This window comes from Sphingobacterium sp. xlx-96, assembly GCF_011007365.1.
GTDB lineage: Bacteria > Bacteroidota > Bacteroidia > Sphingobacteriales > Sphingobacteriaceae > Sphingobacterium > Sphingobacterium luzhongxinii.
The window spans coordinates 1-57,671 of sequence record NZ_WFKM01000010.1 but is presented as its reverse complement, the minus strand read 5'-3'; the positions used below and the strand labels follow the sequence as shown (position 1 = coordinate 57,671).

The 57,671-nt window shown below is 41.3% G+C and carries 52 protein-coding genes and 2 pseudogenes (1 of these 54 running past the window's edge); 20 read left to right on the top strand and 34 right to left on the bottom strand.

Going from position 1 to position 57,671, the window contains the following annotated elements; all coding sequences use genetic code 11:
* The 6 genes from G7B20_RS13035 to G7B20_RS13010 all read left to right on the top strand — a co-directional run.
* On the top strand, positions 1–538 hold the 3' portion of the coding sequence (locus G7B20_RS13035; protein ID WP_164111851.1) for a cytochrome c oxidase subunit 3. The gene continues 41 nt to the left of window position 1, outside the view; the window shows 538 of its 579 coding nt (coding positions 42–579); the start codon falls outside the window, past its left edge; its stop codon occupies positions 536–538.
* A 2-nt stretch (positions 539–540) separates the two neighbouring features.
* Positions 541–786, top strand: a complete 246-nt coding sequence (locus tag G7B20_RS13030; RefSeq protein WP_164111850.1) for a cytochrome C oxidase subunit IV family protein — start codon at positions 541–543, stop codon at positions 784–786.
* Between the two features lie 145 nt (positions 787–931).
* Positions 932–1,966, top strand: a complete 1,035-nt coding sequence (nirK, locus tag G7B20_RS13025) for a copper-containing nitrite reductase (protein WP_164111849.1) — start codon at positions 932–934, stop codon at positions 1,964–1,966.
* A gap of 27 nt (positions 1,967–1,993) precedes the next feature.
* Complete coding sequence (locus tag G7B20_RS13020) at positions 1,994–2,854, top strand: formylglycine-generating enzyme family protein (protein WP_164111848.1); 861 nt, start codon at positions 1,994–1,996, stop codon at positions 2,852–2,854.
* A gap of 19 nt (positions 2,855–2,873) precedes the next feature.
* Positions 2,874–3,455, top strand: coding sequence for an SCO family protein (locus G7B20_RS13015; protein ID WP_205600219.1), 582 nt, complete (start codon positions 2,874–2,876; stop codon positions 3,453–3,455).
* A gap of 62 nt (positions 3,456–3,517) precedes the next feature.
* Positions 3,518–3,883: a group III truncated hemoglobin gene (locus tag G7B20_RS13010; protein ID WP_164111847.1), complete on the top strand. Its 366-nt coding sequence runs from the start codon at positions 3,518–3,520 to the stop codon at positions 3,881–3,883.
* Positions 3,884–3,885: 2 nt separating this feature from the next.
* Here the strand turns inward: G7B20_RS13010 and G7B20_RS13005 are convergent, their stop codons facing one another.
* From G7B20_RS13005 to G7B20_RS12915, 20 genes and pseudogenes are all read right to left on the bottom strand, one after another.
* Complete coding sequence (locus G7B20_RS13005) at positions 3,886–4,479, bottom strand: Crp/Fnr family transcriptional regulator (protein ID WP_164111846.1); 594 nt, start codon at positions 4,477–4,479, stop codon at positions 3,886–3,888.
* Between the two features lie 63 nt (positions 4,480–4,542).
* On the bottom strand, positions 4,543–5,070 hold the full coding sequence (locus G7B20_RS13000) for a plastocyanin/azurin family copper-binding protein (RefSeq protein WP_164111845.1): 528 nt from the start codon (positions 5,068–5,070) through the stop codon (positions 4,543–4,545).
* Between the two features lie 625 nt (positions 5,071–5,695).
* A complete protein-coding gene (locus tag G7B20_RS12995) occupies positions 5,696–7,930 on the bottom strand; it encodes a redoxin domain-containing protein (RefSeq protein ID WP_164111844.1) in 2,235 nt (744 codons plus the stop codon).
* A gap of 11 nt (positions 7,931–7,941) precedes the next feature.
* Positions 7,942–9,117, bottom strand: coding sequence for a hypothetical protein (locus G7B20_RS12990; RefSeq protein ID WP_164111843.1), 1,176 nt, complete (start codon positions 9,115–9,117; stop codon positions 7,942–7,944).
* A gap of 38 nt (positions 9,118–9,155) precedes the next feature.
* Positions 9,156–10,637 (bottom strand): RagB/SusD family nutrient uptake outer membrane protein, encoded by a 1,482-nt coding sequence (locus G7B20_RS12985; protein ID WP_164111842.1) that lies wholly within the window; start codon positions 10,635–10,637, stop codon positions 9,156–9,158.
* A gap of 31 nt (positions 10,638–10,668) precedes the next feature.
* A complete protein-coding gene (locus G7B20_RS12980) occupies positions 10,669–14,067 on the bottom strand; it encodes a SusC/RagA family TonB-linked outer membrane protein (protein ID WP_164111841.1) in 3,399 nt (1,132 codons plus the stop codon).
* A gap of 218 nt (positions 14,068–14,285) precedes the next feature.
* The gene (locus G7B20_RS12975) at positions 14,286–15,413 is read right to left on the bottom strand and encodes a FecR family protein (RefSeq protein ID WP_164111840.1); all 1,128 of its coding nucleotides are present in this window, start codon (positions 15,411–15,413) and stop codon (positions 14,286–14,288) included.
* Between the two features lie 77 nt (positions 15,414–15,490).
* Complete coding sequence (locus G7B20_RS12970) at positions 15,491–16,093, bottom strand: RNA polymerase sigma factor (protein WP_164111839.1); 603 nt, start codon at positions 16,091–16,093, stop codon at positions 15,491–15,493.
* A 289-nt stretch (positions 16,094–16,382) separates the two neighbouring features.
* Positions 16,383–16,595, bottom strand: coding sequence for a PLDc N-terminal domain-containing protein (locus tag G7B20_RS19785; protein WP_164111838.1), 213 nt, complete (start codon positions 16,593–16,595; stop codon positions 16,383–16,385).
* Between the two features lie 283 nt (positions 16,596–16,878).
* Positions 16,879–17,868 (bottom strand): annotated as a pseudogene (locus G7B20_RS12960) (SusD/RagB family nutrient-binding outer membrane lipoprotein).
* Positions 17,840–18,067 carry a SusD/RagB family nutrient-binding outer membrane lipoprotein gene (locus G7B20_RS19620; protein WP_262886565.1) on the bottom strand — a complete coding sequence of 76 codons (228 nt, stop codon included), beginning with the start codon at positions 18,065–18,067 and terminating at the stop codon, positions 17,840–17,842. The pseudogene G7B20_RS12960 and the gene G7B20_RS19620 overlap by 29 nt, the downstream one beginning before the upstream one ends.
* A gap of 194 nt (positions 18,068–18,261) precedes the next feature.
* A complete protein-coding gene (locus G7B20_RS12955) occupies positions 18,262–18,564 on the bottom strand; it encodes a hypothetical protein (protein ID WP_164111837.1) in 303 nt (100 codons plus the stop codon).
* Between the two features lie 32 nt (positions 18,565–18,596).
* Positions 18,597–19,007, bottom strand: a complete 411-nt coding sequence (locus tag G7B20_RS12950; protein ID WP_240452749.1) for a sigma-70 family RNA polymerase sigma factor — start codon at positions 19,005–19,007, stop codon at positions 18,597–18,599.
* 446 nt (positions 19,008–19,453) lie between these two features.
* Positions 19,454–19,852, bottom strand: coding sequence for a RidA family protein (locus G7B20_RS12945; RefSeq protein ID WP_164111836.1), 399 nt, complete (start codon positions 19,850–19,852; stop codon positions 19,454–19,456).
* A 99-nt stretch (positions 19,853–19,951) separates the two neighbouring features.
* The gene (locus tag G7B20_RS12940; protein ID WP_164111835.1) at positions 19,952–20,746 is read right to left on the bottom strand and encodes a helix-turn-helix domain-containing protein; all 795 of its coding nucleotides are present in this window, start codon (positions 20,744–20,746) and stop codon (positions 19,952–19,954) included.
* Between the two features lie 110 nt (positions 20,747–20,856).
* Positions 20,857–21,420 (bottom strand): biliverdin-producing heme oxygenase, encoded by a 564-nt coding sequence (locus tag G7B20_RS12935; RefSeq protein ID WP_164111834.1) that lies wholly within the window; start codon positions 21,418–21,420, stop codon positions 20,857–20,859.
* Positions 21,421–21,593: 173 nt separating this feature from the next.
* Positions 21,594–21,914: a hypothetical protein gene (locus tag G7B20_RS12930; protein WP_164111833.1), complete on the bottom strand. Its 321-nt coding sequence runs from the start codon at positions 21,912–21,914 to the stop codon at positions 21,594–21,596.
* Between the two features lie 39 nt (positions 21,915–21,953).
* Positions 21,954–22,178, bottom strand: coding sequence for a hypothetical protein (locus G7B20_RS12925; RefSeq protein ID WP_164111832.1), 225 nt, complete (start codon positions 22,176–22,178; stop codon positions 21,954–21,956).
* Positions 22,179–22,203: 25 nt separating this feature from the next.
* Positions 22,204–22,959 (bottom strand): HmuY family protein, encoded by a 756-nt coding sequence (locus G7B20_RS12920; RefSeq protein WP_164111831.1) that lies wholly within the window; start codon positions 22,957–22,959, stop codon positions 22,204–22,206.
* A gap of 46 nt (positions 22,960–23,005) precedes the next feature.
* Positions 23,006–25,378, bottom strand: a complete 2,373-nt coding sequence (locus G7B20_RS12915) for a TonB-dependent receptor (protein ID WP_240458414.1) — start codon at positions 25,376–25,378, stop codon at positions 23,006–23,008.
* Positions 25,379–25,709: 331 nt separating this feature from the next.
* Between G7B20_RS12915 and G7B20_RS12910 the strand changes: the two genes are divergently transcribed.
* The 7 genes from G7B20_RS12910 to bioB all read left to right on the top strand — a co-directional run bounded on the left by G7B20_RS12910 (position 25,710) and on the right by bioB (position 33,534).
* A complete protein-coding gene (locus tag G7B20_RS12910; protein ID WP_164111830.1) occupies positions 25,710–26,564 on the top strand; it encodes a hemin ABC transporter substrate-binding protein in 855 nt (284 codons plus the stop codon).
* Between the two features lie 9 nt (positions 26,565–26,573).
* A complete protein-coding gene (locus tag G7B20_RS12905; RefSeq protein ID WP_240466012.1) occupies positions 26,574–27,605 on the top strand; it encodes a FecCD family ABC transporter permease in 1,032 nt (343 codons plus the stop codon).
* Between the two features lie 15 nt (positions 27,606–27,620).
* The gene (locus tag G7B20_RS12900) at positions 27,621–29,336 is read left to right on the top strand and encodes a heme ABC transporter ATP-binding protein (RefSeq protein ID WP_164111829.1); all 1,716 of its coding nucleotides are present in this window, start codon (positions 27,621–27,623) and stop codon (positions 29,334–29,336) included.
* Between the two features lie 70 nt (positions 29,337–29,406).
* Positions 29,407–30,369, top strand: a complete 963-nt coding sequence (locus tag G7B20_RS12895) for a helix-turn-helix transcriptional regulator (protein ID WP_164111828.1) — start codon at positions 29,407–29,409, stop codon at positions 30,367–30,369.
* Between the two features lie 248 nt (positions 30,370–30,617).
* Positions 30,618–30,830, top strand: a complete 213-nt coding sequence (locus G7B20_RS12890; protein ID WP_164111827.1) for a hypothetical protein — start codon at positions 30,618–30,620, stop codon at positions 30,828–30,830.
* Between the two features lie 254 nt (positions 30,831–31,084).
* On the top strand, positions 31,085–32,467 hold the full coding sequence (locus tag G7B20_RS12885) for an arylsulfatase (protein WP_240458412.1): 1,383 nt from the start codon (positions 31,085–31,087) through the stop codon (positions 32,465–32,467).
* An 80-nt stretch (positions 32,468–32,547) separates the two neighbouring features.
* Positions 32,548–33,534, top strand: a complete 987-nt coding sequence (gene bioB, locus G7B20_RS12880; RefSeq protein ID WP_205600218.1) for a biotin synthase BioB — start codon at positions 32,548–32,550, stop codon at positions 33,532–33,534.
* On the opposite strand, the gene G7B20_RS12875 is transcribed toward bioB, so the two are convergent.
* Together G7B20_RS12875 and G7B20_RS12870 are read right to left on the bottom strand one after the other, a co-directional pair.
* The gene (locus tag G7B20_RS12875; RefSeq protein WP_164111825.1) at positions 33,527–34,087 is read right to left on the bottom strand and encodes a DUF4230 domain-containing protein; all 561 of its coding nucleotides are present in this window, start codon (positions 34,085–34,087) and stop codon (positions 33,527–33,529) included. The two genes, bioB and G7B20_RS12875, sit on opposite strands and share 8 nt — an antisense overlap.
* A 126-nt stretch (positions 34,088–34,213) precedes the next feature.
* Positions 34,214–34,588 (bottom strand): annotated as a pseudogene (locus G7B20_RS12870) (thioredoxin fold domain-containing protein); the annotation flags it as partial.
* A 255-nt stretch (positions 34,589–34,843) separates the two neighbouring features.
* Between G7B20_RS12870 and G7B20_RS19780 the strand changes: the two are divergent.
* From G7B20_RS19780 to G7B20_RS12855, 4 genes are all read left to right on the top strand, one after another.
* Positions 34,844–35,197, top strand: a complete 354-nt coding sequence (locus G7B20_RS19780) for a DUF6660 family protein (protein ID WP_164121806.1) — start codon at positions 34,844–34,846, stop codon at positions 35,195–35,197.
* A gap of 190 nt (positions 35,198–35,387) precedes the next feature.
* Positions 35,388–39,698 (top strand): CusA/CzcA family heavy metal efflux RND transporter, encoded by a 4,311-nt coding sequence (locus G7B20_RS12865; RefSeq protein WP_164111824.1) that lies wholly within the window; start codon positions 35,388–35,390, stop codon positions 39,696–39,698.
* Between the two features lie 8 nt (positions 39,699–39,706).
* Positions 39,707–40,990, top strand: coding sequence for an efflux RND transporter periplasmic adaptor subunit (locus G7B20_RS12860; protein WP_164111823.1), 1,284 nt, complete (start codon positions 39,707–39,709; stop codon positions 40,988–40,990).
* Positions 40,991–41,018: 28 nt separating this feature from the next.
* The gene (locus G7B20_RS12855; RefSeq protein ID WP_164111822.1) at positions 41,019–43,082 is read left to right on the top strand and encodes a heavy metal translocating P-type ATPase; all 2,064 of its coding nucleotides are present in this window, start codon (positions 41,019–41,021) and stop codon (positions 43,080–43,082) included.
* Positions 43,083–43,436: 354 nt separating this feature from the next.
* Here G7B20_RS12855 and G7B20_RS19505 read toward each other — a convergent pair whose 3' ends face one another.
* The 8 genes from G7B20_RS19505 to G7B20_RS12820 form a co-directional block, all read right to left on the bottom strand.
* Positions 43,437–43,913: an EamA family transporter gene (locus G7B20_RS19505; RefSeq protein ID WP_240466011.1), complete on the bottom strand. Its 477-nt coding sequence runs from the start codon at positions 43,911–43,913 to the stop codon at positions 43,437–43,439.
* On the bottom strand, positions 43,867–44,142 hold the full coding sequence (locus G7B20_RS19500) for a hypothetical protein (RefSeq protein WP_240466010.1): 276 nt from the start codon (positions 44,140–44,142) through the stop codon (positions 43,867–43,869). The genes G7B20_RS19505 and G7B20_RS19500 overlap by 47 nt, the downstream gene beginning before the upstream one ends.
* 496 nt (positions 44,143–44,638) lie before the next feature.
* The gene (locus G7B20_RS12845; protein ID WP_164111821.1) at positions 44,639–44,809 is read right to left on the bottom strand and encodes a hypothetical protein; all 171 of its coding nucleotides are present in this window, start codon (positions 44,807–44,809) and stop codon (positions 44,639–44,641) included.
* A gap of 99 nt (positions 44,810–44,908) precedes the next feature.
* Positions 44,909–45,607: a DinB family protein gene (locus G7B20_RS12840; protein ID WP_164111820.1), complete on the bottom strand. Its 699-nt coding sequence runs from the start codon at positions 45,605–45,607 to the stop codon at positions 44,909–44,911.
* 84 nt (positions 45,608–45,691) lie between these two features.
* On the bottom strand, positions 45,692–47,866 hold the full coding sequence (locus G7B20_RS12835) for a S9 family peptidase (RefSeq protein ID WP_164111819.1): 2,175 nt from the start codon (positions 47,864–47,866) through the stop codon (positions 45,692–45,694).
* Positions 47,856–49,250, bottom strand: coding sequence for an aminopeptidase P family protein (locus tag G7B20_RS12830; RefSeq protein ID WP_164111818.1), 1,395 nt, complete (start codon positions 49,248–49,250; stop codon positions 47,856–47,858). Before G7B20_RS12830 ends, G7B20_RS12835 begins: the two co-directional genes overlap by 11 nt.
* 352 nt (positions 49,251–49,602) lie before the next feature.
* On the bottom strand, positions 49,603–49,890 hold the full coding sequence (locus G7B20_RS19775; protein ID WP_164111817.1) for a type II toxin-antitoxin system RelE/ParE family toxin: 288 nt from the start codon (positions 49,888–49,890) through the stop codon (positions 49,603–49,605).
* Positions 49,877–50,107, bottom strand: a complete 231-nt coding sequence (locus G7B20_RS12820; protein WP_164111816.1) for a hypothetical protein — start codon at positions 50,105–50,107, stop codon at positions 49,877–49,879. The genes G7B20_RS19775 and G7B20_RS12820 overlap by 14 nt, the downstream gene beginning before the upstream one ends.
* A 323-nt stretch (positions 50,108–50,430) precedes the next feature.
* On the opposite strand from G7B20_RS12820, the gene G7B20_RS12815 reads away from it, so the two are divergent.
* Positions 50,431–53,391 (top strand): fibronectin type III domain-containing protein, encoded by a 2,961-nt coding sequence (locus G7B20_RS12815; RefSeq protein WP_164111815.1) that lies wholly within the window; start codon positions 50,431–50,433, stop codon positions 53,389–53,391.
* A gap of 1 nt (position 53,392) precedes the next feature.
* Positions 53,393–54,352: a hypothetical protein gene (locus G7B20_RS12810; protein WP_164111814.1), complete on the top strand. Its 960-nt coding sequence runs from the start codon at positions 53,393–53,395 to the stop codon at positions 54,350–54,352.
* Positions 54,353–54,551: 199 nt separating this feature from the next.
* Here G7B20_RS12810 and G7B20_RS12805 read toward each other — a convergent pair whose 3' ends face one another.
* From G7B20_RS12805 to G7B20_RS12790, 4 genes are read right to left on the bottom strand one after another with little or no spacing between them, the layout of a single operon-like run.
* Positions 54,552–55,211 carry a hypothetical protein gene (locus G7B20_RS12805; RefSeq protein ID WP_164111813.1) on the bottom strand — a complete coding sequence of 220 codons (660 nt, stop codon included), beginning with the start codon at positions 55,209–55,211 and terminating at the stop codon, positions 54,552–54,554.
* Positions 55,212–55,243: 32 nt separating this feature from the next.
* Positions 55,244–55,420 (bottom strand): hypothetical protein, encoded by a 177-nt coding sequence (locus tag G7B20_RS12800; RefSeq protein ID WP_164111812.1) that lies wholly within the window; start codon positions 55,418–55,420, stop codon positions 55,244–55,246.
* The gene (locus G7B20_RS12795; protein WP_164111811.1) at positions 55,392–55,889 is read right to left on the bottom strand and encodes a hypothetical protein; all 498 of its coding nucleotides are present in this window, start codon (positions 55,887–55,889) and stop codon (positions 55,392–55,394) included. The genes G7B20_RS12800 and G7B20_RS12795 overlap by 29 nt, the downstream gene beginning before the upstream one ends.
* A 58-nt stretch (positions 55,890–55,947) precedes the next feature.
* Positions 55,948–56,301, bottom strand: coding sequence for a hypothetical protein (locus G7B20_RS12790; protein ID WP_164111810.1), 354 nt, complete (start codon positions 56,299–56,301; stop codon positions 55,948–55,950).
* 786 nt (positions 56,302–57,087) lie between these two features.
* Here G7B20_RS12790 and G7B20_RS12785 point away from each other — a divergent pair.
* The coding region (locus tag G7B20_RS12785; RefSeq protein WP_164111809.1) for a hypothetical protein at positions 57,088–57,671 on the top strand (584 nt) is incomplete at its 3' end.

The following is a 57,671-nucleotide window of genomic DNA, read 5'->3' as shown; positions in this document are numbered from 1 at the left end:
TGGGATTTTGATATGGATTGTGATCTATCTTGAATTGATCACTTTTGGCTTAGCTATCATTGCTTTAGCAATGAGTGGAGCAGCGGACAGGGAGGCTTTTCATCAGGATAGTGAACAGTTAAACCGAACGATCGCATTGATCAATACGATATTACTACTTACTGCGGGGTATTTAGCGGCAAAGGGAGTACAACAGTTCAAGTTGCAGCAGATTCAGAAAAGTGAGTGTAACTTGTTATGGGCTATTTTGTGTGGGTGTGGTTTTTTACTGTTGAAATGCTTCGAGTATTTTCAGAAACTAGAATTGGGCTTGGGTATGGATGCGAGCACTTTCTATATGTTTTATTGGTTGCTTACCGGGTTTCATTGGGTACACGTGTTGGTAGGTCTCGTTATACTGGTCGCCATACGTCGTAATATAATTAAGATAAAAGCAGATGCTGTAGCAATAGAGGATGTAGAAGCGGGAGTTACTTTCTGGCATTTGTGTGATTTGATATGGTTATTTCTGTTTCCTGTGCTTTATATGCTGTTTTAACTATGATGCAAAAATCCCTAACATATACTTATATTCTCTTGGTGCTATTGACCATTGGGGGAGTTGCACTTGGATCTATGCCCGTATCGGGTGTTATCGTGATTTTTATACTAAGTTTGTCTTTTTTAAAGGCAATGCTCGTTGCTTTTCAGTTTATGGAGCTAAAAATTGCGCATTCGTTTTGGAAGTATGCGATGCTTTTATTCGGGTTGATAGTTGTAGTGACGGTAGCTATATTACTCGTTTAGAAAAGTGTTTTTACCGAATAATAAGTTAAAAAAAAACATCAAAATATGATTTTAATCATATTACGTAGTATAAGGTAATTCGTTCCTTTGTATTGGAATAAAGATATTTTTTGAAATTGAATAATCACAGTTAAATTATATTCCAATGAAACTAAAACAATTATTGCTTTGTGTATCTACTGCGGCTTTGGTGGTTGTAACCGTTAGTTGTAAACAGAAATCCGAAACGACCAAAGATTCTACGACAATGGAGGTAATTGGTGAACCGCAAATCGCAGAAGTGACCGCTGCCCCTAACGTACCTGCGCCTGTCGGTAAGCGTGGCCCTCAAAAATGGATTGTGAATCTCGAGACGACCGAGATAGAAACCGAGATTGCCGATGGTGTCAACTATACATTCTGGACGTTCAACAATGTTGTACCCGGCAGTTTTATACGTATTCGGGTGGGCGATGAGGTCGAGCTGAGGTTGAAAAATGCTTCTAACAGTGTTTTACCTCACAATATTGACCTTCATGCCGTGACTGGCCCTGGAGGGGGGGCGGAAGCATCCACTGCTGCTCCAGGTAAAGAGGCGTTGTTCCACTTTAAAGCGATAAACCCCGGTCTGTACGTATACCACTGTGCGGCGCCTCCTGTGCCGATGCATATCGGTAACGGGATGTACGGATTGATCCTCGTAGAACCCGAGGGTGGATTGGAGCCTGTAGATAGAGAATACTATATTATGCAGGGAGATTTCTACACTAAGGCTTCAGCAGCTAAGGCAGGACTGTTAGAGTTTGATAATGATAAAGCTGTACTCGAGCATCCTGACTATGTGTTGTTTAATGGAAAGAAGGGGTCCTTGCTGGGTAAGAATATGTTGGAAGCCAAAGTTGGAGAGACAGTACGGTTGTTTGTGGGAAATGGTGGACCTAATCTTACATCTTCTTTTCACGTAATTGGTGAGATATTCGATAATGTGTATCAAGAGGGTGGAACGAAGGTAACACACAACGTTCAGACAACGATGGTGCCTGCCGGTGGATCTGCTATCGTAGAATTTAAGGTTGAGGTGCCAGGCGAATATGTACTGGTAGACCACTCTTTATCAAGAGCCTTTGATAAAGGCGCTATTGGTAAACTTAAAGTAACAGGAGACGAAAATCCGAAAGTATTTGAGAAGCTGGGTAAGTAATTAGCTTATCATAGATCGCCGTATAAAATGACTAACCGCGTTTTGTTTTTCTGCTTTATCCTTGGCTTGTCTTCTTGTGGTAGGAAGGATAGTTCGCACACGGTAGATGCTGAGCTGCGATCAGATCAGACTGCGACAATATTGCCAATAACCCCCACCGTGAATATGCGCTATATTCCCGGTGGGGAATACTTGCCTTTTTACGGAGCAATTGATACCAACAGAGTTAAAGTTCCTCCATTTCTGATCGATGAACGGGCTGTTACAAATCAGGAGTTTTTAGATTTTGTAACGGTTAACCCGAAGTGGAGAAAATCACAGGTGATGAAGATTTATGCGGATACAGCTTACCTGACCAAATGGCCTTCTGATCTGGAACTACCTAAAGGAGCCAAACCTGATGCTCCGGTGTGCTATGTTTCGTGGTTCGCCGCCAAGGCGTTCGCTAAGAGTGTGGGCAAGCGATTGCCCAAGTTGGACGAGTGGGAGTTTATAGCGATGGCCGATACGGACACGCCTAATGCGAGAGGTAAAAAAGAATATTCTACGGGGATTATAGACTTATATCTAGTTAAAAATAGACAGTACCAGTCCGTGAAGAAGGGGGTGCCAAACTATTGGGGGGTCTATGATATGTTTGATTTGATCTGGGAGTGGACCGATGATTTCAATTCCATATTGAGTGTCGGTGATTCTAGGACAGGTGCGATAGAGGGAGGAAGCCTATTCTGTGCGGCAGGAGCAACAAGTGCTACTGATGTCTCTAACTATGCGGCATTTATGCGTTTTGCTATGCGTACTTCGGTAAAGGCAAACTACGCTATCGCTAACCTTGGATTCCGATGTGCCAAGGACACGATATTAGCTCCGATCGTAAATGTGGAATGACTAATAACATGATAAAATAATGATGATGAAGCAAACGATATTTATATTACTTTCTGTTTTATTGCTTACGGCCTGTACCAATAGCGAGAGCAAGGAACAATCTTCAAGTTCTATTTTCAATCTGACCTCGGAATGGAAAAATCAAAATGATGTGTGTTTACAGCTTAAGGATCTCAAGGGTAAGACGCTGGTGGTGGTTATGATTTACACCTCTTGTAAGACAGCTTGTCCTATCTTGGTTTCGAAGATGAAGCAGATCGATGAGAAGATTGATAGATCGATGATTGACGATGTTTCTTTGGTATTGGTATCGATAGACCCGAAGACGGATACACCGGAACACCTAAAGAAGTTTGCAATTGCTAACGATATGTATGCCTCGCAATGGGTATTCCTGACATCGGACGAAGATAATACACAGGAGTTTGCAAATGTACTATCAATGAAGTACAAGCAGATTTCGCCAATCGATTTTTCACATTCTAATATTATTTCAGTATTCGATTCTTCAGGAGAATTAGTGAAGCAAGAAGAGGGATTAGAAATAGATGTAGACAAGGTTGTAACAGTCGTGAGCAAAACTGTTAAAGGAGAGCTGTAACGGACTTTATAACAGATGAGATGGTTGTTCATTTATAACCTTAGAAAACAAATGATTTACATATGAAACGAGATATTCTAAACCGAGGGGATATTGAACTGGTGGTGACACAGTTTTATGAAAAGGTGAGGGCTGAACCTATTATTAATTCATTCTTTACAGAGGTGGTGCAGGTCGATTGGGATAAGCACAATGCGTTGATGTGTGATTTTTGGGAAAATATACTGTTTTATACAGGTGACTATGGGGGTAATCCGCTAGAGACACACAAGCGGATAAATGCAATACGAAAGACAGAAGATACACATTTTAGAAAATGGGAAAGCCTTTTTTTTGATACTGTCGATAGTCTTTTCGAGGGGGCGAACTGTCAAAAGATAAAGTTACATGCAAGGGGTATTGCAGGAATAATGCAACAAAAGATATAGCGTTAGTTATAAAATAACTTATGCTTTTTGATAACGATTTTGCCCTCTTCGGACATTCGTCTCAATGTACGGATTACGGTTTCGGTACGTAGGCCAGTAAAATGGGCGATTTCTTGTCTGGTATAAGGTATTGGGCAATTATTGTTCAGATTATCGCGTTCTTTTATGATCGTAAGGATACGAATTATTTTTTCTTCCGGTGTCCGAGCGAGCCATATTTGTGCAAATGAGGCCTTGGTGTAGATACGTTCGGCAAAGGTATATAGAAAATTTTCCTTTATTTCGGGGAAGTCATGCAGAATATTAAAAAAGGTTTCTCTGCGAAGCCTAATGATGATACTATCTTTGGTTGCTTGAGCGGTGCAAGGATAGGGCAAACCTAAAAGCAATGGGGGTTCACCGAAACTTTGTCCGTCAGTGAATGTTCCTTGCACGAGCTCTTTATCGGACTCATTGGTCGAGTATAATTTTACATTTCCCTCAACAAGTTGATAGTAATGATAGGCCGGATCTCCTTCCCAAAATAGGTATTCGTTCTTCTTGATTTTCTTGGCGATACCGCCATATGTTATTAAAATATCTTGGTTTATTTGCACGGTACGAATCTTCTAATGGAGGGACTTACCGTGTTTATGTTTCAAAACACGGTAAGTATCTGTCTATTCAACAATAAAATTTCCTTTCATAATCGCGGCGTGCCCCGGAAAAGAACATAAGAAAGTATATGTTCCTTTGGGAGGAGCAACAAATTCTATTTCTGTAGTCTCTCCTCCACCAATGGTTTTGGTGTGAGCGATCACATCGCTTTGCATCGATGCAGGGATATAGTCGTTGTCTTTTGCTGCTACGGCTTCAGCAGCAAATTTCGTGGCGTCTGTACCGGCTGCTAATAGGACAAAATTATGCCCCATACCAGTAACTGGGGCTTTGCCACTATGGGTTAAAGTTAGTTTTACGGTTTGTCCTTCTTTTACTAAGATTTCGGTTTTGTCAAACTTCATGTCATCCCCACCCGAGATTGCTACAGTTGCAATGCTACCCGCGTCTGCAGGTGTGGCGCTTTCGGTACTCTCAGTGCTTTCTGTTGGTGTACTTTCCTGGGTTGCAGTCTCTTCATTTTTCGTGGCATTGTTGCAAGCTGTGAAAAGCAAAGCTAAGGTTGCGACTGTTAAAATTGTTTTTTTCATTGGAATTAATTGTTGGGTTTTAATGTACTCCTTAAAATTGACAAAGCTTCTTTTTTTGAAGCTAGATATAGTACAAAGTTAGTTGTGTGCATCTAACTCTATTATGACCTCAATCATAAAGCAAAGAATTTTTTTATGAATTTCGGATAGATGGATTAGATCTCCAATCAGTGTAACTAGTAAATGCTCTCAATGTTGAAATGCAAGAGAGTTTAAAGTAATCTTCGAATAGTGTGGTTTCTTATCCGTTGCGGATAAGGGCATTGATATTCTGCACTAGATGTAGAAGTTGACTTTTTTTATAACGCCTCTTTGGAAAGTGGAGCTATAGACAGCGCTAACATGGGGAAATATTGTTATAATAGCATAAATAATATTAGTTTTATCCCATTTCCTTCTTTGAATGAATAATGTATGAGCGTCGGATTCTTTCAATATGCAGTTGTTTGGCGTAATAAAAATGCTAATTTATCTAATATCGAATCGAAAATAAAGAATGAAAAATTCGATTTGTTGGTCTTGCCAGTGGCACTTGTAGTCGTAGAGAAAGTAGAGGAGATTAGGGGATCGATTCGAACAATAAGGCCGTATCGTACATGGTTGATACGGCCTTTTTTAGAAGGTTTTACTTTTTTTGCATCACCTTTTCTAGTTCGTGTTCTACTGCTTCGCCACGCAGGTTTTTAGCAATTATCGTACCGTCTGGCGCGATAAGGTAATTGGATGGAATGGCTTTAACAGCATATTTGTCTGCGGTATTATTTGGGGATGTAGGAGCCGAATCAATAAGTTGAGGCCAGCTCATTTTATCGTTTTTTATAGCTTTGAGCCATTTGTCCCGGTCTTTTTCGTTGTCTATCGAGATACCGATGATCGTAAAGTTGTTGTTTTTGTACTTATCGTACGCTTTGACCAGTGTAGGGTTCTCGGCACGGCATGGACCACACCAAGATGCCCAAAAATCTATTAGGACATAGCTCCCGGCATAATCGGCTAAGCTCAATTGTTTATTATTGCAATCATAAAGCGTAAATTCTGGAGCGCGTTGGCCTACCGCTGTCGCTTTTGTAGCTGCAATAGCCTGTGTCAGTGCCTGTGCGGCTTTAGATTCTCGAAGAGAAGGTGATAGTATGTCTATCAATGGCTGTATCTTGGCGATATCTATCCGATAGCCGGCAATATCTTCTATAGCCTGAAGAGAGAAAAATGAATTTGGATTCATGTTGATATACCTTATCTGCGCACCTTCTTTGTCCTGTTTGATGTTTTGGATTTTAACCTCTAAAGTTGAGATTAGTACCTTATCTTTCTTTTGATCAGAAGAAAGTTTTCGGTAGGTCGCTTGAAGTTCCTGCAGTTTTTGTTCGTAAGGGGCTAGAATGTTTTTGTAACGGTTGTATTCAGCATTGATCCGGGCACCGCTAATGTGGGCGGTGCTTATAGAATCTTCGATCGTTAAGGTCACTGTTCCTCGGTCTAGGTAAAGGGATCTTGCATCTACACCTTTGGACGATCCTCCTTTTACAAGATCCGATTGGAATCGCAGATAGGCCTGTTGTACCCCCTCGGTGACACCCGAAAATATAAAAAGTCCTTTTTTTACTGCTGTGGTATCGTTCTGTAATTTACCATCTTGGTAAAAACTCATATAGACCTTACCCGAAACGGTGGTATCTCTGAACTGTCCTTTGAGCTGATATTTGTTTTCGGGCATCATAATGCCACTCATGAATGTAACGATGTCCTTATCTTGTTCTGTGGTTAGTTCCTTGGCTTTATGGAATGCTGTACGCATCTTGTCCGGATCACCTAGATAATGGTAAGCCAAAGCGAGTGTAAACAGGTTACCGAAATCCTTCGAACTTTCGATCTGCGGATAGTTCACGACCCATGATGTTACTTTACGCTGTAGCTCGGGCTGAAGCCCCTCTTGTATCAAAAGTCCCATAGCGGATGAAAGGCGTATCTTTGTATCGATATACTGACAGGTATCCAGAAAGTTAACTTTCATCTTGTAAAAATCTTGTTCGCGCGGAATGTTGAAGAGATAGGTGGACTGCTGTGCACCCGGTTTGTCAAAATACTTGGGGATCTGGTTGAGCACGTCTACAAATGCATCGACATTCTTGGCTGTAATCGCTGCTTGGAGATCGGGAAATAAGGCATATGCCATCTTGGACTCCAGTGAACTACCAAATTTGTTCTTATAAATACCGTAATTTTCTTTGAAGTGTTTTAGGTATTTAGGTGGTATCTCGTAGGTTCGTAGCACGGCCCATGAGGTCTCGGAAAATAGGTCTTTTTGTCGGTCTAGGTATTTTTGGACAGTTGTGGAATCAGCTTTTTCTTGCTCACTTTTAGGTCCGAATGACCGGAGATAAAAGTCGGGATAGTTTACGTATTTCTTGAGAGAGAATCCAGACAGGTACTGTTGCGGTTGTTGGACGGCATCGAGCAGCCATTGATTAAAAAGTGGAGCATCTTTGTATCCCGCATCCATACGGTGGACTCTGAAAGAAGGCTCTATTATAAGAAATGTAGGATACGAACGGATGATATACCGCGCAGCCAGCACTTTGCCCAACGCATCTTTCTCGGCGTCGAGCTTGACCACAACATAATGATCCTGTAATGTCTTGCTGACCGTAGGATCTGGAAAGACATGGGCATCCATCATTTTGCAGGGACCGCACCAAGAAGTATAGAAATCGATAAGGATCAATTTGCGCTCTCGCTTGGCTTGGTCTAAAATGGTGATCCACTGCTTATCGACAGACTTGCTCGGCTTTTGGGCATGTAGCACTGTGCTACATGCCATAATAAAAAAGCATATCGTTAATAGTCTATGTATTAAATTCATGAATAGTCTGTTTAATTAAATTGTCGTAATGGGCAGTTTGCAATGACTTTACGGATGCGTAATACCTGCTCGTAACTGACCGTAGAAGAGGCAGTCGTCTCGTCCATAATATTGAAGGAGTCGTAATAGATTTTAGTAGGGCTACTGGCCGAAGTAACCGTCCATTTCTCAGGTCTGATGGACGAAACCTGGTAGGTATAGGTATCGCTGCAGAAATCTACATCTTCTTTGCCAACAGGGAGTGTTGCCCCGCTTTGTTTGGTCGGTAAAAGACCAAAAAACTGTCCTATAACATTTTCAATACGTGGGCTTTCGCCACCTGCGATATTAAAGATATTATTAATATTTAACATAATACCTGCCTGAATTGGATTGGTAAAAGTGATTTTTGACGGATCTGCTGAATAGGTCAAGTTTAGCCCTTCAATAGTGGCTGTAGTATTGCTCTTGTAAGCAGGTAGTGTAGTGTATGTCGATGTATTGGTGTTGCACAACCAGACATTAAGGGTTTTCAGTGGTTCTGTGACAGAATTTGTCAGAATATACTTATTTACCTCAGGCGGAGTCAGTACACCCACATTTTTAACAATCCGTTGTTTGAGGACAAATTTTATTTTAGAATCGACACCAACAGGATTTGGGGAATGAGTATTGGAAAATACCTTGTTCAGCCGATCGACCATTCCCTGTAAAAATTCTGTGGAAATACCATTGGCCATATCCATTTGCGCAGGTGTATGCAATATGTGAAAATTGATGGGTACAGTGATGTTCGTAAAATTGTTCGTGGGTTTATTGACCAATTTTACGGCTACGGGCTTACTTGTTATACTACCAATGTTGGCCGTAAAGCTGATGGATCCATTGTCTATTTGACTGGTTTTGTAAACTGTCCCTTCGATACGCTCATTTTTTGAACTAGTGATCTCGATTTGTTCGGGTTTTAGCTTGTCGATGTTAAAGGCTACGGTATCTTTTTTACCTTCACTATCGATAATCTCCATAAAAGCTTTTACTTTGAATGTAAGTGCAGCCTGACCATCGGCGATCAGGACGGGAGAGTTGGGATGTAACTGTACTTCGATGATCTTTTCTGGTCCTGCCGATTCGAGGTATGAGGTGAAAGCCTCTTTCTTACAGGAATATAATGTTGTGGCGAGCACGATGAACGTGGCAATTTTTTTCATGTTTTCTAAATTAAAAATAGTGTACATACAAATTTGATTTACAGATTGCCCCAACCTGGATTCTGCTGGATTTTATTGTACTGTAGTTCCTCTTCTAATGGGATGGGAAAACAAAAACGGTGATCTCCATCTGCTAAGGTGTACATACTGTTGTCGTTTTTGTCTAATGCTTTTCGCTGCCATCCTTTTTGGGTACGGGTCAGGTCTAGCCAGCGCATGTCATCTTCAAAGCAAAATTCTTTTCTGCGTTCAGTCATGATTGCACTTAATACATCTTCGCCCTTATATTGATAGTCTTGTACACGAGTTTTCATGAAATTTTCGTACCAGCTTTTAGCTTCAGTAGCATCGCCTTTGCGCGCATAAGACTCCGCTATAATAAGATGGAGTTCTGCCATTCTGAAAATAAAGTTCATGTCAAGGCCATAGGAATCTGGGTGCTCAAACTTGGTGATACCTTTCTTGTCATTAAAAAAGTAGGTTTTGCGTATATCCTTCTCATCGTATAGTTCATAAAGCTGTTGTGTCGAATACATAATTGTACTTGCTCCATACATGGGGATACCTATGATACTTTGTAATCCTTTGCTAGGAGTGGAGTAAACATGTACCATCAGAGCAAATGGCTGATCTTTGTAGAATCCTGTCCCACTCGAGGACGACATAGGGTCGTAGTTGTCAAGCGTCTCCAGCTGTCTGCCTTCCATGGCTTTCTTAGCGTGGGCAATGGCTAGATCGTAATCTCCGCTAACACCAGCTGCAGAACCGCCTTTGTAATGATAGACCTGGGCAAGTATAGCATTTATTATCTTTTTGTCGTAGTAAATCGAATAGCTATCTTTGGGAGCTGTGCTGTAGTTCAATACTTCATTGAGCTCGGCTATAATGATGTTGTAGGTCTCGGCCTGTGTCTTACGGTTGGACTCGTAGTTTCCGACAGCTTCGGCGTCCAGGTTTATCGGGAGTCCCAGTTCGGCTACTTGATAAGGAGCGAAATACTGCATCAGCTTAAATAGGTATCTTGCTCGAAGTACCTTTGCTTCGCCAGCGATCAGATTGTATTCATCCTGACTGATATTCTTTAGACGTCCCAGTTCGGTGAGGATGGTATTGAAAAAACCGATATTCTTATAATATTCTTTCCATATAATACCAGGAGAAGTAGGTTCTTGCCAGTTCAGACTGTTATTAAATATCGCACGGTTATTCCGGCCAAAGGGATTGGTTAAGTAGCGCTCGTAGTCCAAGTCGTCACTATAAAACTGGAAGACCATCTTTGCCGTATTGTTTTTGTAAGGAATAGTGGTTCCAGCCAAAGTATGGTTCATGGTTACAAAGCCTTTGAGATAGGATCCCATAAGTGCTTTGACATCGTCGTAGGTTTTGATGGCTAATACATTCGTCGGTTCTACTTCGAGGTATTTTTCGCAAGAAGTACTTAAACTTAGTATAATAATCATCAGAAAACCAATGCCTGATTTTATCTTATTTTTGATAATTAGGTGATTTATTGTTTTCATCTTCATTTCGTGTTAATCAAACGTTGCTAATTTAGAAGCCTATATTTAATGTAGCCGTGTATTGACGTGTGACAGGGTAATTGAATTCGCCCATTAAAGATGGATCTATACCTGCATAACTGGATAGGGTGAATAGGTTCCTGCCATTGAGACTGATTCTCGCGGTGTTGAATCCCCATTTTTTGAGAAGGTCTGGCTTGATATTATAGCCTAGTGTAACAACACTGGCACGTAGGTAATTCCCTTTTTCAAGCTGTACATCATACATATAGCGATTGAATGCATTGTTGATTGTCCCAATCTCCGGTACATTGGTGTGATCGCCAGGTTGTCTCCAATGATAAATATCATTAGTATGTCTGTTTTTCGAGTTTAACGTTTGGAAGGTATTGAATGAACGTATTTTATGACCTACTTTAAACTCGAAGTTAGTACTGAATAGAAACTGCTTCCAGTTTACCGATGTACCGAATCCACCCACTATTGGCGGATGTTGATTGCCAAGGTGGCTTGCTGCAGGAGCAGGGAGATTAAGCGTGACATTTCTTAACAATTCCATATCAAATAATGCCCCTTCTCTATCGTATATCATGGTGTGTCCATTTGCGGGGTTTACGCCAGCAAACTGATAACCGAACCAACTTCCTACGGAATAACCTTCGACAAACTCGCGTCCATTGGAAGGTGTCCGCAGCGGTAGATTTTCTAGAGAGGTGTAGTAAGTTTTTGAAAGTCTGTTGGTATTGAAAGCTACATTTCCTCGTACAAACCATTGAAGGTCTTTTTTGCGAATCAGTGTAGCGCCTAGATCGATCTCCAGTCCTCTGTTTAAGATATCAGCCACATTCTCGATGGCGTCATCTCTTCCCGAAGATAGCGGTAGGGCACGCTTATCTAATACATCTTGTGTGGTGTTGTGATAGTAATTGACCCCAAGCTCGATACGGCGATCAAAGGCAGCTATGTTAGCACCGAAGTTTATATCTTGTTTGGTCTGCCACTTGACATTGGGATTGGCAAAAATAAAGCTGCTAGGAACGGTCTGTCCATCATAAATTACGCTTTGTCCCAGTCGCATAACCACAAACGGGAATGCATTTTTATCGATGCTTCCAGTATAACCAAATCCTGCGCGTAGAGATAATTCATTGATAATGTCTATGTTTTGGAAGAAGTGCTCGTTATGTAGGTTCCAGCGACCACCGATGTTCCAAAGTGGCGTAAACTGATTTTTGTTGCCAATGATATCTGATCCATCATAACGTATTGCTCCGGTCAATATATAGCGGTCCGCATAGGAATATGACGCGTTAGCAAAAAAGGATGTCAATTTGTTGATGATCTTTCCTGTACCACCTAGATCGCTGTATTTGATGGATTCTGGATTGACCCCGCCCATCTCTGGAAATCCTATGATACGGTGGTCTCCATCGAATATAGGGGAGTAGTTGAAGGAGTTATATGCTGTTCTCGAGGTGATTTCCTGTCCTCCAAAGAGGGTCAAAAAGTGTTTCTCCTGAAAGGATTTACTGTATTGCAAGGTATTGCGAAAAGTATAGCCATCGGAGTAGGCGGTCCCTTCATTCAATGAACCACGTACATACTGTGGCGCTGTCTCGCCATTGTAGGTAAACCAATTGCGGATAAAATTGGTGTAGGTCTGTTCACCTTCGGCCACACGGCTGTTGTTTGAATTTACGTTGTACGTGCCATGTGTGATAAATTGTAGGCCGGGGGAGATTTCGTACTCCAATTTTAACGATACATCGGCGTCGATATACCTGCTTGTACTGGTATTGCGGTTTAAATCATCCAATATATTGAACTTGGGCCAAGCCAAGCCTGGGCGCAAGTTGCTAAGGGTCATGTCGTAACTTTGATCGTATGCATAGCTTCCGTCTGCATTGTATAATTTTTCGTAAGGATTGGCAAACATTGCATAGTTCAATGGGTTAATAGCACTTGCAGAGCTACGGTCATTTTTTAATGTAGAGGCCAAGCTACCCGTAATTCTAATCTTATCGCTGGGATCATGTGTCAATTTAATGCTCATCCCGGTACGGTCAAACTTATTATTGGGCTGTATGCCTTCTTCCTGTAGATGGTTTACGGATAGGTAGTGTTGTGTTTTTTCGGAACCACCAGACATGCTGAAACCGAGTTGGGTGTTTCTAGCAGGACTGAATATCTCTTTAAACCAGTCTGTGTTTGTCTTTGCGAGTTCGGCTATTTGCTGCTCGGCGTGGGCACTGCTAATGACACCGAGATCACTTTGTCTTAAAAGTTCGCTGACGCGTCCTGTTTTGCTCGCATTTAGGTCATTATGGATTTCGCGCTCAAATTGGATTTTTTGGTACGAGTTCATCATGCTGATATTGTTAATCGGGGCTGCCGTCACGCCATAATTCAAGGAGCCTGTAAACCGGGTTTTGCCGACTGTGCCTGATTTGGTCGTTACGACAATCACGCCGTTGGCGGCACGGGCTCCATAAATCGCCGTTGCAGCTGCATCTTTCAGAATAGTGATAGATGCGATATCATCGGGAGCTAAATTTCCGATACCTGTCGTAAATATAGTGGTCTGTAAATCTGTTGATCCGGAACGGATACTAGGTATCTCTCCTTGCATAGGCATACCATCTACGATCCAGATAGGTTCGGTATTTCCGGTCAAAGAATTGACCCCACGTATCTGAATCCTTGAGTCTTGGCCCGGACGACCGCTAGGGGTGGCGTTCAATCCGGAGACTGTTCCGATCAATATGTCATCAATACTGGTGAAGCCTTTGCCTTGGATATCGGCCGCTTTGATGGTCGATACAGTACCCGTCATGCGCTGTCTGTTGACCTGTTGGTAACCGGTGACTACTACTTGGTCAAGGCTTTCTTCAACTTGCTCCATTCTTACTGAAAAGTGTTCGTACTTCCTGACTGTAATTTCCTGAGTTTTGTACCCTACAGATGTAATGACTAGGACGGCATCAGGGGGCAAAGTGTTTAACACAAAATTTCCACTGGCATCGGACTGGGTGGTGATATTAGTCCCTTTGACTTTGATCGTAGCGCCAAGTATCACACTGCCATCTGTTCGGTTGTATACAGTCCCAGTAATACGCTGATATGATTGTGTAGGGGTACTTTTGGCTGTTAAAATTATGGTTTTGCTCTTTATTTCATAATTTAAAGGCTGATCTTTAAAACAGTGTTCTAACACATCGGGCAATGACATATTGTTGCTGTAGATGGAGACAGGCTTTGCCTTCTTTAATAATTGCTTATTATAGAAGAAGTCATATCCACTTTGTTTACCGATTTCAGTAATCACTGACTCCAGTGATTCGTTGGTCTTGTTAAGGTTGATTTTTTGCGCATATGTATTTGCGCTGACCTGAAATAAGGCTGTTGTTAGAAAAAAAAGAATTAACTTCATTGTCAACATAAATTTAATTAGGCCTTGATTCCTCCTGTCACACCTAATTAGTGGTTTAAAATTCATAATTTTGGATTACTTGGGTTTTATCTTTAATATATAGTCTATTTTTAGTTTTTCCCATTTTATATGGGAAGGGTAGGCCCAGGTCTTTAGCCAGGGGTGTTGGAAGCACCCTTGGTATCATTGAAGAGTCCACCTGTATTCGATTGTTGAAATTATTTCATAACGATAACACTCCTTCCTTTAATTTTTAAATGTACATTCCCGGTTGATTCTAGGATGCCGAATATTTCATCTATATGCTTATCTCGTGATATCTTGCCAAAATATGTCATGTTAGGGTCTGGCTTTGTTTCATAAACGATCTCGAAGTCATACCAGCGTGACAGTTTCATCATTATACTTTCCAAATTTTCATTAAACTTGAAATAGCCGTTTTTCCAGGCGATAATCTCTTCTAGATCTATATCTGAGGATATACTCATACGTCCATCTATGATTCGGAGCTGCTGTCCAGGTGCTAACGTTTTAGTATGCAGGTTGTTGGATACGGTTACTGCTCCTTCGAATAATGTCGTTCTGAATATAGATTCGGTATTGGGGTAAGCCATTACATTGAAGTGGGTACCAAGTACTTTTATTTCACCCATATCGGTCTTCACCATAAATGGACGGGCTTTGTCTGGGCTAACTTCAAAATAGGCTTCGCCTACTAGTTCGATGGTTCTACGGTCTGCTGCAAATTGAGTTGGATACCGGAGAGATGAAGCGGCATTGAGCCAAACTCGTGTACCATCTGATAATACCAGTTGATACTGCCCGCCACGAGGGGTGCTAAGGGTGAGTATTTGTGGAGATTGTCCCGGTAGGTCGGAGATTTGTGGCACTACACTTCCGTCATTGTAATTGACGGAGTTTTCAGAAAGAACGATGCCGCTCTGATCCGAATTTAGTACTATTGTACTACCATCGGCTAGTGTTAGGGTAGCTTTATTGCCACCTGGAACTATGGCTATGGGCGCTGCTACTCTGTTACTTTGGATAGCAGGGGTGGGCTGTTGGTACTTGTGTATTACCAAACCGATTACAGCGAGCAGAGAGGCCGCTGCGAATATCTTTTTCCACGTTGCTATACGTGAATTTTTTGGCTTTAGTGTTACTTCTGCGATATAACACCAACTTTCTTGACCTATACGGATTATATCTAGATGATCGTCATTTAACCTTTTGTCTTGTGTTTTTTTAACATAAGTCCGCTCGATAAGATTGCGCTCTTGTTCGGTACAGTTTTCTGAAAGATATCGATCAAATAGTTCTTTGGCTAGTTGCTTTTTTTCTTGCATAATTATAGTTAGTCACTATAAGGACACTTGACAGCAAGAGAGGGAGTACCCCACAGTAAAATAAAACTAGAATACAGCTAAAGCTTGCGGACGATTTCGGAAAGAACTATCCCAAGAGACAGGCTGTATTTGTCTAGGTTTGTTCGTAACTGCTTGATAGAGTTGGATATTTGTTTTTTTATTGTAGATTCTGAAGTGCCTAGCCTGGCGGCGATCTCTTTGTTGCTCATCATCTCCTTCCGACTCATTTCAAACACCTGTTTCATCCGGGGAGGCAATAGATTTATTTCTTCATCAATGATAGTCATCAATTCGCGTTCGCTTATGGCTTCTATCGTACTGTTGTCTATGTCGTTTAGCGATTCGGCTATAGTGTCAATGAATGCCGTTCCTATTTTGTTTTTTCGGATACGATTGAGTATTCGGTGCCTTGCTGATACATAGAGATACGCTCTTAGATTGGTCTTGATCTCGAGATGATCGGACTTATCCCAAAGGGTGATGAATAACTCCTGGATCACGTCTTTTGCCTCCTCCTCATTCTCTAAGATCTTATAAGCATGTAAGTATAGACTGTGCCAGTGTCTGACATAGATCTCCGTATACGCGCCCTCATTCTTCATTTTCAGCAGAAGGATGAGTTCCTGATCGGATATCTTTTCGTACCTATTTGTATTCATAAATTTTTCCAAATCCCTGTTCATCGCATTCTGTAGCATCCATCGCTTTGGGGTATGTTGTGGTTAGATATTATTAGTCGGCTAAGTTAAATATTTTTTACCAAAATAGTATTAATTGGAATGTTGTCGACCAAATGGTGTCGGTCTTTGAAATAAGTGAAGAAAGTTAGGGAGATACTGTCAAAGGCGTTCGGAATTGAGGGACTAAAGAAGGCTTTATACATCAGGTCTCGAGCGGATCGGGAGGTGAGCTTGTAAAAAGAGCGACTAAGGAAGTGGTTAATTGCAATTATTTTGATCTGTTGCTGCCATTCCTGCCAAAGGTCCAATAGGCAATCCATCCGAAGATTGTAGCTAGGAGTATGATCAGTATCCAGAGTAAGCGTTGTGTACTATAGAGTTTGGTGTTGTTTATGGCATGATACACGGTGTATATAAAAAAACACAACAGGGAAGTAAATAGGGCGAAAAGCGCTATAGAGTAAATGAATAGTATATCCATTTTTAAAATTATTTTTAAAATGTAAGATATTGACCGACAAAGGTAATGTTTAGATCTCAATGGAAGTACGGGAAACCGGAATTGATCAATGGATTGGTGATTAGGAGTACAAGATAGTTTTTTTGTGTCAATGCTTTTTTGTTGTATATATAGGCGTTTAAAAGATTTTTATGGATATTTTAATAAGTTTAAGACGCAGGGTGTTAACGTACAGGGGATTAATTCGTTCGAAGTAATAAAAGGGGCTATCTAACCTTTTTGGACAGACCCTTCAACATCAATCTTATCTTTTATCCCACCATACTTTGGAGAGAAAAGAATCGCTATTGCTCATGCGGCTCACAGCTTCCTTGTAATTAGCTTGATTCAACTCCGGGTCTTCGCTGGAGTTGATCCCACGTCTAGGAATCTGTCCGTTTGTAGAACCAGGATTTGGTCCTGGTGTAAGCTGCGGATACCCCATTCTACGCCATTCGGCAAATGCCTCCATATTACGACCGAAAAGATGTATCCATTTCTGCGTGCATATCTTCTCCATCTTCTCGGCATCGATTAGGTTGGTAAAACTTAAAGTGCCTTGCTCATAGGCGACAGGTAGCGTGGATAGATTGTAGGGAGGCAATGCAAAAGCAGCTTTTACCCCATCTACAAATAGGCCGTGCGCTTGACGCTTAGTGGATCCCCAACCTAGCAGCGCGGCTTCTGCTTTTTAAAAACAGATATCCGAATAGGTCAGTGCGTAGCTTGGAATAGGTGCAAAAGTCAAACTGAACCAGGTGTTTCTATTGGCAGTGGAGTAGTTTGCCCGGACGAGTTGTGATAGCTGATTGTCGGTAAGTGCGACTCCTATACCTTGGTAGGTAGTAGATCCCCTCATCGTGATCGGATGAGCCAATAAAGAAAGGCGTGGATTGTCATAAGCTTTTAACTTGTCGATCAACGTATTGGTTAGGTAGCGTAGATCGGCACTGCCCGTAGTAAATTGACGCAAAATTGGATTTTGGTTTTCGGCTTGCGCATTGTTAAAGGTTGCTACGGCAGCATTGTCTGAATTACTGGCTAGTAATCCGTAACTGGACGATAAGGCCGACGTTACGGTCTGTTGGGCTAGGCTAGCATTAGCATAGCGGATACGCATGTCAATACGAAGCTTGAGCGAGTTACCGAATTTTTTCCACTTGTCGATATTACCACCATAGAAAAAATCGGCTGTACCATAACTGATATCACCGGTTGTAAGTCTGTCAAGTGACTGATTTAGAGGTTGTACCAATACGGGGGTAGATATCTTCTTGTTTATCAAATTTGGGTGTACGATTGATAGCTTCGCTATTTTGGGTGACTCCGGAGAAGGGAATGTCGCCAAAGAGGTCGGTGAGACGTTGGTACAGATACACTTCGTAGATTTCGGCAATAGCTATCTTGCTATGTCCTGTGGGATCATTTTTTAGCCCTTTGAGTTCCTGTTTGATCTGACTGATGTTGCGGAGGAGCTAAAAATGTTGGCTTCAGATCGAATTTTCAGGTCGTTCAAAATACCGCGAAGCCGGAACAACTGGTCCGCCTGCCCAATGCTGTATCCAGGATCCGAATTTACTATTAGCAAGTTCACCGGACTCTTGAAATGTACAATCACGAAGGATGCGGGATAATAAAAGCGCGAGATCTACCGTAGTGACCGAGGTAGGGGGAGTATTGAGTCGCTCGAAATCTTTGGTGCAGGAGCTGTTGCTTGTAAATATCGCATCGGTATTTTTGGCCTTGGGTGGATCTGTCGTGCCAAATGTTGATAGGCTTCATCTTGTCCTTCGTAGAATTTATCGATAGGACTGTTATACCACTCAGCTTTGGGGAAGAAATCGTCCAGTGCTGTCGGTTTTTTTTCCAAATGACTTTCGATAGTAGCAGCCTCATGAGCGGTACATTCGCCTTTTAAATAGCGGTCTACGAGTTGTTTGGTTATCTTCATCGTATAGAATACGACGCAAATTTCCAATACCCCTAAAAGAAAATGAAAATAATTATAAATTGTAGAAGAAAGTGATAAAAAGCCTTATTTAAAGTTTGTAGGGCGAGGGAAATATGATTTTCGACAGTCTTGGGTGAAATTGATAATTGTTGTGCGATCTCTTTGTAACTCATGTTCTCATCCCTACTCATTCGGAATATAGTTCTTCGAACTTTGGGCATCTTATCGATGATACCATCTAGTTGCTGTTCTAATTCTTTGACGCAGTATATCGCTGACGGAGTGTCGTCGTGTGCCATAGGGTAGTCGGAATCGAGTGAGGGGCACTGTCTACGACGTTCTTCTTTTACGATGTCCAATAACACGCTTTTGGCAATACAAAAGAGTTGGGCTTCGACTTCTATGTCAATCTTTTTATGATATAAATTATTCCAAATTTTGATAAATTTGCGTTGTACGGTCTCTTCGGCAATTAAAAGTAGAACCCGTCTTGGATAGCGAATAATGATAGACCTTTCTGTTCCAAATCAGAAATATGTCTTGAAAATATGTTACTGTTATAGCGTCATTTTCACTCATGTTTCTAGACAGTGAATGTTTGCCGAAATTAGGCATAAGAACTGTTTTTCGATGACGCGCACGGATTAATTTTATATGAACTTTGTGTAAATTGGTATGTTTTAAGTTAGCAACTTTAAATTTATTAGCTTAAATTTTATTTTGAAATAGAAGAGGGGTTGTATTCTGCTTCTAGAAAATTTGTCGCCATAAATAGCGACTTTTTTCCGTTTGTCTGCTTAGCGATAAAGGTTTTTCTAATTTTTATTAGAGGTTTTATAATTGATTGACAACACCGCCTGTTTTCTTTCTAGGAATACAGGCGGTATGTTTACTTGGCGGCCCAGATTTCTATTTCTAAGTCGATTTCGGGTAATCCCAGTGCAGTGATGTAGGCGATCGTCATGGAAGGATTGTCTCCTACAAAAAACGCATTCCATATCATGTCAAAATAGTTCCAGTCTATTTCTCTCGTGGCCCAGATGTTTACTTTGATTATATCTCTACTAGTTAAGTCTTGACTTTCAAGAAGTGCCTTGATGTTAGTAAAGGTGTTTCTTACTTGCTGATTGAAGTCTGCAGGAATACGTCCTTGCAGATCCGTTCCAATCTGACCGGAGAAAGTGTAGATGTCCGCATTTTTTGGAACTCGAGTTACGTGCGAATAATTGCCTACCGGTGCCGAGACAGTAAGTGGATTAGTCCGATGTACTTGTTTAACATTGTTCATATATTGTCTGAATTATGATTTAGAACAAAAGTAGATATATCATAATTGCCAAAATTGGATAAAACCGACAAACTTTGTGGATAGCTTGAAGTTTGTGCGCTATTTTTTCCATTGTGGAAAATTTGGTAGCTTTTCTTCGCTGTTTTGAAGGAAAAAATGGGGACTACTACCCGTAAATGTTTTAAATTCTCGGATAAAATGGGATTGGTCGAAGTAATTGGATTGATAAGCTACAGTGCTCAGATTATGGAATGAACTGTGGCGTAAAATCGATAAACTGGATTGGAATCGCATTATTCTAGCATATAATTTAGGGGACATTCCAATGTATTGTTTGGAGAGTCTCTCCAAGGAACGTTCCGATAAATTCATTTGCTGTTGTATTTCAGGGAGTGTCTTGCCGTTTTGTATCAGAAAGGAGGCATACCGCGCTTTTTCATCGTGGTATTTTGCATGATTAATTCTATCGAGTATAAAGTTGGATATGATTGTTATTTTTTCGGCTGCGCTGCTGGCATTGACAAGTTGTTCCAGTATCAAGTCCGAGACTAAATCTTCCAAAGCAATGTTTTGGTTACTCAATTCAAAGGCGTCGAGATGGAATAAGGTCTTTAATACTGTAGGTTCAAGAAAGGCACCAATTATCCGGAATTTCCCAGAGACCTTATGTTCGCTATGTTGTGTAAATTGCCCATAGATATATAGCTGAGGCATGGCTTGATCATCTTGATCAAAAAACTGGTTTGGCTGATCCTGAAATATCAAGGCTGGTAGAGCATCAGGCAGAATTTTAAAATGCTGAGGTTGTTTAAAAGTCGGCGTATCCTCCAATACCCAAAAGTAACGGACGTGCTGTTGTAGCGCTTTGATTGGAGATATTTCCTGATAATACATTAATTTATTCTTTATCTTGCTAGATCCAAGGTAAAGATAAGCAATCGAATTTGGATTGGGTTGATCTAGACAATTAAGCAGCTTTTAAAGCTGCTTAATGTTATTACTTATTAATTTGTTGACAGTATTCCAGAAAAAACTTCTCCAAATTGTTCAAATGTCTGATTGGCCATATCAATAGCTATCTGATGTGTTTCTGGATTTTCACCATGTTGGTTTAATACGGAAGTGAATCCGGCCCACATCTGTCCGCTATTGGCACCGTAGCCTTCGAAAAATGACGTGCCTCGCTCGATACCATATTTGTTGAGCATCTGCACAATATAAGGGCCTCCCATAACAGATCCCTCAAGTACGTATAAGGAGCTTAGGGCTTCCAACACATTTTTCACGGTTGGAGCAGTAGCCTCTGGGAGGTTATCTACGTTGCCCCCGAGAGCTTCAATATCATTTTTGATATAAGAAGAGTTACGACGGTCACCAAGATCTGGTAATATTGCTGTAGTTACGAAAGGAACAATATTGTCTTCTACAGCGCGGAAATAGGCGTAAAATCCTTTTAAGACTTCCGCATAGTCCGCTTCCGAACGGATTGCTTTCAATTGACGTACCACGATACCCTCTGTTTTTTGGTGAGCGGCATGCGTGCTTTCTTCGATATTTTGACTTAACATAGTTTTCTGTTTTATTTTACAACGATCCTATACAAAGATTCGTATTTATTTCTTTCCTTTTAAGCTGATTTTTGATTTATCGTGTATGAAAAGCGATAGTATATATCTTTCGCTATCGTCGATTAATTTAAACTTCGAGTCAACGAAAACACGACTATGTATTCTGTCAATTACTATTTTGTGAACTTCTTAAAGTTTAGATTGTAAGTCGCATTACCATTGATGGTAGTGATACCTGCAGTTTGGATCATGTAAAGCTCATCAGCGTTATCGTTCAGTTTTTCTCCCTTATACATAACAATGTATTGATTCGGTGTAGGGTAGACTGCACGATTGTTCTTAAAGTTGTAGATAATCCACGTTGGTCCAGTAGCAGGGGTTCCTGCACTGGATGCGTCGATATTTAGTTTATCTGTAGCTGAAATATCTGAACTTAACACCGCAGATAGTGTCAACTTTTCTATACTTACATTTTCCTTATCAAAATAAGCCATTTTATAATTTCCAGCTGAGCTGTTATATAAGGTAGAGCCCTACATGCCTGAAAGGTTTATCATACTTTTGTCTTCTTCCTGTTTAGAATTTGTTTTGAAATCGTAATAAACCTTGACTCCTGATGGCAGCTGTGTAGTGGCTGTTGCTGTAGTAGCAGTAGCATCGCTCAGCTTTTTCTGGTGGCTTACGTCATCCTTACTACATGAGGTAAATCCTACGACCAAAGCACATAACAGTGCTGCCGCTTTAAATAATCTGTTCATGGTTTTATATAATTTTTAAATTGTTCTATAATGTTCTTGTGTCTAAGTTTTTACTTCCGTCCTGTTGTACATAATATTTAAATGTAAAGTAGGGGGCTGGCCAGTTCATATTGGTCACGGCGCTCGGATTGCCTTTGTAAGCGTTTATCAGTTGTAGCTTAGCATATCTTCCATCCGGAAGTCGTATTGCATAGGTACGATTGGGTAGTGCCTGCATGAGATGTGTAGAGATGCTGTACTGAAACCATCCGAGTGATTCAGGATTGGAGGCCCATCCGATTTTGCCAGTCTCATTTTCGTCAAATTCTTGATCTGAAGGAGCTTGGTTTACACTTTGATAAGATTGTTTTAACAGGATCACTGCTGTACAATCTGCACTTCCGCCATGACCGGGGTTGAAGGGATCGTGGCTATTATTAATAAAGATCTCCGAGTTGTAAGGGCCGGTAAATGCTATATCCCATTCTTTTGATTTCAACCACTGAGCCGAATCGCTCTTTGTTTTGATCCATATCTGCTTTTGGTCTCGAAAGCGAAAGAGAAAGGTTTGAAAAGGACGTTTTTCCTTGCCGTCTGTACCTTCGCTCATGGATGCGTCGACATCGCCGGGTAGATCTTTGATGACGGTACTGTTACCATCTTCCAGTCCGATGCTGTAATCTTTGTCCTTGCCGCATGAGCCTAGAAGAAAGATAAAAGAGACAGCGAATAGACATTGTCCGATTTTCCGGTAAGAAAGCCATACTGCACATTCCGCTATGATTAATGTTATCGTTTTCATTTTTAATAGTTCTTTTCTTTACAACTCATTTTCGACATAATTTAGATTACTTCTTCATCCAGCGGTAGCTAATTCCACTCATGAGTACTCTCCCTGGCTGTCCCAGTAGATAACGACTCGTAAAGTCGAATAGGTTATCACCGATCAGACGAAATGTAAGCCTTCTGTCCATAATGCTTTTTTCGAAGGTTACGTTGACCAGCGTGAGGTAGGGGACAAAGATGTCATAACGATCTATAAATTGGTTGCCATTAAATTCTTGAAAAGGGGTACTGCTTCTGAAGTTTATACGGGTATTGATATGAAGCCCCCATGGTCTGTATTCATACTGTGCCTTCAGATTGAACATATGTCTGGATCGATCCTCAATACCCCAATAATCCGATTTTTCACTTCTTCGGTATTCACCTGTAGCAGGGGCATTGATCTGATTGTAAGGATAGTTTCCAGCTGCGATGCTATCAAGAACACTCAGATCTTTTGAAATAAGGTATTGATAACCCGCGGATAACTGTAAGTTCTTTGTCATCTGATATGTTATAGATGCTTCAAAACCTTTATTTATCGCTTTGGGGAGATTACGGTAACTATAAATCTTTGCGATGTTCGTGCCATTTCCTACTGCTACCGTATTGATTTGATTATTGATACGGTGGTAAAATAAGGAAAAATCAGTGTGTAATTTTGACGAAGGATTCCAGCTAAAGCCAACATGGTTGGAGAGGCTGGTCTCTGCCTTGAGATTGCCAGACACCAAGTTCAACATATACGTGTTTTGATAACTTAGTTCCCCATTTTGATCCATGTTCTGTAAAATATCATTAACACGCTCCGTACCTACAACTAGATAATTGGCGGCAGGATTAAAAAATACCTGATAGCGCATTTTATAATCAGGGGCTTTAAATCCAGCACCGGTACCCGCTTTAAGTAAGAATGTGGGGCTAAGCTGGTATTGCAGCCCTAAGCTAGGACTGAGATGACCATTATAAACATTGGACTGATCGTATCGTAAGCCTAGGGTAGTGAACAACTTATCTACGGGTTTCCATTCGCTCTGAAGGTAAACAAATGCACTGTTAAGAGATCGCTTCTCATCGAGGGACTGATTGTCCATGATCTCTAAGCTGGCGCCTAGGCCACCTGTAACTTTTAAATGAGTCAAAGGACTATAAGCAAACTGTTGTTCGATACGGTGTACATTCTGTCCAAATTCTTCGGCGGATGCGAGACCCCCCTGTTGTAACCATTGTGCTGTAACCTCCGAATGAAATCTTGAATAATAATAGCGTGTCATACTACGTAGACCAGATTTGAAATTATAGTCATAGCTAGCTGATAGATTAATGTCTTGATCGCGTTGTTTGTCCTGAAGAGCCGATTGTTCGGACCAAGCATTGATCATCTCGGATTCACGAGCTGCAAATCGCCCGGCAAATCCTAAGGTACCGTTCTTACTGGTGCGATAACGGGATCTGCCCTGTATACTATAGTTTGTATAAGGAGGGTAGGTCGTACTCTTGCTATCGAGATGTTTGCTATCTGTATTAAAGCCATCGGTGCGGTAGTAATTTCCAGATACGACGACACTACCCCGTTGATTTACAAAAGGAGTTTCCGCTTCTAAAGTAGCGTCTATAGTGTTGAGCGTACCGTATAAGAAGGATGCATGAGCCTGAGGTGTCAAAGCGCCGTGTCTAGTGACTATGTTGATAGCTCCACCTAAGGCATCGCTACCATACAAGCAGGAAGAAGCACCTTTGATAATCTCGATACGTTCAATATTGGTTACAGAGATGCGGGAGAGATCAAAACTACCGCCGGTTCGACCCAGCATAGGTTGGCCATCCACTAGTACCATCACGTAATTGCTGCTGAAGCCCTGTATCTGTACACCCACAGCTCTCGAACCTCCTGTTATATCATTGACAATAGCTACTCCGGTTTGCTCTTTCATCACTTCGTCGAGTCTACGGCTCCCCATAAGTTCTATTTCACGTTTTGTGATGATTTTGACAGGCATAGCGGCCTGTTCAGGCTTTATGAGGTTGTCTACCGCACGTATTTTGGTACTGACACCTACCTCTTCTATCGAATTTGAAAGGTTTAGGAGCTGGAGACGTCTATATTGATTAGTATCTTCCAGATCGAGCGAATCGGTCAAAGATTGATACCCCATCATGCTCACAGAAAACCGGTAGCTTCCCGCATAGAGCTTGTCGAAACAGAAGAGTCCATCTGAGCCGGTTTTATAGATTTTATTGTCTGGGAATAAGGTTATTGTAGCACCTTGTAAAGGTTTGTTTAGGCTATCGACAATAGTTCCAGTGAAACTTAACCGCTGTTGTCCATAAGTTAAAGAAGCATATGTGACCGAAAGCGTACAAATGAAAAAATAAAGTATAATTCGCTTGTTCAAGAATGTTGTTTTTATTTTTACTAATTCTAAATAGTATAACAAAAGAACTAAAACATATTCAATAATCGTCTATGAAAAATGTCAAAAATTATATTCAATTCGTTTCAGAATAAGTCTATTATCTCTGTTTTATTTTTTTTCAATTATTTGTTTTATAGTTGTTTATGGTTGATTTTAGCAGGTTTGTTGTTAAAGCGGCATTATTATAATTATTTGTATTTAGACTTATTATTGATTTGCTTTGTAGCAGGTTTGGAGTAGGAAAGACTTTGTCGCAAATAAACTTGTTTAGGAATGAACATAAAAAATAGAAGATATAAAATAGATTTAAATGAGAAGATTTGTTATTGTGTGGGTTTGTTTACTATGTGTGCTTGCTGTTAAAGCAGATTATGCACGGGTAATTACGTTAAGTAGTTCGATTACAGAAACAGTATATGCCTTGGGATTAGGTAATTCGGTGGTAGCAACAGATGTGACCAGTGTATCACCTAAAGCTGCTGCTGCACTTCCCCGTGTCAGTAAAAACCGTTCGATCTCGGCAGAAGGTATATTGGCTTCCAAGCCTACCTTAGTATTAGCGATTGAAGGAGAAGTCTCGACTGCCGTTGTACAGCAGATCCGTAAATCGGGAATAAAATTTGTGGCACTGAAGCAAGAATACGCTGTCAAGGGAGCATTTAAATTTATTCAGGATATAGCAGATGCACTTGGAAAAACGGCCGAGGGCAAAGTCGTGGTAGAACGGACGAGATTGAGTCTCGATCGTACATTGGAAGTGGTTGTTGACGAGGGAAAAGGATCGCCAAAACCAAAGATTCTATTTATATATGCGAGAGGTACAGGGACGATGAGTGTAGCGGGTAAGGGGAGTAGTCTGGATGCGATGATTGAATTGGCTGGAGCAAAAAATGCAGTTCAGGAATTTTCTGATTTTAAACCCTATACCACCGAATCGCTGGTCGATGCGAATCCCGACATTATCCTAATGTTTGATTTTGGCTTAAGTAGCATCGGTGGTAAAGAAGCGATGCTGAAGTTACCAGGAGTACGCATTACAGAAGCTGGAAAATATAAGCGTATTTTGGTTATGAACCCCTCGTTACTTGTCAATTTTAGTACACGTCTGCCCGAAGCTGTTATGGAACTACACAAGGGGATAGTCGATATGATGAATTTAAGATAAGGAGATGCAGTGGAGAGAAAGCAGCGTATTATTTTAATCGTATTGGCTGTAGTTACTATGGTGATTGCCATAGTTGCTCTAGGATTAGGAGCTTATTATATTCCGGTCGACGATATTCTTCGTCTTATTGCTAGCAGATTGGGTCTGCTTCAAGATATAGGTCTTGATGTGACACATGACAATGTACTCTTTATAATCCGTATGCCGAGAGTGTTGCTAGGCTTGTTGGTCGGCGCTGCACTAGGTGTATCAGGAGCTGCTATTCAAGGGATATTTCGTAATCCATTGGCAGAGCCGGGACTAATTGGGATCTCTTCCGGAGCGTCTTTATTTGCCGTGATGATTATTGCTATGGAAACGTTGGTATTCCATAGTCTTGCCAAATGGTTAGGTTATTACTTATTAGCTTTCGGAGCTTTCTTTGGGGCTGGGCTTACGGCATTTGTGGTCTATCAGATAGCCCGTAAGGAAGGTAAGACCAATGTAACCACCATGTTGTTGGCTGGTATGGCTATCAATGCTTTTGCTGGAGCGCTAACAGGGCTGATGACTTATATGGCGACCGAACAACAGCTGCGAACTATCACTTTCTGGATGTTAGGGAGTTTGGGTGGTGCTACCTGGGACAATGTGATGGCAATTCTTCCTTTTATAGCGATTCCGCTCATCGTCCTACCGTTTTATGGTAAGGCTTTGAATGCTTTTGCTTTAGGGGAGTTACAAGCAGATCTGCTGGGGATGCGTACAGATCGGGTAAAGCTTTGGGTAATCGTGTTGTCGACATTAGCTGTCGGAGCTTCGGTGGCGGTATCGGGTATCATTGGTTTTGTGGGTCTACTGGTACCTCATATCATACGTCTAATGGGTGGTTCAGACCATAAATACGTACTCACAGGATCTATGTTACTGGGAGCGGTGGTACTGACCCTAGCAGATGTACTCTCTCGGGTATTGATCGCTCCGATTGAATTGCCCATAGGTGTGATTACTGCATTATTGGGAACACCTGTATTTTTATATATTTTAATAAAGGATAAATAATAAAATAAGCAGCTTATGCTACGTGTTGAAAAGCTATCATATGAGATAAAAGGCAGAAGGCTGCTCAAAGATATCTCCTTTCAGATGAGGAAAGGAGAAGTATTGGCTATACTTGGTGCTAATGGGGCAGGAAAGTCTACATTGATGGGCGTGCTTTGTGGTGATAAGAAGCCAACGGAGGGAGCTGTGCTGTTGAATGGCAAGACATTGGATCAATATGACATGAAAGAACTGTCCCGGTGTCGCGCTATGCTGAGCCAGCAGCAACAGATGACACTGGCCTTCAAGGTGAGCGAGATCGTGATGATGGGACGCTATCCTCATTTTAAATCCAGTCCATCTGCTAATGACATACTGATCGTCGAAGAGGTGATGAATTTGTGTGGGGTGAAATCATTGGAAGATCGTACTTTTTTGAGTTTGTCGGGAGGTGAGCAACAACGCGTTCAGCTAGCGCGAGTGCTTGCCCAAATCTGGGATAATAAGGATAGTTTGTTGTTATTGGATGAGCCCATATCGGCGTTGGATCTGAGGTACCAACAGAAAGTTTTAGCTATTGCCAAGGCATTGGCCCGACGTGGATTTATGGTCGTATTGATTGTACATGATGTCAATTTTGCTGCTATATATGCCGATCGGATAATTATGTTGAAGAATGGTCGAAAGCTCCTTGACGGAACTCCAATAGAAGTTCTCAATACAAAAGATATCTATACTATCTTTTCTGTAGAATCTGTTGTGGAGCTGAGTTCCAAGACACTCAAACCTTATGTGAAGCTAGAAGAACTAGTACTTGATGCATTAGTTTTTAATTCCTTATTGACAAGTGAGTCAAATATGACAACGGAAAGGACGTTAGATTTGTTGATTGATAAGTCACCCTATTTGTCAGCAGAAGAGTTGGCTTGCCAAGTCGGTATCTCTGAGTTTGAAATCTGGCGTCTTGACAAGAGAAATAACACGAAAGTATTTAGAACCGATTTTGATCTGTTAACTGAAATATTGCCAACCTTAGGTAAGGTACGTATATGTTCAGGTGCTAAGGGAGTCAAGCATACGTTGGTTGGTGGTTATACCTTACATAGCTATGAATCCGGAAAAAAGGCAGTATTTGCAGGAGATTTTGACTTAGCTTTTCTTTTTAACCATTGGCATATAGGTCTATTGATCGAAAATGAAAGCGGAAGGGCATTGCGTTTTTTTAATAAAAATGGCATGGAGCTACATGCTATTTCTTTGTCCGATGAGCAGAATGATGCAGATCGTTCTGAGGGAATGAAAGACCTGATTCTTACTGAAAACGGGGACAATGGATGGGAGCACTGTTTTTCGGATCGCACCATAGAAGTATCCAAACCAAAGGAGGATCAATATTATCAATCTATGAGTCAATTTCGCAAGATTTTAGCATTATGTGCTGCCAAAAAGACTCCCGTGTCCATCAAACTGCTCAATGGAGGATGCGAACAGTCGTATACAGGGGTAGTGTTCAACCTGATTGACCAAGGAAGTAGATATATCATTAAGGAACCGACATTCGAGTTGGAAATCGTATGGCAAAATATAGGAAGGATCGTGTCTCGGGAGGATGATCATTTCAAAGGTCCGGTAGTCATCGAGCTTTTTAATAACTATGACGATCTTATCCTAACACTTCAGGCAAGTTACATTATAATACAGGAGAATTGGGATGAAGTGTTAGGTAAATGTAATAAGAACTCTGTTGTTTAGAAAGAATTTAAATAAGAGTGTTTTGTTATAGGAAAAACGATATCTTTATCGCACTAGGAATTGCTTGGGTATGTTGATAAAAAGTAAAATAGTAGAATTTGATGAATGGCTTTTTATTGAAGAAATTCCGGATAGTTATGTGCCGGATAAACCTTTGGTAGAACAGCGTTTGGATATAGATCGAAAGCCCGTTCGTATGCATAATTTTCAACTATCTACGAGCGGTCTTTTTATTTTACATAGTCGTATGTATTTTGAACAACCCGTACAGGTACATACTGAGGTGGAGGGGGAGGCCATTACCAGTCAGTTTATTTTCTATAAAGCGATAGACGATAAGATGCCATTTGGTATGAGCAGACATAATATACGCTATATTCCATCCGTGCAGTCTGTCCATGAGGTAAAGGAAGGTATCGAATACAATTATTTTATTGCGGTTATCTCCAAAGCTTACTATCTTAACCTGATTAAAAGAGATTCGGTATTACATCGGGATTTTGTTACTGCTATAGAAAAGGGGGAGTATGTCAGTTTTTCGGAAGATGACCTAATGGCGACTTATGAAATGCAACACACGATCTCTGAGCTTATCGAATCGAAAAAGACAGGCGAAATAAGGCGATTACATACCGAATCCCGCATTGTCGAACTGTTAATGTATCAGTTTGAACAATATAATGAGAGATCCAGTCAGGTGCCGACACAGTTCAACGATAGCGATGTCGAACGTCTGGAGCTAGCCAGACAAATTTTAGAGCAGCGCATTGCTAATCCGCCGACCCAACGGGAGTTAGCCTGTGAAGTGCTTACGAGTGAAAGCAAACTCCGAAAGGATTTTAAAGAGTACTTTTCAGTCACTATACACGATTACCTCACGCGCGTGCGTATGGAGAAAGCAAGGTCATATCTTCTGGAAGATAAGCTATCTGTTTATGAAGTCGCATTCCTTACGGGCTATGGACACCAAAATAACTTTAGCAGTGCCTTCAAGAAATACTATGGTATTTCTCCTGGGAAGCTCAAGACCTGATATTATTCTTTATTTTAATGTTCTTCATAGGGATATAATCAATAGTAGCTTGGTGATTTTTTTAACTATAGACCAGTGGAACTTTTGATTTTTGGAAGTAAACGCTAGTCATAGATCGTTTTTTCCTTTTCCATTAAATCTAATGGAAACTTATCGATGAACATAAAAAATCCAAAAAAAATACAGCCAAGTAGGTATTGTAGCAGCTTTTTTGGAGTTTCAGTATCACATCTTGTCATACAGATGACTTGTTTGTTGGACAGAAGCCACAGGTGGAGAATGGTCAAGACAGACTTTACGGACAGAAGCCGATAGAAAGAAATTGGATCCTGGTAGTCGACAAAATAGTTCTACTACAGACATCTGGTGGGGAAGAATATGTCTATGTCGAAGAGAGTCTATTGCCGGTACTTACCCAAGTACTGGATCTGATACAGGATGAGACACATATTCAACCTTAGTATTATAAGAATAAAGAATTTGCTTATATCAAAGAAAGGACGTATGAAGGCGTAAAGGAGTATCCTGTACAATTGAATAAGCTCCTGGCGGTGAGTGCCGTATAGACGCTTTATGACGATAGTATATTTCGTTAACTGGACGACTCCTCTAAATTGTTATTAGGCCGACGCTAGGGAAAAACTCGCGATAGTATGAACTAGGAGCATTATGGTAAATTGTGTATATTCGAACAATGGAAATACTTAAACCTTTTATGTCATTAGTAGCCCTCTTGATACTAATTTCTCCACTTCAAGCACAAAAAAAGGCTATAAAGCCCAATATTATTTTTATTCTGGCAGATGATATGGGCTATGGCGATATCGGGAGCTATGGACAAAAATATATTAAAACACCAGTTCTTGACCGTTTGGCTGCAGAGGGCAGAAGATATACCCAGTTTTATGCCGGTAGCACGGTATGTGCACCATCTAGAGCAAGTTTGATGACAGGACAGCATACCGGAAAGGTATACATCCGTGGAAATGGTGAGATCCCTCTTAGAAGTCAAGACACCATTATCACGCAGGTACTGAAACGGGCTGGTTATACCAACGGTATGGTCGGGAAATGGGGGTTGGGATTAGCAGGAACTACTGGTGCACCCGAAAATAAAAACTGGGATTTCTTTACCGGATTTTTACACCATATAGAAGGGCATTTTCAATTGAGTGACTCTATATGGAGCCTTCAAAATGGACATAGCGTTAAGGTAAAGTTAGATAAAGATACCTATGTGAATGAACTTTTCGCCAAAGAAGCTGTAAGTTTTATAGAGCGAAATAAGGATAATCCATTCTTTCTGTATGTATCATTTACGGTACCTCATGCCGAACTCAAGGTGCCTGAAAGATATTTACAACCTTATCTAGATGTGGATGGTACCAGCGTGTTTGCTCCAGAGAAGGCACAACCTGCTGGACAGCATTACGGGGAGCAGCGCTATCCAAAAGCTGCCTATGCTGCGATGGTGACGAGTATGGATGATTATACAGGATGGATATTGGCCAAGCTTGACGAATTAGGAATATCAGACAATACCCTAGTGATCTTTAGCAGTGATAACGGCACTCATAAAGAGGGAGGAAGGACTATGGACGATATCATACGGGTATTCGAGAGCACTGGGGGACTGCGTGGTGTAAAGCGAGATCTTTATGAAGGAGGTATCCGTACACCTTTTATAGCCAAATGGCCGGGACATATTAAGCCCGGCACGGTAAGTGACTACATGGCTACGTTTTGGGACATCTTGCCTACATTTGCCGATATAGCACAAACGCAGGTACCAACCAATGTAGATGGGATCTCCTTTTCGAAGGAACTCACATCTCGTAGGCAAAAAGTAAACAGGCCACTGTACTGGGAATTTAATGAAGGTGGATTTAAGCAAGCTGTTCGCTTGGGCGATTGGAAAGCTATTCGCTTTTATAAGGATGGCAAACCTCAAAGGACAGAACTGTATAATGTCGTTAAAGATAGATCCGAAAAGAATGATCTAAGCGGACAGAATAAGAACAAGGTGAAGGAGTTAGAAAGGCTGATGGAAAAGCTGCGGACCGAATCTGAAAATAAGCTTTTTGAGAAGAAGAGCTAAAACTAGTTATACCGGACTATCTGAAATCTCAAAAGTGGATCAGCATCTTTATGGGCAATGATTGTAGATTTGCGGCTATAATGAAGAAAATACTACAAAAACAGCTTTTAAGACACGATTGGACTAGAGCAGAACTACTTGCCATCTACAATAAGCCACTAATGGAGCTGGTCTACGAAGCGGCTTCGGTACACCGTATGTGGCATGATCCGCAAGAGGTACAGGTATCAACGCTTCTCTCGGTAAAAACAGGTGGCTGTCCAGAAGACTGCTCATATTGCGGACAGGCAGCCCGCTATCATACGGACATCAAGGTACAGGCGCTTCTGCCTACAGAGACGGTGCTGTCACATGCACGAAAGGCCAAGGAAAATGGTTCCTCACGATTCTGTATGGCTGCCGCTTGGCGCGAGGTACGTGACAATCGGGATTTTGACCGTATTATCGATATGGTGAAAGGGGTGAATGCTATCGGTCTAGAAGTATGTTGCACCTTGGGAATGTTGACAGAAAGTCAAGCAAAAAGACTGCAGGAAGCCGGCTTGTACGCCTATAACCACAATCTGGATACTTCAGAAGAGTACTACGATGAGATTATCTCTACCCGGACCTTCGACAATAGGATCAATACGATCAACAATGTACGAAAGGCTGGCGTTACGGTTTGTTCGGGAGGTATTATCGGCCTGGGAGAGACCACAGCCGACCGAATAGCGATGCTGCTCACCTTGGCCACAATGGAATTGCATCCCGAATCAGTTCCAATTAATGCATTGGCGCGTGTCAAAGGGACTCCGTTGGAGAATAATCCGAAAGTAGAGATCTGGGATATGGTAAGAATGATAGCTACAGCACGTATCATTATGCCCGCATCGACCGTGAGACTCAGCGCCGGTCGTGTCGAAATGACCGAAACCGAACAGGCCTGGTGTTTTATGGCAGGAGCCAACTCTATTTTCAGTGGAGAAAGGGAAACGCTACTCGTAACCCCTAATCCCGGAATGTCGGAAGATATGACGATGTTTGCACGTCTAGGTCTGAAACCTAAAGTATGTAAAACTACTTGAAAGTAAGGTTTACTTTTTTAAATCCAAGTCCTTCTAGCAGAGGTTGTAATACATGTTGCGCATTGGACTGTGTTTGTGCGAGTATGTCTGATTTTTGAACCTGTTTGGTGATCTCGACCTCTGCACCTTTGAATGCTTCATCTACTAAGTCCGCCTCTCTAAAGAAAGCCATTTTAGTGTCGTATACTTTAGACGCCTTGTGGTCAATCCTAACATAACAAAGTTCTGCCTTTGGCAGGGTGATAGACGCAGATTCTCCGGACACTACGACATCTTCTGCTTTAAGTTTACTGAGATCGATACAACCGACTGCGTCCGCTTTTACGATAAGTAAGACACTGGCTTCCGGTAGATAGGTGCTTATATTTTTGTGCTCGATTACGTCGCTAAATCGGTATTTGACCAATTCCAGTTTTCCCATCGCTTCAATTCGTTCTACTAGAATCTGATGTTTGCTTTCTACCTTGGTATTTGGTGAAAATTTGTCTTTTATTAGCCACACAATAATCCCGATCAAAACAAGAGGGACAAGAAATCTTAGTAATGTTTTCATCGGCTTATATTTGTTTCTCATTTGTGATGAAGCTATCAGATTTAATTAGCGCTTTGCTTGAGTTTTTCGGAAAACTGTAACAATCTCTTCAAGCTCTTTGGTGCTAAGTTGCGAGCTTATCTCTAGTTAGTTTATAAAATACAAGATTTCTTCTGGTGCAGCAGGGTAGCCCATATTTTGTCCCTTTGTAGTCAATGTGGCACCTTGAGGTCTGCTTTGCGGGTCTGCAGTCAAATTTTTCTTGTTGTCAAAGACAAGCCATCTTGGCAAACCTTGATCAGCATTGTTGTATTTTTTCAGGAGGTCAGTGGCTCTGGTTTTTTCTAGGTTTTCTTTCTCTTTTCTCTCGTATACCGTAAAATCTGCAACGACATAGTTTTTGTCGAAGTAGGCTTTTATGGCTGGATGATTCGGACTAGGTTTCATCTTATGGCACCATCCGCACCAAGATACGTGAAATAAGGTCTGCACATTTTTGTTTTCCTTTGCAGCTTTCGCAACAGCGGAATTTAATACCTCTTCTGTCGAAGCAGATTGTACGAAATTGCTTTATAACTTAAGACTCATACGAAGCTTAATACTAGTGTTTTCATGTGTAATATTGTTTACTTTTATAGTAAGCAATATTTAATCACAGTTATATATGTTATTCTATTGTTACATATCTGGTTTTTTCTCACTCTAATGGGTTGTCATCCTTGTTTGGACGATGTAAACTAAGCTATTGATCGTGTGGGATAGGCGTTTATTATTTGGATGTTTTGTGAGAAATATGTAATATTGTTCGTGTTGAGATGGTTGACCTCTATATTGTCCATTTATATCTTTGTACTGGCTATGGTGCCCTGTACAGACCAGCTCTCTGCACAAACACCAACACACTTAACACATTTAGATTCCGATTCTCATGATCACGAACAAGGCGATACTTGTACCCCCTTGTGCGGTTGTTCTTGCTGTGGAGCTCACATTACAGAAGTATCTTGCTTTTGGTACGAGAGCCCTGAACAACCCTTGATTTATCAGATCGAAGATCAATTTTTCAAAAAGGAAACATCCATTTTTGACTATAGTGGAAGTGTTTGGCAACCTCCTAAATTTCAAGTCTAGTCAAATCTTAAGATATACATACACCTGTATGTACGGAGTCAATTTTATTGAAATTTAATATACGATACTTTCAACAATATTTAGTATTAATTGTTGTCTTCTTATAGGTTCATTCAATAGTTATTATCCGCAAAGATTTGATGCTCATAATTTCGTTTAAAATAGGGTTAAAGACTTAATTTGAATTATCGTGTTAGATAGTATTATCCGATTTAGTATAAAGAATAAAATCATCATAGGGTTGATGACCTTGTCGCTCATTATTTGGGGAAGCTGGAGTGCGACAAAATTGCCTATAGATGCGGTGCCTGATATCACGAATAATCAGGTGCAGATATTTACTTCTGTGCCAACACTGGCAGGTCAGGAGGTAGAACAATTGGTCACATTTCCGATCGAACAGAGTATAGCCAACGTCCCCAATGTGGAGGAGATCCGGAGTATTTCCAGATTCGGTCTATCGGTGATCACCGTTGTGTTTCAAGAAGAAGTAGATATCTACTTCGCCAGGCAGCTGATCAATGAAAAACTAAAAGAAGCCGTTGAAAAGATACCGGAAGGTGTTGGTAGTCCCGAGATGGCTCCTGTGAGTACGGGGCTAGGTGAGGTGTATCAGTATATTATCCATCCCAAGAAAGGAAGCGAAAGTAAATACGATGCCAAGAGTCTTCGCGAAATGCAGGATTGGATTGTCGCTAGGCAATTGTATGGTACGCCTGGTATTGCGGAAATTAACAGTTTCGGTGGACAGTTGAAACAATACGAGGTCGCTGTCAATCCCGATCGGTTGCGAGCGATGAATGTGAGCATCCCTGAGCTTTTCATTGCACTTGAAAAGAACAACCAGAACACGGGTGGTGCTTATATCGATAAACAGCCCAATGCTTATTTTATACGCGGTGTAGGATTGGTCACCTCATTGGAAGATGTAGGGAATATTGCGATCAAGACGGTAGGTGAAGTGCCGGTATATATAAAGGATGTGGCTGATGTGCGATTTGGAAGCGCCGTACGTTATGGTGCACTGACCTACAATGGGGAGGTGGACGCGGTTGGAGGAGTGGTCATGATGCTCAAGGGAGAAAATAGTAATGAAGTGGTTCAGCGTATCAAGGAGAAGCTACCTACGATTCAGAAATCTCTCCCTGATGATGTAGTAATAGAGGCTTATCTCGATCGTACTGATTTGGTAGATAGGGCTATACAAACTGTTGAAAAGAACCTTATTGAGGGGGCTCTTATTGTTATATTCGTATTGGTGTTGTTCTTAGGAAACCTAAGAGCAGGGTTGATAGTAGCATCGGCTATTCCATTGTCCTTACTATTTGCTCTTGGGATGATGAATGTATTCGGGGTGAGTGCGAATTTGATGAGTCTAGGCGCTATTGATTTTGGCTTGATTGTGGACGGAGCGGTCATCGTGGTAGAGGCTACGCTACATCATCTGGGATTACGTAAGACAACAGAGCGACTTACTCAGACACAGATGGACGACGAAGTATTCGAGTCGGCATCGAAAATAAGGACAAGTGCGGCTTTTGGGGAGATTATTATCCTTATTGTATACATTCCGATCTTAACTTTAGTTGGGGTAGAAGGTAAAATGTTTACGCCAATGGCCAAAACAGTGGGCTTTGCAATCTTTGGAGCGTTGATTCTTTCGTTGACGTATATTCCTATGATGTGTGCCCTGTACTTACCGAAAAAGAACAGCCGTAAGAATACGTTTAGCGATAAGATGATTGCCAAACTTCAGGGCTGGTATAAACCAGTATTGGAAAATGTAATTAAGGTTAAGTATATTGTAGTAGGGTTGACTGTATTGGTGTTTGGATTTTCTATGTTTCTATTCAGTAGAATGGGAGGTGAATTTATTCCACAGCTGGAAGAGGGGGATTATGCCTTTCACTGTATCTTACCTCAGGGGAGTTCGCTTAATCAGAGTATTGAAACCTCTATGAAGGCCTCCCGCATTATTAAAGAATTTGAGGAGGTGCGCATGGTCGTCGGTAAGACAGGAGCGGCCGAGGTACCTACCGACCCGATGCCTCCTGAGGCTACCGATATGATGGTAATCCTGAAACCGCAGAGTGAATGGAAATCGGGTAGGACGTATAAAGAACTCGGTGATGCTATTCTAGAAAAACTGGAGGTAATCCCTGGAGTCTTCTTCGAGAAAAACCAACCGATACAGATGCGTTTTAACGAACTGATGACCGGTATCCGTCAGGATGTCGCTGTGAAAATTTTTGGTGAGAATATGGATACTTTGGCAACTTATGCCAATCAGGTAGGCGCTGTCATACAGACTGTAGAGGGGGCTACGCCACCACAGATCGAACGAGTAAGTGGTCTACCGCAAATCAATATCGTCTATGACCGTACCCGTATTGCCAATTATGGATTGACAATCCAAGATGTCAACGATATTGTAAGTACGGCTTTTGCGGGCAAGAGTACTGGAAGTGTCTACGAAAATGAACGTCGCTTTGATTTGGTTGTCCGGTTGGATAGTACGCATAGAAGCAGTATTGACGATGTTAGAAATCTGTTGGTGCCGACTTCTAGTGGTGTGCAAGTCCCTTTATTCCAATTGGCGGATATAGATTACAAACTTGGTCCTGCTCAGATCAGTAGAGAATCCGGAAAGCGAAGGATCGTCGTTGGATTTAATGTGTCGGGGCGTGATGTGCAGTCTGTAGTCGAAGATATACAACAGAAGTTGGAGACGGTGAAGCTACCTCCGGGATACTATTTTACCTATGGCGGTCAGTTTGAAAATCTCCAGAAAGCGTCCGCTCGTCTATTGATTGCCGTGCCAATAGCTTTATTGTTGATATTTATGTTATTGTATTTTACTTTTCACTCTTTCAAACAGGCAATATTAATATTTACCGCTATCCCAATGAGTGCTATCGGTGGAGTCTTTGCACTTTTACTACGAGATATGCCTTTCAGTATCAGCGCCGGAATCGGTTTCATCGCCCTATTTGGAGTAGCTGTGTTAAATGGAATAGTGCTGATAGGCACATTCAATCAACTGCAAAAAGATGGAGTTACTGATGTGTTGCAACGTGTACGGGAAGGGACTTTAATCCGATTGCGTCCGGTATTGATGACTGCCACTGTAGCTTCTCTCGGTTTTTTACCGATGGCCATCAGTACGAGCGCTGGTGCCGAAGTCCAAAAGCCTTTGGCGACGGTGGTCATTGGAGGGCTGGTCACTGCAACCTTCTTGACTTTGTTTGTGCTCCCTTTATTATATATTATATTTAATTCAAAATTAAAAATACGCAAGCAGGATGTTATGAAAACCACTATGACTATTTTCTTCGTGGGCATGGGCTTGTTATTTGCAAATGCTCAGAATCGGGTTTCTGTGGATGTTTTGATCGATAGTGCCTTAAAAAACAATTTACAGTATAAAATGAATCAAGCCGAAGTAGAAGTGGCAGGATATACGGTAAAGACAGCAAACGATATCGCAAAAGTCAATATTTTTGCTCAGAACGAGGAAATGCAACCTTCGAATAAAAATGGAAACTTTAATATTGGTATATCACAGGATATTGCTTGGCCGGGATTGTACGCCGCGCGAAGGAAGTATTTTATCGAACAGCTGAAGTATGTGGAACTAAATAGGGATTTACTATCTGCAATAATAAGACGAGATGTCCGGACTGCGTATTTTCAACTGTGGTATTTGCAGGACCGACAGCAGCTACTTATTCAATTGGATAGCATTTATAATAATTTATTTAAAGCTACTGATCTGCGTGTAAGGACGGGAGATGTGGCTATGCTAGATCGTATCGCGGCAGAAGCAAAGCTGAATGAACTTCGTGCGCAGATCGAACAGAATAAGAAAGATATGGTGGTAGAGCAGCAACAGTTAATGTTATTGACCAACCGCAATGAATGGATACTTCCGGTCGCAGAACCTATGCAAAAGATCAAAATGGTGACTTTAGAAGAAGGTGTATTGCATCCGATATTAGCGATACAACAACAAAGTATTGCTGTCGCATCCTCTAATGTTCAGTTACAAAAAAACAGTAATATGCCCGATTTTTCAGGCCGTTTTTTTTCCCAGCGGTTTTTAGGGATGAACGACCCGATAACGGGCTTCTCAGTAGGTGCCTCTTTCCCGTTATTTGGTATTTCGGCGGCCCGTAATAAAGTACGTGCGGCACAGGCTGAAGTCAAAGCTCAAGAAGAGACTTTGCTTTATGCCAAACAGCAGTTACGGACTGATCAATCGGTCGCATTGGCCGAAATGGATAAAAATAATGCATTGCTTAAGTTTTATGAAACTTCAGGACTTAGGCAAGCCAATGAAATTATTAAAGCTGCAACATTGAGTTACAATACAGGCGAAATTGCTTTTGCTGAACTCAGCCAATTTTTAGGGCAGGCCATTGCGATTCGACAAAATCATCTCGATGCGTTGAACCTGTACAATAAGTCGGCTATACAGATTAATTATTTGACTAATAAATAGAGACACGGATGAAATTAAATATAAAAATATTACCGGTTATTGCTGTTCTGTTATTGGCAGTTGCTTGTAAGGGAAATAAATCGGAGAATACAGGTAACGAACACACAGGGACTGAAGAGAAGGAGGCCGGAGGGCATGATGAAGAGGAGTCACTTATAGCGTCTCTAAATATGGAACAGATCGCTTCGGTAGGTATCACATGGTCTGGACTGGAATATCGAAACCTATCTTCCACGATCAAGGTCAATGGCCAATTGAGTGTGCCCAATAGTAATAAGGCTAATGCGACATCATTGTACGGTGGAGTCATCAAGAGCCTTACGGTACAGTTGGGGGATTATGTGCGGAAAGGACAAACCATCGCCACTATCACTAACCCACAATTTATTCAGCTACAAGAAGAGTACCTGACGGTGTCAAGTCAGATTATATTGGCCGAGCAGGAATTGCAACGGCAAGAGGAGCTAAACGCTTCAAATGCAGGAGCAGGTAAGAACTTACAGTCAGCAAAGACGACAATGAATACGCTACGTACCCGAAGAGCGTCTTTACAGCAGCAGATTGAATTGATGGGGATTGACGCAAAGAACCTTTCTAATAGCAATTTAAGATCTTCTTTATTGGTCAAAAGTCCTATAAACGGAACAGTTAGCAATGTCTTTGCCAAGATAGGTAGCTATGTCGACGTCTCTTCCCCCGTGATAGAAATTGTTGATAATAGTCTGCTTCATCTCGACTTGCAGGTGTTTGAAAAAGACTTGCCGAATGTGAAGATTGGTCAAGTTATTGATTTTACACTGACTAATAATCCTGGATTGACGTATAAAGCAAAGGTTTTCAGAATAGGTGCTTCATTTGAAAATGAGAGCAAGTCTGTTGCCGTGCATTGTGACGTATTAGGCAATAAGGATGGGTTGATTGATGGTATGAATACGATCGGTGTATTGGATTTGAATACAAAAAAATCACTTGCGGTTCCCAATGATGCCCTCGTCGAAGCGGATGGTAAGTATTATATTTTTATAATGACCGATAAAGAAGGTGAGGTCCATCACGAAGAAGAGGGGCATGAACATAAAGAGGGAGAAGGCCATGAACATAATCATGCGAAAGGAGAAAAGGAAGGAGATGGAGTCAATTTTGAAAAGATTGAAGTCGCCATAGGTGTGTCTGATTTGGGGTACACTGCGATAACTCCAGTCTCTGATCTGGCGAAGGATACACAGGTAGTCACTAAAGGAGCTTTCTTTATCAATGCAAAATTAAGTAATACAGGCGGACATTCACATTAATACAACAAAATTTGATGAAATTAACAGTATGGACGAACATAAACATCGATATGACGAAATGGGGAGACAGCTTTGTTGTACACAAAGTCAGAAAATATACGACAAAGCGGGGGCTTCCGAACTTGTAGGTTCAAAAAATAGAAAGGAGAAAGGCGATTGCTGCACGCATGATGTCGAAGCGGATTCTCACGACGAAGATCACGACCATAGTCATGATTTGGGGACTGGGAATTATTTAAGGCTATTTATACCAGCTATTATGAGTTTGGTCTTATTGTTGGTAGCTCTAGGTATCGATAATTATTATCCGAAGGAATGGTTCAAAGGTTGGGTTAGGGTACTTTGGTATCTAGTCGCTTATGTCCCGGTGGGACTCCCCGTTTTAAAGGATGCTGTGGTAAGTATATTTAGGGGTAATTTTTTCTCTGAGTTTTTCCTGATGGGGATTGCGACATTAGGTGCTTTTGCGATTAGTGAATACCCGGAAGGCGTTGCTGTGATGTTATTTTATGCCGTTGGAGAGAGCTTTCAGACACTGGCAGTGTCGCGTGCTAAATCTAATATTAAGTCTTTGCTAGACCAAAGGCCTGATCAAGCTACAGTGATGCGTAATGGAGTAGCGTTGCAGATCAAAGCGAAAGATGTACGAATCAATGATGTCATACAGCTTAAAGCTGGTGAAAAACTAGGTTTGGATGGTATCCTGATGAATGAAAAAGCAGTATTTAATACCGCTGCCCTCACTGGAGAGAGTAAACCTGATACCAAATATGAGGGCGAAGTAGTACTGGCAGGAATGATCAATCTAGATACCCTAGTTAATGTGCTGGTTACTACGGCTTATGCAGATAGCAAATTGAGTAGGATTTTGGAGATGGTGCAGAATGCCAGTAACAAAAAAGCACCTACAGAATTGTTTATCTCCAGGTTTGCCAAGATTTATACGCCTATTGTTGTCTTTTTGGCTGTCGCCATAGCCTTATTACCCGCACTCTTCGTTACGGATTATCAGTTTACTGTATGGCTTTATAGGGCATTGGTGTTTTTAGTGATCTCCTGTCCTTGTGCTTTAGTAATATCAATTCCGTTGGGATACTTTGGAGGGATTGGAGCTGCTAGCCGCAATGGAATCTTAATTAAAGGATCCAACTTTTTAGATGTTCTATCAGACATACAGAACGTGGTGATGGACAAAACCGGCACTATGACGGAAGGTGTTTTCGAAGTACAGAAGCTCGAGTTAGCAGATGGATTTGACAGAAAGGAAATCCTAGCTATGGTCAATAGCTTGGAAAGTAAAAGTTCGCATCCTGTGGCGACAGCTATCCATAATTATGTAGGTGATCTGGATCATAGTCTTGTGCTCGAAGAGGTAGAGGAGATAGCTGGACATGGGTTGAAGGCCTCCGTAAAAGGCAGGGAGCTGTTGGTGGGTAATTTTAGATTGATGGACAAGTTTTCTATCGATTACGATATCGATCCTGCTTCTATCGTCTTCACAGTCATCGCAATCGCTTACGGAGGGCAGTTTGCGGGATATATCACTATTTCGGATCGGATCAAAGACGACGCGTTAAAGACGATTAGACAATTACATAGGAGCGGAGTCAAAGCTACTATGTTAAGTGGTGATAAGAGCTCGGTAGTGCAGTATGTCGCTAAGGAACTTGGTATAGACCATGCTTTCGGAGATTTGTTGCCAGAAGACAAAGTAAAGCGAGTTGAGGAGATTAAAAGTAAAGGCGAATCGGTGGCATTCGTTGGTGATGGTGTCAATGATGCTCCGGTAGTGGCGCTCAGTGATGTGGGGATAGCAATGGGCGGATTGGGCAGTGATGCTACTATTGAGACGGCCGATGTGGTCATACAAGATGATAGACCGAGTAAAATTCCTATTGCTATACGTATTGGCAAGAAAACTAAACGTATCGTATGGCAAAATATTGTACTGGCTTTTGTGGTAAAGGCTATTGTTCTTGTGCTAGGAGCAGGAGGTCTGGCTACGATGTGGGAAGCGGTATTTGCAGATGTAGGGGTAGCTTTATTGGCGATTCTGAATGCGGTACGGATACAGCGCTTTAATTTTGAATAAATAGAGATCTACGAGGAATTTATTCAAGTTGCGGTAGAATGAAATCTGCTCGCTGTGCTACGGATAGCTTGGGTACTTCAATTAGGGGTACCCCAAGCTTTCATAGGTTGCGCACATCGATTTATAAGTTGCTGCTACCACCGGAATGGATTGTTTTCGTTCGGTATTATTGATGTAGATAGCCTCCCATGGAAGGGTAATAAAAACAGTTTCCTAATATATGTGCTGTAAACAGCCTTCGCATATGCTGTCAGGCACTGCCAAGTCAGAGAGGATTAACTATCCCACAACATCGAGGATTCCTTTATAAAAAAGATTGGACACTTTTGAATCGCGGTTTCTCTACACATATAATCAACAATAGCCTGTTCTTACATCGCTATAGCAAAAGCTATTGGATCTATGCATTGTAACTTGTGTCCCCGCAGAAGCTAACTTTGGCCATATGATCTGGCGTCTTATCTCTGGTATACAGGTATAGCATTTGACCGTTATAACAAAACAGATGGATAGCCATTGTGAAAATGTAAGGGCTTCTTGCAGAAAAAGCAATCCTAAAAAAGCTGCAAAAGCTGGTTCTAGACTTGTTAAGATACTGAAAGTCCTATAAGTTAGATGCTTAACCGCGACGAGGTCTAAAGAAAATGGGAGCGCACTAGAGAAAATAGCGGCACCAAATCCATTAAATAGTAATAGAGGGGTAACCTGAAATATAGCGCCATCCCAAAGGGAGAATGGAATGATGATTAACGTCGCAAATAGCATACCTGTTGTTACTGCGTCTTTACCCTCCATGACTTTCGATACTTTGCTTCCCACGACGATATACATGGCCCAGAACGTACCTGCTAATAAAGCTAATACCAGATCCTATGAGGTCTACATCACTATTTGTCCAGGGAACGATCAGTAATATACCTATACAGGCTAGGAGAGCCCAAGCGGTATCAAGTAGCTTGCGTGAAAGGGATAAAGCCAAGAAAAGTGGTCCTACAAATTCGACAGTGACGGCTAGACCTAATGGAATACGTTGTATGGACATATAGAAAATAAGGTTCATCGCCGCGATACCGATTCTATACAATGCAGCGTACCACCATTATTGTCCGGTGAATTTAGAAAACTGAGGACGGTTGATTAATGTAAGTAATATAGCAGATAATCCAATGCGTAAGGTGTTGGTACCAATGGCACCTATAGCTGGAAATCATTGCTTTGCAATAGAGGCTCCGCCTTGTAAACAAGCTATAGATAGAAGCGGCGCAGGAAGGGCTATTTTCGTGTTTTTAGTTGGCATAAATATTTACCCCTATAATATGATCGTTAGATACTGTTCCATGATCATTAAATAATAAAAAACTGAAAGAACATCGGAAGCACAAGACTACAAAATTTTCTTCATAGGATATAGGTGATGAAGAAATATTAAATAGTCGTAGGGGCTATGAATCAGTAAGTTGATGTACCTATAACCAATGGTGCATAGGCAAGTTAAGGTTTAGATGGGCTATAGCACAGTGAGTGCTGCAAAAAAGCACCATAGAATATCCAAGATACTATTCCTTGTTTTTAATCTGTTGGGTATTAATTAGTAGAGCCGTGAAATTTAGAAGGATAGATACACCCATCAATGTAAACTTGATATAGGTTTCATTGCTTGTTATTCCAAAAACTAATAATAACATGGCTATAGGTACCAATGTCCGATCTAATTTAAATTTTCTCATGTACTTAGATTTATATCAAGGTGATACGACTGGAATAGAGATATCACCTTGATAATAAAGATACAAGCTTTCAATTAAATTGTCAAGAATAATCCGCAATTACTTTGGGAAATTGGCGTTGGATTTTATTTCTTGAATCTGGGCGGTATGTCTGGCGGTATGAGCAGCTAGAAATAGCAGACTTTGATACCCATCAGCTACGCCTGTAGGGTATTTACTCAAATGACTACGTAACTTAACAATATCAGCACTTTTTATGTAATCTATTATTAACTTACGCTCTTTGTCGAAATCTGCCCAAGCCACACTGGTATTTTCGTATTGACCTTTGGGTTGTAACATTTCTGGAGCCTGAAATTTTTGACTTCGATTAGTAATTGTTTTTAAAATTTCTTCATCAGTCTGACTACGTTGATTTGTAGGATCTGATTGAGAATCTTTTCCTAGCTGTTGTTGTATCATGTCAAAGAGCATTTTTTCAGTGAGTATGATATGTTCTAGGCATTGACTAACAGACCAGTGGTTTTGATCGGGTTTAAATTGTAGCTGTTCGTTACTCAGCCCAGAAATGCTCTTTTGCAAAGCTAGACTGGTATCCTCATAGTATTGTATAAGCTTGCTAATATCACCACTATCTTGCCTGACAAGGATTTGTGTACTATAGTTTTGAGGTATTTGATCTAAAATGTCTTTGCTCGTAGATGCAAAAGATTGTGGTAATGATAGGACGAGCAGACTACTTATGGCTATTACCAATTTTAGACGAGGCTGACAGTATTCCTTAAATAGCTTTTTCATTGTTGTGTTTTTTTTTGGTAACACAATAATAGTCAGTATAAAACAAATAAAACTTGCCATCTGACAAGTTTTATTTGTTTTTTGCTATTTAGCGCCTGGTGGACAGTGTTGCTTTAGGTATCGCGTGTACAGTCTAGCTAAATGTTCCGATGTGCCTTCCCCTTCGTTGATCGAATGGCTGCGGTTCGGATAGGCCATCATGTCAAAGGTGATACCATGTTTGATAAGCTCATTGATATATACTTCCGCATTCTGATAGTGTACATTATCATCACCCGTACCATGAATCAGTAGGAGATTGCCCCGTACATTTTTGGCATAGGTCAGTGCCGATCCTTTTATAAAATCAGCTTCATTTTCCTGAGGCAATCCCATGTATCGTTCCTGGTAGATATTATCGTACAAGAGTTGATTGGTCACGGGTGCTACGGAGATCCCCGTTTGGTATATATCCGGATACTGCCCCAATAGATTGAGGGTAGAAGCCCCACCTCCGGACCATCCCCATACAGCCACACGGTCCGTATCTATAAATCCCCACTTGAAAATTTCTTTGGCACCCATAGCCTGGTCCCTGATGTTGATTACACCTATGTTTTTATAGATGGATTTGCGCCACTCACGTCCCTTAGGAGCAGGAGCACCACGGTTTTCCAGCGAGATGTAGACATAACCATCCTCGGTCATATCACCAGCATACAGAAAGTTCTTACCTGCGTAAAAGTTATCCGTCACTGTTTGCGAAGCAGGCTCACCGTATACGTAAAAGACTACCGGGTATTTCTTCTGCGGGTCAAAGTTTTTAGGCTTCACCATCCAGCCATCCAGTGTCACTCCATCCACCGTTGTCACCTGGAAAAACTCCGTGTGCGGTATGGTTTTGTCCGCTTGCATCTCCCGCGTAGGAGGGATGAGCTGCGAATGAGCAGGCAGGGATACTACGGAACCATTACTATAAGCCGTGGTGCTATTTTGGGTAAAAATAGCCAGTTTTCCATTAGGTGAGATCGTATAGCTGTTCGTACCTTTCAGTTCAGCCGGTGTAATCCGTTTTGCTTTACCTCCTGCAAAAGACAACTGATAAAGATGCTTTTGGGTTGCGTTGAGTGGAGAGGCGCTGAAGTAAATACTTTTGGATAGGGGATCAATTCGGTCTATCTGGATCACATCAAAGTTGTCTTTACTTAACAACGTCTCCTTACCTTGAAGATCGATTTTATAGATCTGTCTCCATCCTGATTTTTCCGAGAGCCAGATAAAGGCTTTGCCTCCGTCCATCCAGTCCCATCCACTGGGATCACCGTCATTCCAACGTGCTTTGATATCTATCCAAGCAGGGTCAGTTTCGGTATGTATTGTATGGCTAGTTCCTGTATTAGCATCGCTAAGCATGATTTTACTCTCGTTCTGTTTGCGGTTCAGCTGTTGTAATATCACAGACTTCGCATCCAGCGTCCATTCCATGCGTGGGATATAATGCTGGCTGGGATCACCAGGGATATCCATCGGCTTGTTGGTGCTATTATTTAGGTCATACACCCATATACTGGTAGCTGAAGGCTTGAGTCCTACCTTCGGATACTCCACAGGAATGATAAACGAATACAGGCTATCTGTATTATTGATCATGTAGAAATGGCGTGTATCTTTCGCATCCTGCTTCCAGTAGGCTATTTTTTTTCCATCCGGAGACCATCTGAAACCGTCCTTCGTGCCAAATTCCTCTTCATAGGCCCAGTCGAAGGTACCATTGATCATACGATCAGTGCCATCCTGCGTTATCTGTTTATAGTCTAGCGTATTGGTATCTTCTATGTAGATATTATGTTTAGAGACATAAGCCACCTGTTTTCCATCGGGCGAGAATTTAGCAAACATCAATGACGATTCCGGCAGTCCCTTGCCCAACTGTGTCAGCGCTTTATTGTTCAGGTTGTACAGCCAATAGTCACCTCTCGTATTTTCGCGCCATACCCGTTTGGTATTTGCAAATAACAAGAGCGTCTTTTTGTCTGGTGACAATTGAAAGCTCTGCACTTCCAGTGGTGAGCGTTGTCCTGTTGGAGTAAGGTCTTTGGCCGCAAGAAATACTTCTCGTTTGTTGGCGTGCAAGAGGTCGACAATGACGATACCATCTTTAGAGAAATCGTAGTATCCATTGCCATCTTCAGTCCATTGCGTCTGCGCTGCCGCCGACGCCAGACAAAAGAGCTGAACTGCGAATAAGGCTAGTAAAATGCGTGTGATCTTATTGTACATGATTGGTTCTATAGTTTTCTATATCTTCTACTGATTTGATTAACTCGGGGCCTAACATACGGAAACCCTCATTGGTAATTAAGAAATTATCTTCTATCCGTATACCGCCAAAATCACGGTACGACTCCAGCAGGTCATAATTAATGAACTGGGACAGCTTATTTTCCTTCTTCCACATATCGATAAGTTCCGGTATGATGTAGATCCCCGGTTCGACAGTCAGCACGAATCCTGTTTGTAGTTCACGTCCCAGGCGTAGAGATTTAAGACCAAATGTACTCGTATCCTTAGGCTCTTGCTCGGTGTATCCCACATACTGCTCGCCCAGATCTTCCATATCATGTACATCGAGCCCCATCATATGGCCTAATCCACATTGAAAGAATAGGGTGTGTGCATGTGCCTGTACAGCCTCTTCCGGATCTCCCTTCATCAGTCCTACCGCCACAAGACCTTCGACAAGATGTCTTGCTGCAAGCAGATGTACATCCTTAAACTTTATCCCTGGTTTCAGACGCTCTCTCGCTCCCTCGAAAGCTTTTAGTACGACATTATATAAGTCCCGTTGGCGTGCAGTGAAGCGCCCCGAAACCGGGAAAGTCCGGGTGAGATCTGCTGCATAGCCCATAGCCGTCTCCGCACCCGAATCGTTCAGTATCATATCGCCTTCTTTTAGGAAGTTCTGTTGATAAGCATTGTGAAGTATCTCTCCATGTACCGTCACTATTGGTGGATAAGCAAAGTTACAGTTGTGGTCATACGCGTAGTGTTGGATGGCAACGGCGATATGGCGTTCCTGTATACCGACCTGAGCCGTACGCATAGCTAATAGATGCATTTCTGTAGAGACTGTCAATGCTTTTTCGATTTCAGCTATCTCTTGGTTCTCTTTGATCGATCGTTGTGCTACCACGGCTTTGATAAATGGAACAGAGGGATTTATTTCCTTCGGGTTGACCTGCAATAATTCGCCAAGCAATAGTTTGTTGCTGGATTGATACGGCGGAAGGTAGTGTATAGTCCTACCAATTTTTTTAGCTTGTTGTAGGTATGATGCCAATTGTGCGAAAGGAAGCGTTTCCTGCACTCCACATTTTAAGGATTTATCTTTCAGCGACTCCTGCTGTCCGGTCCATACGATATCATCTATACTCAGCTCATTGCCAAAAATGATCGTTTTATCATTGTCTATATCGATAATGGCAGCTAGATAAGGAGCAGGAATGCCAAAGTAATATAAAAAAGTACTATCCTGACGAAAAGGATAGGTGTTATGCTCGAAATTAATAGGATTCTCAATATTCCCTAAGAAGAGCAGGACACCACTGGAGATTTGCTTTTGAAGCGCTGCTCTTCGGGATTGATAAGTCTGTACCGAAAACATAGTAATACCTAGATTAAGTGTTTGAAATAATGGAGGTAAAGTTTGGAAAAAAAAGTGAGACTTCTAGGGAGGGGTGTGGAGATATACTAATTTGCACTTAGGGTCGTTCATGGACTCCCAAGAGGACTGGTTTTTCTCCATGGACTTGACGAACGATCCTTTATACATTGTGGACTTTTCCATGAAGTGGACGGGCGGCTGCTATGGGAGGTTGTTTCTTTCCATGGATCTGTTTGGCAGATGATCACATAGTCCATCCGTGCCATGACCACGTCTGGTTTTTCAGGTTTGCGTACAGATACTATATGTTCGACTTCGATCATCTGTCAAAAATATCAATAATAGAATGATCTTAAAGAATGGTCTCCCTGCTGGTGTGAAATATAGATATCACGAAAACTGTTTTCAGACTTTCGTCATGCCAGTAGATAATTAAGAAAGGAAATTTTTTTAGAGGTGCACAACGAATGTTGCCATCGCCTTGAGTCTGGTATAACTGGGGGTTTTTTGTTATCAACTTAAAACGTGTGTCCAGCTCTTTAAGAAAACGTCGGGCCAATCCCTTTTTTTGCTCTTCGTACCAATCGCAGGAATTTAACAGCTCGTTTTCAGCTCTCTTTAGTAGCTTAAGAGTGTACACTATTAAGCTCTTTTTTTATGTCATCCCAAGTTTTGGCAGTAGATTTTCCCTCTAAAAACTCTTTTTGCGTCTTTTCAAAATCAGCAATCTGAGCTTTCGAAAGTTTATAATCTTCAGGGGATTCATTGACGACATACGATATACCGAAACGCTCTAAGATTTCTCTAAGAACTTTTACATCCTTCTCGTTCGATATTTTTGCAGTAATTGTAGTCATACTCTGTTGAATTTAAGTAGTATAGCAAATTTACATAAATTCTCCATGATACGCAATATAATTGCGTTGTAATCTAAGGCGAATTTTGTAACTCTCCTCATCCATTTTAATGCTTTTATAGAGGAAATATACAGATTATTTCTTGAACTCCTCCCACACTTTAGTAACGACGGCTACCTCTTCAGGATTCTTACTGGTCAGTGCCAGATGCTTCAAAAGCTCTTTTATATCGTTAAGCACATAGGCTTTAGGGCTTGCGTGTATTCCAGTTATGACTTCTCAGAATCTATACCTTCCTGCATCAGGCCCCCTGTATGGCCCCGATGTCGGTACGTATCACACCACTGCCGCATGGGCGTGCCGAGGTACAGTGGGCTGCCGACCCGCAGATCAAAGCCTACCGCGTCGAGTACCGGGTCGCTGGTAATCCGGCCAATGCCTGGTTTGGCTACGATAGCGAGGGTAGCACTTATACCCTCACAGGTCTTCAGGAGAATACGGCTTACGAAGTGCGTGTAGGTACCGTCTGTGACCAGGCGCGTACGGTATTCAGTGATCCCACCACCTTTACAACACTGATGACCCGCAAGGTCGATCTGGCCGACTGTGGTGTCAGACCTGATATCCGCATCAGCAACCGCGAGCCTATGGAGCTACTCCGTCAGGGCGATGTGGTGATGGCAGGCGATTTTGCCGTTACCCTCTTACGTGTACAGGGCGGTAATGGCCGGTTCAGCGGTATTGGCTATGTGGATGTCCCATTCCTGGGCTTTGTACGTCTGGCAGTTAAATTTGATAATATCGAAGTCAATACCGAAGGACAGCTGATCGGTGGCTTTTTCAATTCTATATTCGATGTTGATTGGGAGGAGAAGGATGCGCCGACCTTTAGTGAGATTGGTAATGAAGTGAAGGAGATCGGAGAATTGCTGTTTGATGTTGTGACCAAGCTTTTGGATAAAAAAGATAAGTTGAAAGAGCTTGCACAAGATCCGGAGAAGAATAAAGAAGAGCTCTTGGGTCTCTTAGAAGATGTATTCGATTCCGAAGGTTTTGTCGAAAAGATACAAAAAAGCAAGCTGCCGGAGGAGAAGAAACAAGATATTATATCTAAATACGAAGACGCGAAGAAACAGACGCGAACAGCCTCTACTTCAAAAGACTCCAAAGATATCGATAACGCTGTAAAAGCCACCGAGTCACTATTCGAAGTTGTGGAGGGAGCTCGTGAAGAGATAGAACGTCTCGCAGCGAAAGATAATTCGGAAGCGGGATCAAAAGCTAAGGCACTGAATGAATTGACCAGTCATATAGATTACGATAAACTCCTAGGTTGGCTTCGAGACAATTTTGGCAAAACAGTAGATTATGACTATCGACTTTTCCTTAGCAAAGAGTTCGAAGAGATTATCCGGGAGCATGTCATAACCAGTATTCCTATAGACAAGAAGTATACAGCGGTTATCGATGGAAAACCCCATACTTTCAATCTGGAAGGAAAGCTATCACTTGAAAAAGGAAAGGTGAGATTGACGAGAGATCGGATTTCAGGCTCGGTTGAGGTCTTGGACAATACTGTTCACTTTGGACTGTTTTATTATTTTGAAACCGGGGATAGTGTTGCCATCAGTCTTTCTACAAAGCGGCATAAGGAAATGCAGCACATATTTGAGCAGCAAGGTATCCGATATACCGATCATTATAGTGAGGAAATTGTTTCAGGGTTCAAGAGTGCTTTACGTCAGACGAATACGATAGATTATATTCTTGCTGAAGCTCCGGATTTTGTACTGAAAACTTTCAGTGACGAGGAGAAATGGGCGTTTATTAAGAAGCTTGAATCCGGAACATTTGTTACCGATCGAAAAGAGAGAGCAATATTAAATGTCGTTGCACATATAACTCCTTCTTTCCTGGCGTCGAGAGTCAATGAGGATATACGTTTTGCGATGCGCCTATTAAAACGTTTTGACAGACAGGACGATTTTATAGCGGTTTTTGTAAATGCATTATCGACAACCTGGACAGGTCAAGAGGAGCCTAGACGTGTCATTACCTCTTTGGATAATGAAGTGTCTAAAAACATGTATGTGGTTACCTGTCTCTCGACAGCAGATAATACCATTAAGTTTGGTAGCGGTCTTATTGATTTAAATAAAAGTACTGTAGCAGACTGTAACGAAGCTACGGTGCAGCATTTTACGGGAACATACCCTACGGTACTCAGCTTCGGCGGGGATGATATCATTGTGCCAGCATTTATTTCGGCAGAAATATTAGCACAGTCTATAGAAAAAGGATACCGCGAATTACTATCTTTGAATGTAGGACTGCTGCTCCCTGAGTTGTTGATAGCGCCGAGCAAACTAGCTGGTTATACTAAGTTCCTGAAAGGTAAAAAAGAGGGGACTGTCAATGTCGATAAGACTCTTGGCAACATAGATGGATTCCTTAGGGAGTTAGATTGGACAGATGCAACAAGAAACTTATTAAGAAGTGATCTTGACAACAGTAAAGTTCTAAAAGAGTTATTCGAGAATGCTTCGGTATCTGAAAGAACTGCTTTAGCTAAGAGCTGGAATGCCTTAAATGATGCAGGACATACCAATCTCAGAAAAACTAATGATGCGCTAATAAAGCTCACAGATCTTTCTACGAATAAAAAGCTGATCGAGTTAAAGGTGGATATACGGCATCTGGCAGAGATATCGGGCGTCTCGGGTAAATCTTATACCGATGTTTTGGATAATATCAGTAAAGTGATAGATAATCTGGATGTAAAAGGCATCAAACTTGAAAATTTTGATGATCTTGTAAAAAGCTTAGGAAGGGATTATAATTTCAGGGACGGTGCAAATTGGACTTTAGAATATATAGGCAAAAACCTCGATGATTTTAGTGGTAAGAAACTGACCTTTGAAGATATGTTCAAAACCGATGCTGGCAGGAGATATGTGGATGTAAGTGTCACTGAAACTAGCGGTCGTAAAGTTCTTTATGAGTTTAAGTCTGTACAAGAAGTACCTCCTAATAATTTTTCTGAACAGTTTTTAAAAGATTTAAGTAATAGAGAAGTGACATCTTTAGATCAGATAAGATGGGTCTTTGATGGGAAGAAAAATCCTGCTAATTTCAAGCAGAATATGGAAAGAGCAATTGATAATATGGATACTATAACCAAGGATCTTGCAGAGAAGTTTATAGGTGAAAGAAATATCAATAAGTTTAAGAAAACCTTGAAGGAAAATTTAGAAAATGTTTTTATCAAAATAGATGTTAAATAGTATGAAATTAATTGATCGTAGGAGTAAGATTGCGAAAGTGTTTATGTCGAATGGTATATACACAGTTACTGATACTATGTTAAATAGGTATGATATTAAGGGAGATATAAGTGTGATAGATGATTTTACGGACATTTATGAAAGACACTCTGTTATATATGTTAGTAAAGGCGAACGTTTTTATTATTTAGATCAAGATGATAATAAGCTTTTTTTGTTGATTACAGTTGAAGCTAATTTTATAGAGCCTATTGATAATAGGCAGACAATAGTTTGTAAAGGAAGCGAGGATGAAGTCTTACAGTTGTATGATGGTAGTGTCTTAATATGGTCAATTCCATACAGTTTTGCTTATTTCAATTTGTTGGATAAAAATGTCCTTTTACTTAGAGATAGTTTCAATACCAAACAACTAATAAGAATCGATTTAGTCACAACTAAGAGGATTTGGCACTACACTTTACCCGATGGTTTTAAGATTTTTGGCTCAGTGCAGGCTATAGACGATATATTGTTTTTTAGCTGTACGGATGCTAACGTAAGCAACTCCAAAATCATCGGCTTAAGTGTCAAAACTGGAGAGATGTTATGGGAGTTTGATAATCTTGTGGATTTTCAGATCGATTATAAGCATAAGTTGTTGAGGGGATATGGAGGCCGGTATTACCAAGTAATAGATCCTTTTGAAGGAAAATTATTGGTTAATAAAGATTTAAAAGAATACTGGGATTCTGGAATTTCTCCATTCGCGCCTAACAATACCATTACGGATGACAAGCTTTGGTTTGTATCTGGCCGTGGAGAGAATGCCAAGTTTGGCGCTCTTGATCTGAATACTTCCGAGATAGATTTTATACAGGATTTTCCTTTAGAGGAAGATGCCCAGTTTGACAAACCAGTATACCACGAAGGTAAATTGTACCTGCGAGATTCTAACAATGTTCTGTACGTTTTGGAATAATATTTAGATACGAGATGTCATACGACCAATAAATCGTCGTAGCATATATCGAGCACTATTCGAATGATTAGTGCTTTTTCATATCTGCTATTTTCTGTTTATTTTTAGGGAGATAAGTAGGGAAATATCCCCATGATCTAATGGATTAAAGATTCGAAAGGTTAATATGGATACGAGCGAGGACGCTCGCGCCCAGGGACTAATCAGTCTGTCGTAAAGGATTCCAGTACATCAACAGTCCGTCAATAGATTCTTTTTCTAAAAGCTGTTGACCTGTGCCGCATAATACCTTGAGGCACTTTTCGAGCTCGCTGATAGGGAATGCTACATTTTCAGCCTTCAGCTTTTTGTAGATTTCCAGTGCATTTTGGTTCCGGTTGAAATAACCGTCAGCTACCCATTGCTTGAGCATGGCCAAGAGCGACTGGTTTGTTTTGCGTGTCGTACCTTTTGGAGCCTGTTTCTTCTTCCAGATGACACGGGTACCCTCGCCATTCTCGTTGTAAATGATATGCGAAAACCCTTTATACCCATCTTCGTTAATCTCTTTGGTATGATGGAGGTGTATATTGCCCGATGGTGTACCATTGACGATGATTCTTGAAAAAGGACAATCGAGCAGGTAGGGCAGTAGGTCGATCTGATCTTCGTGGAATCTGTTCTTGTCACTAGGTTTAACGATGAAGCCAAAGACGTAATTATTGGGCTTTCCAAGGAGGAATGAAAGCTCATCATCATTCATGCCGATTTCGTTGAGCCTTTCGATTACCTGACAGATGATCACATAGTCCATGCGCGACATGACCACGTCTGGTTTTTCAGGTTTGCGTACCGATACTATATGTTCGACTTCGATCAAGAGCGCATTACTATAGGAAGCGAAAGGAAAGGCTATCCTCTGATTTTATAACCAGGAATATAAAGGGGCTCAAATTGAACTAGATTTTCAGACATACCTTTGAATCTGTTCTCTTTCTTCTCGGCTGGAACAGCAGGCAGAGCCTTGGTCGCTTTATAAGCTTCCTTCGGGCTTTCACACTTAGTTTGTTTCTGCAAAGACTTCTTCATATCGTTTTATTATACCCTCTGTGCTCTTGCTCAGAGTTTTAGGTATTACAAAGATAACAGAATTTTTCTGGTTTCCGAAAACTTTATAATCGTCCTGAAACGATCGTCTTAGGATTTCAGAATAGGTCTTGTACCGCTTATTGTTATCGTTCGAGTCTTCCCGTATCAGATTGGCCGCCAGAAATCCCCATATCCTGAGATTATATCTGTTTTGAAACATAACCATGATATCCATGAGTGTGCCTCCAATCCTGCCGAAAGAATTCTGTTTGGTGAGCATTCGATACCGTAAATCCTGTATCGAATCCAGTGAATATACTTTAGGAGTTAGACTTATTTTAGGGTAATAATCCATGGTCAGCAGTCCTTCCGGGTATTCCTTTATACTGGCGATATATTTGATGCAACCCTTCGTGTTATGCAGGTGAAACTTGAAGATATACTCACGGATATAAGTTTCCGATGTCACGAACTTATTTTTTCGTATCTGCACAAGATGATATGGAAGGCTACTGTCAAACATAACATTATAGGCTTGCCATAAACTCTTCCCACACTTTGGTAACGACGGCTACCTCTTCAGGATTCTTGCTGCTCAGTGCCAGATGCTTCAAAAGCTCTTTTATATCGTTAAGCACATAGGCTTTGGGGCTTGCGTGTATTCCTGCTATGACTTCTCTCGCAAATGCGGGATCCGTAAGGGATACCACGACTTTGTCTACCTTATCATACGAATTACTCACCTGCCAATCATCAGGAGGAGTGATGTCGGACAGCCCACAACCTAAGGCATCTGCTATAAGGGAATAGTCAGCGGAGTTGTATTGACTATCTTCATCCCTATTTTCTATTTGAGATACATAGTTTCTGCTTTTTTTCAAATTCAGAGCAAATTGATAGGCTGATACTCCCAGAACAAGTCTTCTGTACTTAATAGCGTTAATGAGATATAATGAAAGTCTATTTATTTTTTGCATTGTGCATTTTACAGTAGATCAGATAATTTTCATTTTAAAACTTGCACACTTATTTTTGTAAAAATCGAAATAATGCTTACCTTTGAAAAGTGGAAGTGGTGTTTATAGCTGTTTCCGCTATGTTATTTGGCTATTGACGCTGAATCTTGCTATCGAAAACCTAGGAAATTTTCATAGTGCGCAAGTTCGGGAGATCAAAGCCCAATCTCTACCTTTGTAGCAGAAGGAGAGATGGGCAATCTCTTGTTTTCGCACTAAGGTCTCCTAGGACCCTCGATAGGAAATAAGGTTTGTCCCATCTCTTTTTTTGATGGATATTCCTTTTATATAAGGTTCATTGCTCAGTTGGCCACGATTATAAACTAAGGAGCAATGATGAAAAAACAACTTTACAAAAATCTGATCAAGTCGCCGGAGTAGCTTGGGATGCTTAGTCATTTAGGATGACTTTTCTATTTCTTGCGGTGTGCATTGTAAACCGATTATATACTTGAACTCTCATTTGGCACATCCTTGATATTCAGTTAACTATTTTATTGAACCGTGTGACCTGATCAGGGATTAGGTACGGTAGGATATTGACCGGTCTATTTTTCCGGTGCCACCTTCATTAGGTCACACTAATGAACTCGAAAACCTCGCGTAGCGAGTTCTTCAAGTCCATTGAAAAACAATTTAAAATCTTGAAAAATGAAACATTTTTTTAGGGGTGGAAGAGGTATGGCCGTTGGCCAAAGTGACAAAGTAACGGAGTTACAGAGTGACAAAGATCTTTCTAGTCGCCCGATAGAACAAAACGATAGATTATCTACGATGAGCCCTTCGGAATTGCTTCATCGCAATGACGAGCGGGAGTTAAGGAGCTGTGACGGTAGAGCGGGCGAAGACAAGGGGAGCCTTCATTCTGCCCAAGGCCTGCCTTTGTCCGGCCTTGATTCTGCCAAAACACGGTCGATCCCCGATGGATCCCCGATGAATCCCCGATCACCATCGGGGTTTGATCGGGAATCGATCGGAAGTTCATCGGGGAAAAGTGGTATTTGCGCAGGTTCTGGCAGGTCGCCAGTAGGGGCTAGCGCTACTTATCTGTCGCCTACTGGTGGCGTAGCAGATGGTTCACAAGCAAGAAATAACCAAGGAACAACCGAAGAACAGGCCAAGCGCCAACAAAACCCAGAGAAAGAGCCGCAGATAGGTAATGCTTTTGCAGGCGGCAACGAGGTGTCCGACAGGAGAGAGGTAGTGACTTTGTTCGCACCTTGTTCGCCCCTTGT

Bases quoted from the DNA above. Each gene is read 5' to 3' on its own strand.
- G7B20_RS12800 (WP_164111812.1), bottom strand. From the start codon at position 55,420: ATGAAGAAGTCTTTGCAGAAACAAACTAAGTGTGAAAGCCCGAAGGAA.
- nirK (WP_164111849.1), top strand. From the start codon at position 932: ATGAAACTAAAACAATTATTGCTTTGTGTATCTACTGCGGCTTTGGTG.
- G7B20_RS13030 (WP_164111850.1), top strand. From the start codon at position 541: ATGATGCAAAAATCCCTAACATATACTTATATTCTCTTGGTGCTATTG.
- G7B20_RS12895 (WP_164111828.1), top strand. From the start codon at position 29,407: ATGTTGATAAAAAGTAAAATAGTAGAATTTGATGAATGGCTTTTTATT.
- G7B20_RS12955 (WP_164111837.1), bottom strand. From the start codon at position 18,564: ATGAAGATAACCAAACAACTCGTAGACCGCTATTTAAAAGGCGAATGT.
- G7B20_RS12910 (WP_164111830.1), top strand. From the start codon at position 25,710: ATGAGAAGATTTGTTATTGTGTGGGTTTGTTTACTATGTGTGCTTGCT.
- G7B20_RS12975 (WP_164111840.1), bottom strand. From the start codon at position 15,413: ATGCAAGAAAAAAAGCAACTAGCCAAAGAACTATTTGATCGATATCTT.
- G7B20_RS12810 (WP_164111814.1), top strand. From the start codon at position 53,393: ATGAAATTAATTGATCGTAGGAGTAAGATTGCGAAAGTGTTTATGTCG.
- G7B20_RS13015 (WP_205600219.1), top strand. From the start codon at position 2,874: ATGATGATGAAGCAAACGATATTTATATTACTTTCTGTTTTATTGCTT.
- G7B20_RS12815 (WP_164111815.1), top strand. From the start codon at position 50,431: ATGTCGGTACGTATCACACCACTGCCGCATGGGCGTGCCGAGGTACAG.
- G7B20_RS12900 (WP_164111829.1), top strand. From the start codon at position 27,621: ATGCTACGTGTTGAAAAGCTATCATATGAGATAAAAGGCAGAAGGCTG.
- G7B20_RS12885 (WP_240458412.1), top strand. From the start codon at position 31,085: ATGTCATTAGTAGCCCTCTTGATACTAATTTCTCCACTTCAAGCACAA.
- G7B20_RS12925 (WP_164111832.1), bottom strand. From the start codon at position 22,178: ATGAACAGATTATTTAAAGCGGCAGCACTGTTATGTGCTTTGGTCGTA.
- G7B20_RS12920 (WP_164111831.1), bottom strand. From the start codon at position 22,959: ATGAAAACGATAACATTAATCATAGCGGAATGTGCAGTATGGCTTTCT.
- G7B20_RS12935 (WP_164111834.1), bottom strand. From the start codon at position 21,420: ATGTTAAGTCAAAATATCGAAGAAAGCACGCATGCCGCTCACCAAAAA.
- G7B20_RS12930 (WP_164111833.1), bottom strand. From the start codon at position 21,914: ATGGCTTATTTTGATAAGGAAAATGTAAGTATAGAAAAGTTGACACTA.
- G7B20_RS19780 (WP_164121806.1), top strand. From the start codon at position 34,844: ATGTTTTGTGAGAAATATGTAATATTGTTCGTGTTGAGATGGTTGACC.
- G7B20_RS13010 (WP_164111847.1), top strand. From the start codon at position 3,518: ATGAAACGAGATATTCTAAACCGAGGGGATATTGAACTGGTGGTGACA.
- G7B20_RS12855 (WP_164111822.1), top strand. From the start codon at position 41,019: ATGGACGAACATAAACATCGATATGACGAAATGGGGAGACAGCTTTGT.
- G7B20_RS19500 (WP_240466010.1), bottom strand. From the start codon at position 44,142: ATGAACCTTATTTTCTATATGTCCATACAACGTATTCCATTAGGTCTA.
- G7B20_RS19505 (WP_240466011.1), bottom strand. From the start codon at position 43,913: ATGTATATCGTCGTGGGAAGCAAAGTATCGAAAGTCATGGAGGGTAAA.
- G7B20_RS12980 (WP_164111841.1), bottom strand. From the start codon at position 14,067: ATGAAGTTAATTCTTTTTTTTCTAACAACAGCCTTATTTCAGGTCAGC.
- G7B20_RS12860 (WP_164111823.1), top strand. From the start codon at position 39,707: ATGAAATTAAATATAAAAATATTACCGGTTATTGCTGTTCTGTTATTG.
- bioB (WP_205600218.1), top strand. From the start codon at position 32,548: ATGAAGAAAATACTACAAAAACAGCTTTTAAGACACGATTGGACTAGA.
- G7B20_RS12875 (WP_164111825.1), bottom strand. From the start codon at position 34,087: ATGAAAACATTACTAAGATTTCTTGTCCCTCTTGTTTTGATCGGGATT.
- G7B20_RS13020 (WP_164111848.1), top strand. From the start codon at position 1,994: ATGACTAACCGCGTTTTGTTTTTCTGCTTTATCCTTGGCTTGTCTTCT.
- G7B20_RS12945 (WP_164111836.1), bottom strand. From the start codon at position 19,852: ATGAACAATGTTAAACAAGTACATCGGACTAATCCACTTACTGTCTCG.
- G7B20_RS12990 (WP_164111843.1), bottom strand. From the start codon at position 9,117: ATGAAAAAAATTGCCACGTTCATCGTGCTCGCCACAACATTATATTCC.
- G7B20_RS12820 (WP_164111816.1), bottom strand. From the start codon at position 50,107: ATGACTACAATTACTGCAAAAATATCGAACGAGAAGGATGTAAAAGTT.
- G7B20_RS12835 (WP_164111819.1), bottom strand. From the start codon at position 47,866: ATGTACAATAAGATCACACGCATTTTACTAGCCTTATTCGCAGTTCAG.
- G7B20_RS19785 (WP_164111838.1), bottom strand. From the start codon at position 16,595: ATGGATATACTATTCATTTACTCTATAGCGCTTTTCGCCCTATTTACT.
- G7B20_RS12970 (WP_164111839.1), bottom strand. From the start codon at position 16,093: ATGAATACAAATAGGTACGAAAAGATATCCGATCAGGAACTCATCCTT.
- G7B20_RS12940 (WP_164111835.1), bottom strand. From the start codon at position 20,746: ATGTATTATCAGGAAATATCTCCAATCAAAGCGCTACAACAGCACGTC.
- G7B20_RS13000 (WP_164111845.1), bottom strand. From the start codon at position 5,070: ATGAAAAAAACAATTTTAACAGTCGCAACCTTAGCTTTGCTTTTCACA.
- G7B20_RS12995 (WP_164111844.1), bottom strand. From the start codon at position 7,930: ATGAATTTAATACATAGACTATTAACGATATGCTTTTTTATTATGGCA.
- G7B20_RS12985 (WP_164111842.1), bottom strand. From the start codon at position 10,637: ATGAAAACAATAAATCACCTAATTATCAAAAATAAGATAAAATCAGGC.
- G7B20_RS12830 (WP_164111818.1), bottom strand. From the start codon at position 49,250: ATGTTTTCGGTACAGACTTATCAATCCCGAAGAGCAGCGCTTCAAAAG.
- G7B20_RS12845 (WP_164111821.1), bottom strand. From the start codon at position 44,809: ATGAGAAAATTTAAATTAGATCGGACATTGGTACCTATAGCCATGTTA.
- G7B20_RS12840 (WP_164111820.1), bottom strand. From the start codon at position 45,607: ATGAAAAAGCTATTTAAGGAATACTGTCAGCCTCGTCTAAAATTGGTA.